We start from the raw sequence: 56115 nt of genomic DNA, 5'->3' as shown, positions 1-56115 counted from the left end.
AGCCAAGCGCCATGGATTTGAGATTGCAGACCACGCTTTGAGTTTGTATGCCCACTGCCGCAAAAAGAACTGCGAACACCGCCCTTCGGGCAAGTAAGGCTTAGCCCTGCTGCATGGCGCGTTGGTGACGCGCGATGAACTCTTGGTACGTGTCCACGCCGCGCAACTGCAGAATCGAGTTGCGCACCGCGGCTTCCACCAACACCGCAATGTTGCGGCCAGCCACCACTTGAATCACCACTTTGCGCACCGGCACGCCCAATACGTCTTGGGTCAGTGGCTCGTGGGGCAACCGTTCGTAATCGCGCTCTAGGGTTTCTTTGCGCACCAAATGCACGATGAGCTTCAAACGCATCTTGCGGCGAACTGCCGTTTCGCCAAAGATGGCACGAATATCAAGCAAGCCGATACCGCGTACTTCCAGCAAGTTTTGCAGCAGCTCGGGGCAGCGGCCCTCGATGGTGGTTTGGTTGATGCGGTACAAATCCACCGCGTCATCTGCCACCAAACCGTTGCCGCGCGAAATCAGCTCCAAGCCCAGCTCGCTTTTGCCCAAGCCAGACTCGCCCGTGATCATCACGCCCAAACCCAAAATATCCATGAACACACCGTGCATGGTGGTCCGGTCAGCAAAGTGCTTAGACAAATAAGCACGCAATAAATCAATGACAAACGCCGCCGACTCATGGGTGGCAAACAAGGGGATTTGTGCGCGCTCGCACATGGCCACCAAGGCTTCCGTGGGCTGCTGACCATCGGCCAGCACCAACATGGGGGGCTCCAAGGTGACGATGCGCGCAATACGACGGGCGCTGTCTTCGGGTGTAGCTTTGCTGACGTAATTGGCTTCACGCTCGCCCAGCACTTGCACGCGGTAAGGATGGATGTAGTTGAGGTAGCCCACCAAGTCGGCGCCTGAACGTGCGCTGCGCACAGCCACTTCGTCAAAGTGGCGTTCTGAGGCGCCTAAGCCTGCAATCCATTCCCAACGCAGTCGACCGCGAAAGGCCTCAAACAGCACATCCGCGCTGATGACTGACGGTCTCACAGCGGCACCGCGTTCCAGGTCGAGATGATGCGGTGGAGTTCCACAGCATCATCACAGGTTTTGATTTTTTCGCGCAAGCCCGTGTCGCTGAGCAGCTCGGCAATTTCCGACAAGATTTCAAGGTGCTTTTGCGTGGAGGCCTCTGGCACCAACAAAAAGATGAGCAAATTCACGGGCTGCTCGTCTGGCGCATCAAAGCCAATCGCCTTGTCCAGCTGAAACACTGCCGCCATGGGTGACTTCAAGCCCTTGATGCGACCATGCGGAATCGCCACCCCGTGGCCCAAGCCCGTAGAGCCCAAACGCTCACGCGCAAACAAGCTCTCGGCCACAAAAGCGCGGTTGAGGCCGTGCAGGCCCTCAAACAACAAGCCCGCCTCTTCAAAGGCGCGCTTTTTACTGGTGACCTCGACACGCACAAGAACTTGTGCGGCGGGAAGAATGGAAGCTAGGCGGTTCATGGTTGAGCGCAGATTATGCACCTACAAACCAAGAAGCCCAGAAACGACAAAACCGCCATTTAATGGCGGTTTTGAGAAGTCTCCGAAGGCTCACATCAACCGCTTGGGGCTCTCGTGATGGTGGTTTTGCAGGCGGTCCTTGTGGCGAACCACTTGGCGATCGAGTTTGTCGACCAATTCATCCACGGCGGCGTACATGTCTTCATGTGCGCTTTCGGCAAACATATCGCTACCTTTCACATGAATGTTGCATTCGGCTTTTTGACGACGTTCTTTCTCGGTTTGGTTCTCAATGCTCAGCAGCACTTTCACGTCGACCACTTGATCGAAATGTCGGGTGATGCGGTCTAGCTTGCCTGTCACATAGGTGCGCAAGGCTGGGGTTACTTCCAGATGATGTCCACTGATCGTCAAGTTCATAAAAAACCTCCGTTGAGTTAGCGCTTTCACTATGCGCCCAGCTTTTAGAAAAGGCAATGGGTTGAACTCAAAAACCGCACAAAAACACCCTACGGAAAACCCGTAGGCATATAACTATGCAGTGCCATAATCTGCCCACCTCAACAGCGGAGCCATCTCCTTGGAAACCTACCCTAGTCGGTAGCTTTCGGATCGCATCAGGGCCTTAGACGCCGCGCGAATTCGAAAGCTGCATTTTTCACCCTTCGAATTTCTGTGCCCCACGCGCAAGGACTGCCATGCTCAATATCTTCACGCTGGCCAACGGTCGACTCTTTCAAGAAGAGATCGAATCGCTGGAAGAACTCTCCAAATTCCAACCCATCTGGGTTGACCTCGAAGCACCCACGCTTGAGGAAAAACGCTGGATCAAGCAGTACTACGAACTCTCCATCCCCGAAGACGCGATGGACGAGGACATTGAGGAATCGGCCCGCTTCTACGAAGAAGACAACGGCGAACTTCACATCCGCAGCGACTTTTTGATCGCCGACGAAGACGAACCCCGCACCGTGCGTGTGGCGTTTATCTTGAACCAAAACAACGCCTCACTGCGCAGCCGTGGCGTGTTGTTCTCGATTCACGATGAAGACGTGCCTGTGTTCCGCCTGCTGCGCATGCGCGCTCGTCGGGCACCTGGCCTGATTGAAGACGACAAAGATGTGTTGCTCAAACTGTTTGACGCCGACGCCGAATACTCCGCCGACACGCTCGAAGGCATTTACGACCAGCTAGAAAAAGCCGGTAAATTGGTGCTCTCTGAAGACGTGACCGACGAGCTAGCCGGCGAAGTGCTGGGCGCCATTGCCCGCCAAGAAGACTTGAACGGCCGCATTCGCCGCAACGTCATGGACACCCGCCGCGCGGTGAGCTTCATGATGCGCTCGCGCATGCTCAACGCCGACCAGTTTGAAGAAGCCCGCCAAATCTTGCGTGACATTGAGTCGCTCGACAACCACACGGCATTTCTGTTCGACAAGATCAACTTCTTGATGGATGCAACCGTGGGTTTCATCAACATCAACCAGAACAAAATCATCAAGATCTTCTCGGTGGCCAGCGTGGCTTTGCTGCCACCCACCTTGATTGCCAGCATTTACGGCATGAACTTCCAGTTCATGCCAGAGCTCGATAAGACCTGGGGCTATCCCATGGCCTTGGGCCTCATGATCGCCAGCGCCTTGGTGCCCATGTGGTACTTCCGCAAGCGCGGCTGGCTCAAGTAATTAGCGGGGTAGCGCAGACAGCAGGCAGTCGAGCACCGCCACGCTGTAACGGCTGGCAATGCTTTGGATAAAGCGGGGAAAGTCCACATGCGCCGCGTCGTCGGCACGGTCTGAAATGGTGCGCACGGCCGCCAAAGGCACGCCGTAGTCGTGGCACACCTGCGCCATGGCTGCGCACTCCATCTCGACTGCCAAAGCATCGGGTAGCTCACGTTGCAAAGCTTGACTCTCAAGTGTTTGCGACACAAAACGATCCCCGCTGGCAATCAAGCCTTGATGCACTTGGGCCTTGGCTAAATCTAAATTGAGCCACTCACTGTGCGGCAACGTCGCCAACATGTCTTGCATGGCCAAAGGCGCAGCAATCGCCAAGGCGTTGCTCAACGCCTCATCTGCAACAAAACGTGTCATGCCGGTCAAGGGCACTTCGTGGCGCGGAAACAAAGGCGACGCATCCATGTCGTGTTGAATAAATTCGCGCGCCACAACCACATCGCCCACATTTACTTGCGGAGCCAATCCGCCCGCCACGCCAGTAAACACCATGCGGCTCACACCAAAGCGTTCAATCAAGGTAGTGGCTGTGGTGGCTGCGGCCACTTTGCCGATGCGCGAAAGCACCGCCACCACCTCGTGGCCATGCCAGTGGCCTGCCCAAAATTCACGACCAGCCACCACGGATTTTTGTTCGTCAGGCATGCGGGCCAGCACAGCGGCCAGCTCTTCGTGCATGGCGCTCACGAGCGCGATGCGGCTCATGCGGGTGTTTTGTCGCGCAGTTCGCGCCGCAGCACTTTGCCCACGGGCGTTTTGGGCAGCTCTGTGCGGAACTCCACCACGCGTGGGCGCTTGTAGCCTGTCAGGTTGTGGCGGCAGTGCTCCAGCACTTGTTCTTCTGTCAGGCTTGGGTCTTTCTTGACCACCACCAGCTTCACGGCTTCGCCTGAGTGCTCGTCTGGAATGCCAATCACCGCGCACTCCATCACACCTGCCAAACCTGCGACCACTTCTTCGACCTCGTTGGGATAGACGTTGAAGCCGCTCACCAAGATCATGTCTTTCTTGCGGTCCACGATGCGGAAGTAGCCGTGCTCGTCCATCACTCCCACGTCACCAGACTTAAAGAAGCCATCGGCCGTCATCACGCGGGCGGTTTCATCGGGACGCTGCCAGTAGCCAGCCATCACCTGCGGACCGCGAATGGCGATTTCGCCAGGGGTGCCAACGGGCACTTCGTTGCCCTCGTCGTCGATGATTTTCATGTCGGTGCTAGGCAAAGGCACGCCAATCGAGCCGTTGAAGGCTTTGTTGGTCACGGGGTTGCCACTGGCGGCTGGGCTGGTTTCTGACAAACCATAGGCTTCGCAAATTGGGTTGCCTGTTTTTTCTAGCCACAAGCGCGCCACTGGGCCTTGCACGGCCATGCCGCCACCCACAGACACCACCAAGTGCGACCAATCCACCTTGTTGAAATTGGGGTGGTTGGCCAAAGCGTTGAACAGTGTGTTCACCGCAGGGAACACATGAAAACGATGCTTGGTCAGCTCTTTGAACACCGCTGGCAAATCGCGTGGATTAGGGATGAGCACCGAGCAGCCACCCATGCGCATACAGGCCATGATGTTGAGCGTGAACGCGAAGATGTGATACAGCGGCAACGGGCAAATAAAGGTCGGCACTTCGTTGGCCGGAATGCGCTTGAGCGCAGGTTGAAACCACGCAGATGCTTGCAACATATTGGCCATCACATTGCGGTGCAACAGCTCGGCCCCTTTGGCCACACCCGTGGTGCCCCCTGTGTATTGCAACACGGCCAAATGGTCGCCATGAATTTCGGGTGAGGTCAGTGTGCAGCGTTCGCCTTGCACCAAGGTGTCGTTGAAACGCACAGCCGTGGGCAACTCGAATGAGGGCACCAATTTTTTAACTTTGCGCACCACATGGTTCACCAGGGTGCCTTTGAGCCAACCCAATTGGTCGCCCATGGCGCACAACACCACATGCTTGACGGGTGTACGGGCCAAGCACTCTTGCAAGGTGGCGCCAAAGTTCTCAAGAATCACGATGGCTTTGGCATCTGAGTCCTTGAGCTGCGCTTCGAGCTCGCGCGGCGTGTAAAGCGGGTTAATGTTGACCACCACAAATCCCGCACGCAGCACAGCGGCCACGGCAATGGGGTACTGCAACACGTTGGGCAGCATGATGGCCACGCGGTCGCCAAACACCAGCCCCAAGCTTTGCAAGTACGCAGCAAACACTTGGCTCAAACGGTCGAGCTCTTTGTAGGTCAGGCCTTTGCCAAGGAAGCTGAATGCCGTGCGGTCGCCGTACTTGCGAAAGCTCTCTTGCATCAAGTCCACCAACGAGCTGTAAGCGGTGATGTCAACTTCTGCGGAAACGCCTTCTGGGTAGGCGCTTAACCATGGCTTTTGTGTAGAGTTCATGCAGTTGCCTATTGCTGTCTTTTTGAAGTTTTACCTATGTCAGGGTGGCGCAAGGTTACACGACTTTACAAAGGCGCCAGAGGCGGAATAACCCGAAAGATAATGGCCAAATGAATAAACGTTGGAAGCCCAGTGTCACCGTCGCCGCCATCATTGAACGCGACGGTCATTACATGTTGATTGAAGAGCACACGCCCGAAGGCTTGCGCCTGAACAACCCTGCGGGACACCTAGACCCAGGCGAGTCACCCGAAGACGGCTGCGCCCGCGAGGCGCTGGAAGAAACCACCCACACGTTCAAACCCACCGCGCTAGTTGGCATTTACATCTCGCGCTTGCAACGCCCCGCACGCGAAGGCCGCGCGGCTGAAGACGTGACCTACTTTCGCCTCGCGTTTTGCGGCGAGCTAAGCGACCAAGTGCCAGGGGCTAAGCTAGACAAAGGCATCGTGCGCACCCTGTGGATGACGCCCGATGAGGTTCGCGCCAACGTGCACCGCTTGCGCAGCCCGCTGGTGTTGCGCTGCATGGAAGACCACTTGGCTGGGCAGCGCTTTCCACTTGACATGATTTACACCGACCCCAGTGTGCTGAGCGCCGCAAAGGGATAATTGCCGCATGGCAAATAACAAACGTGTAGTGGTGGGCTTGAGCGGCGGGGTGGACTCCGCCGTCAGCGCCTACCTGTTGAAGCAACAAGGCTACGACGTCGTCGGCATCTTCATGAAAAACTGGGAAGACGATGACGACAGCGAATACTGCTCGTCCAACATCGACTTCGTCGACGCTGCCGCCGTGGCCGACGTCATTGGCATTGAGATTGAACACGTCAACTTTGCCGCCGAATACAAAGACCGCGTGTTCGCCGAGTTCTTGCGCGAGTACCAAGGCGGCCGCACACCCAACCCCGACATCTTGTGCAACGCCGAAATCAAGTTCAAAGCGTTTTTAGACCACGCCATGCGCCTAGGCGCTGAAAAGATTGCCACCGGCCACTATTGCCGCGTCCGCGAAGTGGACGGCGAGTTTCAACTGCTCAAAGGCTTGGACCCGAGCAAAGACCAAAGCTACTTTTTGCACCGATTGAACCAAGCGCAACTCTCTAAAACCTTGTTCCCCGTGGGCGAGCTGCACAAAACCGAAGTGCGCCGAATTGCGGATGAAATAGGCTTGCCCAACGCCAAGAAAAAAGACTCCACAGGCATTTGCTTTATTGGCGAGCGCCCTTTCCGCGAGTTCTTAAACCGCTACATCGCCAACGAGCCCGGCCCCATCAAAGACGAGCGCGGCCGCAAAATTGGCACACACGTGGGCTTGAGTTTTTACACACTCGGCCAACGCCAAGGATTAGGCATTGGTGGCCTCAAAGCCAAAGGTGCAGACATGGACGCACTCCGCGCCCGCGGATTGCGCGGCGCTGGTGAACACCAGCCGTGGTTTGTGGCCCGCAAAGACTTGGCCACCAACACCTTGTACGTGGTGCAAGGCCACGACCACCCTTGGTTGCTCTACGACGCACTGCACGCGGACGATCTGAGCTGGTGTGCACCGCATGCCCCGGCCCCCGGCCGCTACGCCGCCAAAACCCGCTACCGCCAAGCCGATGCACCGTGCGCGCTGAGCTACAACGACGAAGGCGAGCTGGTGCTCGCCTTTGATGACCCTCAGTGGGCCGTCACACCTGGCCAATCGGCTGTGTTGTATGACGGTGAGGTGTGTATGGGCGGCGGGGTCATTGCCAGCGCTGCAGGGGTAGAACACTCACATGCCTAATTGGGGCGTCTTTGTTGCACGCTTGCTCAGCGCCATTGGCTCGTGGCTAGACGCGAGCAATTTGCGCAACCGCGTCTACAAGTTAGAGCAAGAAAACGAAGTCATGCGCGTGGCGCTGGAAGACATTCAGCGTATGGACGCTGAGGGGCGCATTGGTTGGATTGCGCAAGAGACACTTGAAAACGTCAAAAAGTACTGAGCCTGCTAACAAATGACAGACGAAAAAAACCGACTGGCTCTCGCTAGTCGGTTTTTTGTTGGGCGCTTAGTTTGCGTCGACTGATTAAAACGGAATGTCGTCATCCATGTCATCAAACCCACCCTTGGCCGGCGCAGCCGCCGCTGGGCGTTGCGCTGCCGGTGCTGCAGCGCGAGATGCGGCTGCTGGGCGGCTGTAGCCACCGCCGCCTTCTTCGCCACCACCACTTGGACCACCCATGCCTTCACGGCCGCCCAAGAGTTGCAACTCAGTGGCAATGATGTCGACGGTGTTTTTTTCCACGCCTGTGGTTTTGTCGGTGTACACGCCGTACTTCAAGCGGCCTTCCACGTAAATGGGGCGGCCTTTTTTGACGTATTCGCCGGCGATTTCGGCCAAGCGGTCATAGAACGTGACGCGATGCCACTGTGTGTCTTCAATCATCTCGCCGCTGTTTTTGTCTTTGCGGCGGCTTGATGTGGCCACGCTCACGTTGGCCACGGCTTGGCCGCTGGGCAGGTAGCGCACTTCGGGGTCGCGGCCGCAGTTGCCGACGAGGATGACTTTGTTAACGGATGCCATGGGTAAATTCCTCCAGATAGGGGCTAATTATGAGGTCTTTGCGGAAGGGGCCGCTCGCTTAGGCGCCACCATGGGCCAAGCTACCACCAGCCACAGCAGCATGAGTGCCGCGCAAGTTAAAAACAGGCCTTGTGTGCCGTAGCTTTTGACGAGCTGACCGCCCATAACACCACCGGCAAAAAAACCCAACGATTGCAAGGTGTTGTACACGCCCATGGCCGCGCCACGAGACGCAGCGGGCGCAATGCGCGACACCAAACTGGGCTGCGTCGCCTCCAACACGTTGAAGCCGCAAAAGAAGGCAAACAGCAACCAAGCCAAACACATCACACTGGGAGCACCCGACGACACCCACAGCAGCGCCACTTGCACCAAGGCAATCAAGGCAATGGCGCCTAAAAACACCGCCCGCAAATAGCCGCGTCGCTCAAGCGCAAAGATGCTTCCCATCAACACGAACGAGCCCAGCACAGCAGGCAAATAAATTTGCCAATGGTCGTCTTTGCCCAATCCAGCTTGCACCAAAAAAGCGGGAATCGCCACCCACATGGCCAGCTGCACTGCGTGCAACACAAACACACCGATGTTCAAGCGCAGCAGCGCGGGGCTAGACAGCACTTGGCGCAGGCCACCGCGGGCGGCGTCTTTGTGCGCCATAGGCTCAGCCGGCACGCCCCACACCACCACGGCCGTGCCCAAGAGAGCCAGCACTGCCGTCAACACAAACAAGCCCGACAAACCAATGTGCGCCGCAATCACGGGCGACACCACCAGCGACAAGGCAAACATCAACCCAATGCTGGCGCCCACCAAGGCCATGGCTTTGGTACGCACGCTGTCGCGGGTCAGATCAGCCAACAGGGCGGTCACTGCGGCAGACACCGCGCCTGCGCCTTGCACCGAGCGGCCTACCAGCAAACCCGTCAAGGTGTCGGCACTGCCAGCGATCAAGCTGCCCAAAGCAAAAATCAGCAGGCCAAAAACAATCACACGCTTGCGCCCCAAACGGTCAGACGCCATGCCAAACGGAATTTGCAACAGGCCTTGCGTGAGGCCATAAATACCCATGGCCAAGCCAATCAGCGCGGGGTCATCCCCGCCTGGGTATTTGCGCGCTTCCAGTGCAAATACGGGCAACACCAAAAACAAACCCAACATGCGCAAGGCAAAAATGGACGCGAGCGAGCCACTGGCGCGCAGCTCGGTGCGCGTCATGGTGGGGCTTTGGTCCAGCGTGGGGTCGGGGGTTAAATTCATCGTCACAGCCTGCCATTGTCCCGCATTCCTAGCCAATGACACGCGCCGCCACTATCATGGCGGGTTGCCCTTTTATTTGAGTGTCCTGTGAACGAATCTTCTGACGGCGCCTACCTTGGCCTTGCCCTGAACCATCCATCTGCCATGCGAAACATCAGCATTCGCGGGGCGCGCACGCACAACCTGAAAAACATCGACCTCGACATTCCGCGTAACCAGCTGGTGGTCATCACGGGTTTGTCGGGTTCGGGCAAATCCAGCCTCGCGTTTGACACGCTGTATGCCGAAGGCCAGCGCCGTTATGTGGAAAGCCTCTCGGCCTACGCCCGCCAGTTTTTGGGCCGCTTGGACAAGCCCGATGTGGACCTGATTGAGGGCCTGTCGCCCGCCATCAGCATTGAGCAAAAAGCCACCAGCCACAACCCGCGCTCGACCGTCGGCACGGTGACCGAAATTCACGACTACCTGCGCTTGCTGTTTGCCCGCGCGGGCACGCCCTATTGCCCCGACCATCAACTGCCGCTGCAAGCGCAAAGCGTGTCGCAAATGGTGGACGCCGTCATGGCGCTGCCCGAAGACACCAAGCTCATGCTGCTCGCGCCCATCGCGCGCAACCGCAAGGGTGAGTACAGCGAAATCTTCACGCAGCTGCAAGCGCAGGGCTATGTGCGCTTCCGCATTGAGGGCAAGGTGTACGAATACGACGAACTGCCCGAGCTGAAGAAAACCGAGAAGCACGACATCGACGTGGTGGTGGACCGCATCAAAGTGCGCCACGAAGCGCCAGCCGTTCCTACCCCTGTGGCAGCGCCCAGCATTGGCGACGTGACAGTCACCGCCCCGCCGCCCGGCCTGCGCCAGCGTTTGGCCGAGAGCCTTGAAGCCGCGCTGCGTTTGGCGGAAGGCCGCGCCATTGCGCTAGAGATGGACACGGGCGTGGAGCACGCGTTCAACGCCAAGTTTTCTTGCCCGCAGTGCACGTATTCCATCAGTGAACTTGAGCCGCGTTTGTTCTCGTTCAACTCACCCGTGGGCGCTTGCCCTTCGTGCGACGGCTTAGGCCACCAAGACTATTTCGACCCTGCACGCGTGGTGGCGTTTCCGTCGCTCAGCCTTGGCAGCGGCGCCATCAAAGGCTGGGACCGCCGCAACGCGCATTACTTCACCCTGCTGGAGAGCTTGGCCAAGCACTACAAGTTTGACCTCGACACACCGTTCGAAGACCTGAGCATAGAGACTCGCCAAGTGCTGTTGTATGGCTCGGGCGAAGAAGAAATCAAATTCAACTACAGCCTTGAAAACGGCTCTGGCAAAAAGCTGAGTAAGAAGCACCCCTTCGAAGGCATCTTGGTCAACATGGAGCGCCGCTACCGCGAAACCGATTCGACCGTGGTGCGCGAAGACCTGTCGCGCTACCGCGGCGTGCGTGCGTGTACATCCTGCGGCGGCACACGCCTGCGCCGCGAAGCACGCAATGTACGCATTGGCGAAGGCGATCAAATGCGCGGCATTTTCGACATCAGCCACACCACGCTGGGCGAATGCTTTGGCTACTTCAACACGCTCCAACTGCACGGCGCCAAAGCCGAAATTGCAGACAAAGTGGTGCGCGAAATTGCCTCACGCTTGAAGTTCTTAAACGACGTGGGTTTGAACTACCTCAGCCTCGACCGCAGTGCCGACACCCTGTCGGGCGGCGAAGCGCAGCGCATTCGTTTGGCCAGCCAAATTGGCTCGGGCCTGACGGGCGTAATGTATGTGCTGGACGAGCCCAGCATTGGCCTGCATCAGCGAGACAACGACCGCCTGATCGACACCCTCAAACACCTGCGTGACATTGGCAACAGCGTCCTGGTGGTGGAACACGACGAAGACATGATTCGCGCCGCCGACTTTTGCGTAGACATGGGCCCCGGCGCGGGCGTGCACGGTGGCCAAGTGATGGCGCGTGGCACACCCGCTGAGATTGAAGCCAACCCCAACTCACTGACGGGCCGCTACCTCGCGCAAGTACTGCGCATCGACGTGCCGACCAAGCGCAACGCCTTTTTGCCTGTGGAAGCCGAAGAGCTGAAGTTCCAACGCAAGCTGCACAAAGATGCGTCAGAGCACCAAGTCATTCGCATCCGTGGTGCGCGTGGCAACAACCTCAAAAACGTCACCGCTGATTTCCCTGTGGGCTTGCTCACCTGCGTCACGGGTGTGTCGGGCTCTGGCAAGTCCACGCTGGTCAACGACACGCTGTACACCGCAGCGGCGCACACCATTCACCGTGCACACGACGAGCCAGCGGCACACGATGAAATCACGGGCCTCGACTATTTCGACAAAGTCATCAACGTCGACCAATCACCAATCGGCCGCACGCCACGCAGCAACCCCGCCACGTACACCGGCCTGTTCACGCCCATCCGCGAGTTGATGGCTGAAGTGCCCATGGCCCGCGAACGCGGCTATGGCCCTGGGCGATTCAGCTTCAACGTGGCCGCAGGCTCAGGCGGTGGCCGCTGCGAAGCTTGCCAAGGCGACGGGATGGTGAAAGTTGAAATGCACTTCTTGCCCGACGTGTATGTGCCCTGCGATGTGTGCCACGGTTTGCGCTACAACCGCGAAACGCTGGAGGTCATGTACAAGGGCAAAAACATCGCGCAGGTTTTAGAGCTGACCGTAGAAGCCGCTTTGCAGTTTTTCAACGCCGTGCCCAACATCGCCCGCAAGCTGCAAACCTTGATGGACGTAGGCTTGTCGTACCTGCAACTCGGCCAAGCCGCCACCACGCTTTCGGGTGGTGAAGCGCAACGCGTGAAGCTGGCCTTGGAGCTGAGCAAACGCGACACGGGCCGCACGCTCTACATCTTGGACGAGCCCACCACGGGCCTGCACTTTGCAGACATTGCGCTGCTGCTGAAAGTGCTGCAACACCTGCGTGATGCGGGCAACACCATCGTGATCATCGAGCACAACCTCGACGTGATCAAAACCGCCGACTGGCTGATTGACATGGGCCCAGAGGGCGGCAGCGGTGGCGGCACGGTGGTGGGTGTGGGCACGCCGGAAGACTTGGCAGCAAACCCTGCCAGCTTTACTGGTAAGTACTTGAAGCGCTTGCTAGACAACTCAGCGCCAGCTTAAAGCGGGACATCGTCCACGCTTAATGCTGATGCCCATGCGCGCCATGCACGTGGCGGTGGGCAATTTCTTCAACCGTGGCGGCGCGCACATCCGTCACGGTGCAGCAGAAACGCAGCGCCTGGCCCGCCAACTCGTGGTTGCCGTCTAGGTGCACTTCGGGGCCTTTGATCTTCACCACGTTGAACACGCGCGGCTGGCCATCGTCGCCCGCACCTTGCAACTGACCTCCCACTTTCACGCCGGGTGGAAATTCCGCCTTAGGGATGACGCGCACCAATGATTCGTCACGTTCGCCAAAGGCATCTTCTGCGCTCAAATCCAGCTTGACGGCAAAACCCAGGGCTTGGCCATTGAGTGCGGCTTCGACCTTGGGAAAAATGTTTTCGTAGCCACCGTGCAAATACGACAAATGCCCCGAGTCCAAAGGCTTGCCTGCGGGGCTGGTGACTTGGTATTTGATGGTGACGGCCGTGTCTTGAATGATTTGCATGGCTAGGATTTGAATGAAAAGTGCCATTGTCCACGACCCATGCGATGGCGCGTCATCAAGCCTTACCATTCACCCCCATGAAACCTGTCATCCGTGTATTTTTTAAAACCCTGCGTATCGTGCTGGGCCCCGTCATGTTGGTCAAAGAGCGTCTCACGAGCCCCAAGGGCATGCAGCGTGACGCTGCAGCGCAAGCTGCGATTGACCTGCACTGCCAAAGCTTAGCGCTGTATCAGTTCAACACCTGCCCGTTTTGCATCAAGGTGCGCCAAGAAATGCGCCGCTTGTCGCTGCCGATTGAGAAGCGTGATGCGCAACACCACGTTGCCAATCGCGACGAACTTCTGCAAGGCAGTGGTGCAACCAAAGTGCCTTGCTTGAAGATCATCGACGCCAACGGCCACACCCAGTGGCTTCAAGACTCGACCGCCATCGTGACCTACCTGCGCGCACGCTTCCAGAGCTAAAAGTTAAGCCGCTTTCGCAGCCTGTAAGGTCTCGCGCGTTTGCAACGCCACACGACGCGCCGCATCCGCAAAATCGTCGCCTTTAGACGCATACAAAATTGCACGCGAAGAGTTAACGATGATGGGGCCGGTGGTCACTGCGTTCTTTACGTCACCACTCAGACGCAAACCTGCTTTCACCGTCGCCACGGCATCGCCACCTTGCGCGCCCACACCGGGAATTAACAGGGGCAATGTGGGTGCGAGTTCGCGCACACGTTCGATTTCTTTGGGGTAGGTTGCGCCCACCACCAAGCCTAGTTGGCCGTTGAGGTTCCAAGGACCTTGGGCCAATTTGGCGATGTGTTCGTAAAGCAAAGGCTGGCCTTCGACGGACGCGAGGCGTTGGTTTTGCAAGTCGTCACCGCCGGGGTTGGAGGTGCGGCACAACAAAAACGCGCCTTTGCCGTGGTACTTCAAGTACGGCGCTACCGAGTCCCAGCCCATGAAAGGCGAGAGGGTAACCGCATCTGCGCCGTAGCGCTCAAACGCTTCGATGGCGTATTGCTCGGCAGTGCTGCCAATGTCTCCGCGCTTGGCATCCAAAATGATGGGCACATGGGGCGCAACGCGGCGCATGTGCTCCATCAACCGCTCTAGCTGGCCTTCGGCGCGGTGCGCAGCAAAGTAGGCAATTTGAGGTTTGAAGCTGTTTACCACATCGGCAGTGGCGTCGACGATGGCTGCGCAGAAATCGTAAATTTTGTTCGAGTCGCCCTTGATGCGGTCTGGGAACTTGGTGGGTTCGGGGTCAAGGCCCACGCAGAGCATGGAGTTGTTTTGGCGCTCTGCAGCGCTGAGCATGTCAAGAAAGGTCATGACGTGATTTTAGAAGGCTTGGTTGTGGGTTTCTGCTGAGCTCGCTGTGGGTAAAGGCGGTGGGCAGGTTCCTCATGCTGGGGTACCAGAAATCGTCACCTGCCCACCGCCTTTGCCCACAGACTGCGGCACGCCATGTTTCAACCGCAAACAGTGACGCGACTTGGGTGCGGCGGCTGAGGATTTCTGGTACGCCAGCATGAGGAAGCCGCTGCACCCAAGTCGCGTCAACACTTCCGGCGCGAACCCCTCACGAGCGAAAAACACCAACAGCGAAAAGCTACTCAGAACCCTTGAGATGGGCCATAGCCAAACAAAGGTCAGCCCACACCTTGGCCTTCTCGGGCAAGTTACGCAGCACGTAGTTGGGGTGATACGTCACCACCACCGGCACGTTCTGGTACTGGTACACACGCCCACGCAGCTTGCCGTAAGGCGTGCCTTCTAGCTCTGGCACGCTGTCGCGCAACAAGGCCTGCACCGCAAAGCGGCCCATCGCCAAAATCATTTTGGGTTTCAGCAACGCCACTTGACGCTCAAGGTAAGGCAAGCACTGCGCCACTTCTTCTGGCTTGGGGTTGCGGTTGCCAGGTGGGCGGCACTTGAGCACGTTGGCGATGTACACGCCGCCGCCCTCTGCCGTGCGCTCTCCTGTGCGCGATAACTTCATTGCCGCCAGCATGTTGTCGAGCAACTTGCCGGCTTGGCCCACAAATGGCTCGCCTTGATGGTCTTCATCTTCGCCTGGTGTTTCGCCCACGATGAGCCAATCGACTTGCGGCGCTTCGCCTTCGACGGCAGGAGCGCCCACACCAAACACGGTGTTTTGGCGAGAGCCGCACAAGCTGCAGGCCTGGCAGCCCGAGACCGTGCTGTGCAAGGCTGACCAATCCATCTGGTCGATACCCTCGGGGCGTTGAATGATGATGGGGGCTGGCGCAATTTCGGGTTGGGCCTTGGCCACAGGCGCAGGCATTTGCTGCGCTGCTGTATCAAAGCCTGCGGCGTTGGCAATGGCGTGTGTGGCCAGTTCGCTGGCAGCGGCAAAGCTGTGTGCTTCGTTCACAGGGGCTGCCATGACGGCGGCCTCAGACATCGGCGACCACACGCGCACGCCCATCTCGGCCAGCATGGCGCGTTGGCGTTTGTCGAGGTGCAAGGTGTCGGTCATGGGCAATAGCTTACAGCTTGAGCGACATGACCACCGCATGCTCGCGTTGGCCGTGGTCGGCGGGGTAATAGTTTTTGCGCTCGCCCACACGGCGGTAACCATAGCGCTCGTACACCTGCATGGCGCGGGTGTTGCCCACGCGCACTTCTAGCCACAGCCATTGGGCTTGACGGCTGCGTGCCCAGAGCGACAAGGCATCAAGCATCAGCACGCCGTAGCCTTGGCCCTGAAAATGTGGCGCGACGGTGATGTTGAGCAAGTGCACTTCGTCCACGCCCTCCATGGCCACAAAGTAGCCAATCAAGGTGTCACCCCCGATCAGCGCCAGCAGCTGGTAACCCGACTTCAGCGAATCCGCGAAGTTGCCGCGTGTCCACGGATGGGCGTAGGCGCTTTTTTCGATGCGCAGCACGTCGTCCAGCAGCGCATCGGTCAGCGGCTCTAGGCGTACTTCGGGTTTCAAAACGGCACTCATGGAGGGAGAGATGTGGCAGAGAAAAGTTAGGGCGTGATTGTCGGCGTAGCGGCTTGTGCAATCAGCTCCGCTTGTTGCGCTTTGATTTGCATGCGCTCATCGGTGGTTTGGGCCACTTTGTCGCGGATGTAAAGAGGCAGGGCCTCTTCGGGTGGCACAGCTTCGCCAGCCTCCCAAGCGACGGGAGCCAAGCGCAGCAATGCGACGGCAGTGGGCAAGGCCATCACTTGCGGCGCTGTCAACGCAGCGGGCCAACGGCCTGGATATACGGGCCATGCGTTGCCAGCTGCAATGAAGCTTTCTTGCGTCCAATCGGCAGGCCAATGCAGCGCTTCAGGGCTATGCAACTCGGGCTCTTGCACGCAACGCCATACGCCTGGCATCTGATTTGTTTCGTCGACGCTGATTGATGCACCGCCGACGTTTGGCTTGAACTCATACGCCGCCGCATACACCTGCTCCATGCGCGCGTCCATCACGGCTAGCACGCGCATCACAGACATCGCACCTTTTGCCGAACCATTTGCAACACGCGCCGCGCGCGCCTCTTCGGCCACCGCTAACAAAGTGTCAATCGGAAGCACTGATAAGTCAGCGCCAAAGGCCAAACCCTGAGCCACCGAGCACGCTGTGCGCAAGCCTGTGAATGCACCTGGCCCACGGCCAAACACAACAGCTTGCAAATCAGTCAACGCCAAACCGGCCTCTTTCAAGAGCGCCAGGGTTTGCGGAATCATGTGCGTGGACGTGAGCGCGCCGCCTGCGCTGGTGTGCGTCCACGTCTGCGTGCCGCGAGCGACCGCAAGAGAAAGGGTGTCGGTGCTGGTCTCTAAAGCCAGCCACTGGTTGGTGTGCATCCACTGATTATCCCAGCCGTGATAATTTGCGCATGACTCCTCTGCACTTGCCCTCTTTGCATCGACTCACATCAAGCGGCCGCCTCTCACGATGGGGCTTTGTGCGCTTGTGTTTGGCACTTGCCTTAGCCTTTGCCTCGCTGTTTACCATGATCTGCGCCACAGCCTTGCCCGCTCAAGCTGCACCCAGCTCAAAGGCCGTGCGCACCGATCCGCCCAAGCACACGGAGGGCGACATCGGCCAGCTGCCCGCTGAGGTGCAAGCCGCGCTGCAACGCGCCAAAGTGCCGTCTGAAAACTTCCACGTGATGGTGGTCGACACCCACACGGGCAGCACACCGCGCCTCAGCCACCAAGCCCAAGTGCGCGTGAACCCAGCCTCGTTGATGAAGTTGGCCACGACCACCGCCGCGCTCGACACGCTGGGCCCCGCCTTTGTGTGGCGCACGCCCGTGTATGTGGACGGCCCTGTGCGCGACGGCGTACTGCAAGGCAACGTCTACATCAGAGGCAGCGGTGACCCGCGTTTGGGTGTCGAGCGCTTGTGGCTGTTGATGCGCCGCATTCAGGGTTTGGGCATTCAAAAAATTCAGGGCGACATCGTGCTGGACCGCAGCGCGTTTGACGTGCCCGCACGTGACGCCGCCAGCTTTGATGGCGAGCCCCTGCGCCCCTACAACGCCGCGCCTGATGCGCTGCTGCTCAACTTCAAATCGCTGCTCATTCAGTTTGTGCCCGACCGCGCTGCCAACTTGGCACGCGTGCAAATCGAGCCACCCTTGGCTGGCGTGCAATTCCCCACAGCCGTGCCGCTGAGCAATGGCGATTGCAATGACTACCGCGGCGCACTTCGCGCCGACTGGAGCGACCCCACACGCATCAAATTTGCCGGCAACTTCCCCGCTGTGTGCGGCGAAAAAATGTGGCCCATCGCCTATGCCGCGCCCCAGCAATTTGCGCCACGCGCCATCACCGGCATGTGGCAGCAGCTCGGTGGCCAACTCATTGGACAAGTGCGCGATGGCAGCGTTCCCACCCACTTGCAGCCCATCTTCAACGTCGAATCGGCTACCTTGGCTGAGACCATTCGCGACATCAACAAGTTCAGTAACAACGTGATGGCGCAACAGCTGTTCCTCACCCTCAGCCAACAACAACGCGGTGTGGGCAGCTTTGACGCCTCACGCGAGGTGATGCAGCGCTGGTGGCGCGAACGCGTGGGCGGCGAAGTGCCCACCTTTGACAACGGCTCGGGCCTGAGCCGTGAAGAGCGCATCAGCGCGCAAGCCTTGGCGCGTTTGCTGCAAGTGGCATGGGCCTCGCCCAACATGTCTGAACTGATGAGCTCGCTGCCCGTGACCGGCCTAGACGGCACGATGAAACGCAGCAAAGCACAAGCCAGTGCGCACTTAAAAACCGGCAGCTTACGTGACGTGGCGGGCGTGGCCGGCTTTGTAGACACCGCCAGCGGCAAGCGTTTGGTGGTGGTGGCCATCTTGCACCACGCCAATGCCAATGCGGCTCGCCCTGCGCTAGACGCCATGATTGACTGGGCAGGGAAACAGCCATGAACTACACCGAATGGATAGGCTACGCCGCTGCCAGCCTGACCACCGCGAGCTTTGTGCCGCAAGCGTGGCTGACCTTCAAGACCCGCGACGTGAGTGGTATTTCGTTGGGGATGTACAGCGCGTTCACGCTTGGCGTTGCGCTGTGGTTGGCCTACGGCTTGCTGATTGAAGCCTGGCCCGTGGTGATTGCCAACATCATCACACTGGTGTTGGCTGCCAGTATTTTGGCGATGCGCTTGCGCTTTGGGCGCAAGGCATCAGCGCTGAATTAACGCCAGCCTTGGGCCGTGGCGTTGTACAAGTAGCTGGCAACCCAGCGGTTGCCTGCGGGTGTGAGGTGAATGCCGTCGGCAAAGAGCATGGTGGTGTAATTTGTATTAACTCCGACAGCACCAGAATCACAACCCCTAGCAGTTGCAAACGCGGTGTTCGAGACAAGCGTCGAAACACCGCACGCTGGCGTGGTGTAGGTTGTCCCGTTAAAACCAGTATCTGTAAATGGACTAAATGTTGCGAGAGATGTGGCCGTCAAGAACAACGAATTCACGCCTGATGCGTTGGCATAAATCACCGTATTAGGAGTTTGACCACCGAACGCTGTGTTCAAAGCCAACAAAACAGCTTCGTTGAAAGTGCTCGTCCAACTCACAGACGGCGTCGCTGCAGGCGTTGCAGTTGGATCAAAGCTGTTGGCACGACCCCATGGTGTTCTAGACACCTCTAACACCGGCATGATCAAAATATGCTTAACGCCAGCGGTCTTTAAGCGCTGCACTTGGGTGACCAAGGCCTGGGCTGCTGCGTTGGCATTTGTAACTGCTGTGCTGGCATTTGTAACGGCTTTGACATCAAAGGTACCAACAGTAATTACGACCAAGTCACCCGAAGAAAAACCACCATCGCTACTAACAACAGCATCGATCTGCGCGGCCAAATTAGTAACTTGGGCACCAGCGCTAGCCTTGCTGACAATATTCGATTGACCAAAATAAGCTGCCATCTGTCCAACCACGGTACCTGTGGTGCTTCCGGTTTCGCGAACCGTGGCTGCGGCATCGTTAAAGCCATCGCCCAAACCAATCACTCGCGTCGGCTTGAACGGCTCCACTGTGCTGCTTGCTCCGCAGGCAGAAAGCAGGGCGACAAGCGACACGGTGCACAAGGCTTTGAGGGTTCGGCTAAAAATTGGGTTCATCACAGGCTCTCTTTGAGTACCGCGTTAGTTTAACGAGTTGGCGTGGCGGCCCGCGTTAAGCGGTCTCGCACGCCATCCCATGCAGAAGTAAGGGGTGGCGCTTCGACCCAAATGTGTGCAACGCCTTGCCTGTCGAAGGCTCGCAGCTGGGCGAAAAGTTGGTGGGCGCAGTCACTTGCCGAAGACGGCATGAGCGCCACGTTGAAGTTAGCGGCGTTGCTTGAGGGCAGCAGCACAGGGCTGCGCGACCAGATGGCAACGATGTGAGCGCCAGCGGCAGGAACCGAAGCAGCCCCCCCTTCACAAGTTTTGGCGTTTGCATTTGAATAGGCACTGATGGCGTTTTGCAACTCAGCAGCCGTCATCAACTGCACTTTGGCAGCTGGCGCGTAATGCGACGCCAAGGTGCCCGATGCACGCGGCGCATCCGCATCAGGCACGTTGGGTGTGATCACGGCCAAACCGCACGCATCGCTCAACTGCTGAGGCGTAATCACACCCGGGCGCAGCAGCACAGGCGCTGCGCGGGTGCAGTCAATGATGGTGGACTCGATGCCCACATCGCATGCGCCACCGTCGAGGATGAGCAGCTCGGGGCCAAACTCACCCGCCACATGTGCGGCGGTGGTGGGGCTCACACGGCCAAACAAATTGGCACTGGGTGCAGCCACACCAAACACGCCCAAGGCTTGGGCACCTTGCAGCACGGCGAGCGCCACGGGGTGCGAGGGGCAACGCAAGCCCACCGAGTTTTGACCACCTGCAGCCACAGCGGCAACCTCGACTCGACGCGGCAAGATGAGCGTCAAGGGGCCGGGCCAAAACGCTTCCATCAGCTTTTGAGCGAACTCGGGCACATGGCTGGCAAAGCGCTGCACGCCTTGTGCGCTGGCCACATGCACGATGAGCGGATGGTTGGCGGGACGACCTTTGGCTGCAAAAATTTTAACTACGGCAGCATCGTTGCTTGCGTCGGCGGCCAAGCCATAAACCGTTTCGGTGGGCAAGCCCAACAATTCGCCACGCTGCAAAGCTTGCGCCGCAGCAGCGATGGATGGAGGAGACTGACCGTCAAGAATCATGGGGCAAATGCGTCGCCGTTAAAACGGGGCGATGCCAAGAATAGCCGCCGCTTTTAACGCCACGCCACGCGCAGCCTCTGGGGTAGCGGCTGTGATGTTGAGGTGCCCCATCTTGCGGCCCACACGTGCTTCGCGCTTGCCGTACAGATGCAAATGCGTGCCGGGCAAGGCCAACACGTCATGCCAAGCGGGTTCAACTTGTGATGAGCTGGGGTCAGAAGAACGGGGATCAGAACCCAATTGTTTGGCGAACCACAAATCGCCAAGCAGGTTCAACATGACGGCAGGGCTGTGCTGGCGCGGTTGCGTCAAAGGCAGATCGGCCATGGTGCGCACTTGCAGTTCGAACTGCGACACGTCGCACGCGTCTTGGCTGTAGTGGCCGCTGTTGTGGGGGCGAGGGGCGATTTCGTTGACGACCAGCGAGTGATCGGCCAACACAAAAAACTCCACGCACAACACGCCCACATAGTTCAGCTCTTGCGCCACGGCTTTGGCCGCGGTGATGGCTTGGTGGGCCAATCCCTCAGGCACATTGCCCGCAAACACTTCTGTCACCGCCAAGATGCCGTTGCGGTGCAAGTTCAATTGCACGGGCAAGTTCACCATCGCGCCATCGCGGCCACGCGCCACGATGACCGAGCATTCGCTGGCCAAGGGCAACATTTTTTCCAACACGCAAGGCACGCTTCCGAGCTGGGTCCAACCGGTGTTGAGCGCGTCACGCGTGGTCACGCGCAACTGGCCTTTGCCGTCATAGCCCATGCGAGAGGTTTTCAAAATGCCGGGCAGCAAGTCGTCGTTCACAGCCGCGAGTTGCGCAGCGGTGTCGATCACCGCGTGCGGCGCCACAGGCACGCCGCATTTCACAAAATGGGCTTTCTCACGCGCACGGTCTTGCGCCACAGCCACAGCTGATTCGGCGGGTGACACAGGCAGCGTGGCAGCGAGTTGCGCCAGGGCGTCGGCGGGCACGTTCTCAAACTCGGTGGTCACTGCTTGGCACACAGCGGCGAGTTGTTTCAAGCCTTCGGGGTCTAAGTAATCGGTGTGGATGTGGTGGTGGCTCACCAAGCCTGCGGGGCTTTGTGCATCGGGGTCGAGCACCGCGGTGTTGTAGCCCATGCGTTGCGCGGTGTGCGCCCACATACGGCCCAACTGGCCACCGCCCAACACACCCAAGGTGGAGCCGGGCAGCAAGGGTTTCAAAGTAACGCTCATACAGGTGGCAGCGTCATATGGCGTGCCACTTCGGTTTGCGCCACGCGGAAGGCTTGCAGCTTTTCGGCCAACACCGGGTCAGTCGATGCCAGCAAAGCCACTGCAAACAAAGCCGCATTCGCAGCACCTGCATTGCCAATGGCAAAGGTGGCCACCGGAATGCCTTTGGGCATTTGCACAATGCTGTGCAAGGAATCCACGCCTTGCAAATGCTTGCTGGCCACAGGCACGCCTAGCACGGGCACGATGGTTTTGGCCGCGATCATGCCGGGCAAGTGGGCAGCGCCTCCCGCACCTGCGATGATGGCGCGCAAGCCACGGCCTTGGGCGCTTTCGGCGTAGGCAAACATGTCATCCGGCATGCGGTGGGCTGAAACGACGCGGGTTTCAAAAGAGACATCAAATTCTTGGAGAATCTGAGCTGCATGTTGCATGGTGTCCCAATCAGAATTGGAACCCATGACGACACCGACGAGGCACTGGGTCATGATGAAGGCTGTGTGTGAGCAAAAACGAATTTTAAGACGGGACCCCCATGATTGATGTGACGATGGAAAATTTCGAGGCCGATGTGATTGCTGCCTCACAAACCACCCCTGTGTTGGTGGACTTCTGGGCCGACTGGTGCGCGCCCTGCAAATCACTCGGTCCCGTGCTCGAAAAGCTGGAAGCCGACTACGCAGGCCGCTTCAAGCTGGTCAAGGTCAACGCAGACACCGAACAGCAGCTGGCCGGTGCGTTTGGCGTCAAAAGCCTACCCACCTGCATCTTGCTCATCGGCGGCCGTCCTGTGGACGGTTTTATGGGCGCATTACCCGAAGGCAAAGTGCGCGAGTTCTTAGACAAGCATTTGCCATCGGACAACGAAATAGCTGCACAAGCCGATGCCCAAGAAGCCGAGCAACTCATCAACGCGGGTGATGCCAGTGCCGCCATCGCCAAGCTGCAAGAGGCTTTGAGCCTCAACACGGCTGACGACGAAACCCGTTACAACTTGGTCAAGCTGCTGATTTCTGTGGGCGAACTAGAAGAAGCGCAAGCAGCATTGACGCCCAAGCTCACGGAAATACCGTTGCAACTGCGTTTTGATGCGCTCAACTACTGGCTGCAAGCGTTGGTGTTTGTGTCCACCGACGAGCGTGCCACTTGGACGTTTGAGCAGTTCGAGGCCGCCATCGCCCAAAACAAACGCGACTTCGACACCCGCTTGGCCAAAGCCCGCGTACTGATAGCCGCTGAACTGTTTGAAGCCGCGATGGACGAGCTGTTAGAAATCATCATGCGCGACAAAACGTGGAGCAACGATGTGGCGCGCAAAACCTATGTGTCCATCTTGGAGTTGATGACGCCCCCCAAGCCCAAAACGGACGATGCCGCCTTCGGCAAATCCGCAGGCGGCATCGAGTTAACTGGCAAAGCCGCGGTGCAAGAAGACCCCATGTTGGAGATGATTTCTCGCTACCGCCGCAAGCTCAGCATGGCGCTGAACTAAGGTCTCAGTCCTTCAACCGATCCCAAGCCTCTTGGTACTTGGCGGCGGTTTGGGCAATTACCTCTTGCGGCAAATGCGGCGCGGGGGGTGATTTGCTCCAAGGCTTGCCTTGCACCTGAGCCGTTTCCAGCCAATCGCGCAAGAACTGCTTGTCGTAGCTCGGTGGGTTCACACCATCTTTGAAACTCTGTGCGTAACTGTCCGCTGGCCAGTAGCGAGATGAATCGGGCGTGAGCACCTCGTCCATCAACACGAGGTCATTATTGGCATCCAAACCAAATTCAAACTTGGTGTCCGCAATGATGATGCCTTTGGCTGCCGCCACGTCGCGCGCGGTTTCGTACAAGGCGATGCTGACGGTTTTGATTTTCTCGGCCAAACCGCCGCCGATCATCTCCACCACTTGTTCGTAAGTGATGTTCTCGTCGTGGTCACCCACCGCCGCTTTGGCGGCAGGCGTGAAGATGGGCTCTGGCAATTTGCTAGCGTTCTTCAAACCTTTGGACAGCTTGACACCGCACACGGCTTGGTTTTCTTGGTATTCCTGCCAACCACTGCCGGCCAAATAACCACGCACCACCGCTTCCACGGGGATGGGCTTCAAGCGCTTGACCAACATGGAGCGGCCTGTGACTTGGGCCACTTCATCGGCGCTCACCACGCTCTCAGGCGCTTCGCCTGTCAGGTGGTTGGGGCAAATGTGGCCGAGCTTGCCAAACCAAAACAAAGCCATTTGGGTGAGCAGTTCGCCCTTGCCCGGAATGGCTTCGCCCATGATGACATCAAACGCGCTGATGCGGTCTGAAGCCACCATCAAAATGCGGTCATCGCCCACGGCGTAGTTGTCGCGCACTTTGCCGCGTGCGAGCAAAGGCAAAGAAGTGAGCGCAGAGGTGTGCAGAGCTGACATGTATTACTTCACCAACTGAGCGAGTTCGCCCTTGGCGTACTTGGCCGCCACCACAGAGAGGCTGTCGCCCTTGATTTTGCTGCCTTGACCTTCGCAACCGAATTCCAAATAGCGTTGTTTGCAGATGTTCATCGCGGCTTCGCGGGCAGGCTTGAGCCATTCGCGGGCATCGAACTTTTCTGGGTTCTCAAACATGAACTTGCGAGCCGCCGCCGTCATGGCCAAGCGGATGTCGGTGTCGATGTTGACCTTGCGCACACCGTGCTTGATGGCTTCTTGAATTTCAGACACGGGCACACCAAACGTCTGCTTCATCTGACCGCCATATTGGTTGATGATGGCCAACAGGTCTTGCGGGACGCTGCTTGAGCCGTGCATGACCAAGTGAGTGTTGGGAATGCGCGCGTGAATTTCTTTGACACGGCTGATGGCCAAGATGTCGCCGGTGGGCTCGCGTGTGAACTTGTATGCGCCGTGGCTGGTGCCGATGGCGATGGCCAAGGCATCGAGCTGTGTGGCTTTCACAAACAGGGCGGCTTCTTCTGGGTCGGTCAACATTTGGCTGTGGTCGAGTTTGCCCACGGCGCCAATGCCGTCTTCTTCACCGGCTTCGCCCGTTTCCAAATTGCCCAAGCAACCCAATTCGCCCTCAACCGACACGCCCACTTTGTGCGCCATGGCCACCACTTGTTGGGTAACTTGCACGTTGTACTCAAAGCTGGAAGGTGTTTTGCCGTCTTCCATCAACGAGCCGTCCATCATGACGGAGCCAAAGCCGAGGTCAATCGCGCCTTGGCAAATCTTGGGCGATGTGCCATGGTCTTGGTGCATGACCAAAGGAATGTGTGGGTAGGCTTCGGTGGCGGCTTGAATCAAATGCTTGATGAAAGGCTCGCCCGCGTATTTGCGTGCGCCAGCGCTGGCTTGCAAGATGACAGGTGCGCCCACGGCGTCGGCAGCCATCATCACGGCTTGCACTTGTTCCAAGTTGTTGACGTTGAAAGCTGGAATGCCGTAACCGTGCTCTGCAGCATGGTCCAGAAGTTCGCGCATCGATACGAGTGCCATGGGGAATCCTCAAAAATTAAAAACTGATGTAACTGCTGGCAATTTTAAAGGCGGCAGCTTCGTGCCCAACTGACAGGCATGAAAGCCCATCAGCTGTGCATCTCAATGCTTGGGTGGGGGGAGGCCCTTTAGCGAACTTCGCAAATGCGCAGCATGTTGGTGCCGCCAGGCGTACCCATCGGATCACCACAGGTGATGGCGTACACATCGCCCGTGTCCACAATGCCGCGCAGTTTCAGGTGCGCTTCAGCTTGGGCCAAGGCGGTATCGCGGTCGGCGCTGGTGTCCATCAGCAAAGCGCGCACATTGCGAAATAGCGCCATGCGTCGCTGCGACGCCACTTTGGTAGTCACGGCGTAAATGGGAATATGAATGCGGTGGCGGCTCATCCACAGCGCGGTGGAGCCCGACTCGGTCAAGGCCACGATGGCTTTGGCGCCCAAATGGTGCGCTGTGAACAAGGCGCCCATGGCAATGGTTTGGTCAATGCGGGTGAAAGTTTGGCCTTTGAAATCGGCGTCCAGTTCCACGTCTTCAGCGGCCTCAGCGGCCTCGCAAATTTTGGACATTTCTTCCACGGTTTCCAGTGGGTATTTGCCTGCAGCAGTTTCAGCGCTGAGCATGACAGCGTCTGTGCCATCAATCACGGCGTTGGCCACGTCACTCACCTCGGCGCGGGTGGGCACGGGGTTGGTGATCATGCTTTCCATCATTTGAGTCGCGGTGATCACTACTTTGTCGTGCTGACGCGCCAGCTTGATCATGCGTTTTTGCAACGCGGGCACCGCAGCGTTGCCCACCTCCACAGCCAAGTCGCCACGCGCCACCATGATGCCGTCGCTGGCCCGCAAGATTTCGTCCAACAGCGGGATGGCTTCTGCGCGTTCGATCTTGGCAATCAGGCCCGGCTTGTGTTTGTACTCAGCGCCAGCCACGTTGGCCAACTGCCTTGCCATTTCCATGTCCGTGGCGTTTTTAGGAAAACTCACCGCAAGGTAATCGGCTTGGAAGCTCATCGCGGTTTTGATGTCGTCCATGTCTTTGGCGGTCAGCGCGGGTGCGGTCAAGCCGCCGCCTTGCTTGTTAATGCCTTTGTTGTTGGACAGCTCGCCGCCGACTTTGACGGTGGTGTGCACTTGCTCGCCACGCACGGCCTCAACCGTCAACACAATCAAACCGTCGTTGAGCAACAGCAAGTCGCCGGGCTTCACATCGCGGGGCAGTTCTTTGTAATCCAAGCCCACGCCTTGCAAATCGCCGAGTTCGGTGCGCGAGGCGTCCAGCACAAACTTGGCCCCGTTCTCCAGCATGACCTTGCCGTCCACAAACTTGCCCACGCGAATCTTGGGGCCTTGCAAGTCAGCCATGATGGCCACTTCGCGACCCGCACGTGCGGCGGCTTCGCGCACGAGTCGGGCGCGGTCGATGTGGTCCTGGGCTTTGCCATGGCTGAAATTGAGGCGTACCACGTTCACGCCGGCACGAATCATGGCCTCAAGCAATGCGGGGTCGCTAGAAGCGGGACCTAAAGTGGCAACAATTTTGGTGGCGTGACGGGCCATGGTGTATCTCCTGTGTGTGTTTTTGTTTGCTTCATTCTGGCACGCTTAACGCCTGAATCTAAGTCGCTCAGGACCGGTGGGCCCATGATTTGTGCGTTCTTTATGTCTCATTTATGCCTTGAAGTCCTTTGTCGCTGGACGGGTAAACACCTGTTTGGCGCTGAAACGGCGATAATCGTTCTACTAATTGATGCAAATCAGTGCGCATCAAAACCGCTCACCTAAGATTCGTCACCTATGACCACACATATTCAACCTATCCTTCCCGGCGAACCCATGCCACACCGCAAAGTCATGCGCGAGTGGCTGATTCCTTTGGCTGAGCGCACCACCGCGCTCGCCATTGTGATGCTTGTCATTGACTACGTGCTGTGGGCTGCCCTCTTGGCCGGCACCGTGTATTTCGATGCTTGGTGGGCCAAGCTCTTGAGCGGCTGCGCTGCTGGCTTTGTCATTGGCCGCTTGTTTATCTTGGGCCACGACGCTTGCCACCAAAGCCTCACACCGCACCGCAACCTCAACAAGTGGTTGGGCCGCATTGCCTTCTTGCCCTCGTTGACCGCCTTCAGCTTGTGGGATATCGGCCACAACGTGGTGCACCATGGCTACACCAACCTCAAAAACTTCGACTTCGTATGGGCGCCTTACACCCCCGAAGAGTACGCAGCCTTGAGCACGGGTGAAAAACTCAAAGACCGCATCTACCGCAGTGGCTGGGCACCTGGCCTGTATTACATGATCGAAATCTGGTGGAACAAGATGGTGTTCCCAACAGAAAAGCACATGCCCACGCGCCGCCCCATCTTCATCAAAGACTGCTTGCTCATCAGCGCCTTTGGCGCCGCTTGGGTGGCCGCTATGGTGTGGGCTGCGATTGCCACTGAACAAACCATTGGTTACATCTTGCTGATGGGTGTTGCTTTGCCATTCTTCTTCTGGGTCACCATGATTGGTTTCGTGGTGTACGTGCACCACACCCATGTGGACGTGTCTTGGCACGAAGAGCGCACTGGCTGGTCAAAGGCTTCGCCTTTTGTGTCCACCACAGTGCACCTGACCTTTCCGTTCAACATTGGCGCGCTGATGCACCACATCATGGAGCACACGGCGCACCACTTGGACATGAGCATTCCTCTGTACAAGCTGAAGCAAGCGCAAAGCAAACTCGAAGAGCTGCTGCCAGAACGCATCATCGTCCAGCCCTTCTCTTGGCGCTGGTATGTGCAAACCGCCCGCGACTGCAAGCTGTATGACTTTAAGACCGACAGCTGGACCACGTATGACGGCAAAGTCACCAGCCCTCGCGCGATGAAAGCCGCTTAATCACCCGTTGATTTTTGCCAGCCCTCTCAAAGCCCTGCAAGTTCTGACGAATTTGCGGGGCTTTTTCTTGTACGCTTCATGCCCATGAAATTCGTTGTTTTGTTTTTGCTGACCATGGCATCTACGGCGTCACACGCCATGTGGGTAACCGTCACACGCAACGAAGTGGCCACGGTTTATATCGACTCCAGCGCCATTGTGAAGATGGGCTACAACCGCCGCGTATGGGTGGTGTACGACCTGCAAAGCCCAGACAAAACGGGCCAGCAGTCGGTCAAGTCCTATATTGACTACGACTGCACCGAAGGCAAATACAAAACCCTCAGCGCCACCAGCCACCCCAACAAAATGGGCAACGGGCCCGCCATCAAAGCGCTACCCGTGGCTGAAGGATGGAAACCTATCAGTCAAGACAGCATGAGCCGACAGTTGTTTTCGTTTGCTTGTGCTTGGTAAATTAACCCGCAGCGCGCTTGGTCAAAATCTCAAACGCGGGCAAGGTCTTGCCTTCCAGCACCTCTAAGAAAGCGCCACCGCCAGTAGAGATGTAGCCCACTTGTTTTTCAATGCCGTACTTGGCAATGGCCGCCAAAGTATCACCGCCGCCTGCAATGCTGAAGGCACTGGATTCGGCAATGGCGTGCGCGATGGTTTTGGTGCCGTTCTCAAACGCTGCGAATTCAAACACGCCGACAGGGCCATTCCACACAATCGTGCCGGCCTTCATCAGCTGCGCGGCTAGCTTGGCGGCGGTCTCTGGGCCGATGTCCAAAATCATGTCGTCATCGGCCACGTCAGTGGCCTTCTTCACAGTGGCCACCGCGTCAGCGGCAAAGGTTTTGGCGGTCACCACATCGGTGGGGATGGGCACTTCGGCCCCGCGTGCTTTCATGATCTCGATCACGGCTTTGGCCTCATTCACCAAGTCGTGCTCGGCCAAGCTCTTGCCAATGTTCAGACCCGCGGCCAGCATGAAAGTGTTAGCAATGCCGCCGCCCACGATGAGCTGGTCTACGTTGTTGGCCAAGCTCTTGAGGATGGTCAGCTTGGTGGACACCTTGCTGCCCGCCACAATGGCAGCCAGTGGGCGTTTGGGGTTGGCCAAGGCTTTGGTAATAGCGTCAATCTCAGCAGCCAACAAGGGGCCAGCACAGGCCACGGGCGCGTATTGCGCGATGCCGTAGGTCGTGCCTTCGGCGCGGTGCGAGGTGCCAAAGGCGTCGTGCACAAAAATGTCGCACAACGCGCCCAGCTTGCGTGCCAATTCGTCGTTGTTCTTTTTCTCACCCTTGTTCAGGCGGCAGTTTTCCAGAAGCACCACTTGCCCTGGCTCAACCGCCACGCCATCTACCCAATTAGAAACCAGCGGCACGCGGCAGCCCAGCAACTCGCTCAAACGCTCAGCCACAGGCGCCAATGAGTCTTCGGGCTTGAATTCGCCTTCGGTGGGACGGCCCAAGTGCGATGTGACCATCACAGCCGCACCCACTTCGAGCGCCATGCGAATGGCAGGCACGCTTGCGCGGATGCGCGTGTCTTCGGTGATCTGGCCATCATCGTCTTGCGGCACGTTCAGGTCGGCGCGGATGAAAACACGTTTGCCTTTGGCCGAGCCGTTGGCGCACAAATCAGAGAAGCGAATGACGTTCATGGATGTAAGCGGTGAGAGTAAAAAATTACCGCTATTCTAAAAGTTCAATTAACCGCGCCCCACAAACGGCATCTTGGTCGCCATCACTGTCATGAACAACACATTGGCTGTCAAAGGCAAGCGCGCCATCGCCATGAAGCTGTCGACCACGCCTTGCATGTCCATGCGGGCTTCGGGCTTCACGCTGCCGTCGGCTTGCACAGCACCAGCGGCAAACTTCTCGGTCATGTCGCTGGCCACGTTGCCAATGTCAATCTGCCCCACCGCAATGTCAAACGCGCGGCCATCCAGCGAAGCCGCTTTGGTCATGCCGGTGATGGCATGTTTGGTGGCCGTGTACGCAATCGAGCCAGGGCGGGGCGCGTGCGCCGAAATTGACCCGTTGTTGATGATGCGCCCGCCCTGTGGGCTTTGGGTTTGCATGAGCTTGAATGCGTGAGACAAACAATAAAACGCACCGTTGAAATTCACGTCCACCGAACGACGCCAATCGGCTCCCGACAAATCACCAGGCGTGCTAGCAGGCAAAAAGATGCCCGCGTTGTTGAACAGCAAATCTACACGGCCATATTTGGCACGCACGCCCTCAAACAACTGAGCCACCGACTCCTCTTGGCTCACATCGCAGGACACCGCCCACGCATTGCCCGCATGTGCGCCTGCGACTTGCGCAGTAGCTTCCAGTGCGTCAGCGCGACGTCCGACCAACACCACCTGCCAGCCATCGGCCAATAAAGCCAAAGCACACGCTTTGCCAATGCCGGAACTTGCGCCTGTGACGACTGCTACTTTGCTCATGGGGTGCTCCTGTGAAAAAACTTGATTGTGAACAAACGCAAGGCACGTTTAGGGCTGAGTTGTCTCGTGTGCGTAAGCCGTGCTTGCCTGCAGTCAGGCTAAAGTACATCCTATGAGCACATTCAACCAAGTCATCCTCTTCACCGACGCCGACGGTTTCGCCCGCTTCCGCGAGGAAACAGTCGCCCTGTCCGAAGGCAAGCCACAAGCGCGCTTGTCACCTCTCATGCCCAGCGGCGGCATGCAGCTGCGCCGCAGCCCTGTCGGGTTTCGCAGCGACTTTCATTGCACCGACAACCCGCAGTGGTTGTTTGTGTTGGAAGGACAGATGGAAATCTTTTTACAAGACGGTACATCACGCATTTTTGGCCCGGGCGAGCACTTTTATTCGGCCGATGTGTTGCCCGCAGGCGCCACGTTTGATGCCAAGGTGCACGGCCATTGGAGCCGCCAAGTGGGCTCTGACGAGCTGGTGACTTTGTTTGTGCGCAGCTAACAAACGTTCCTAAGCCACGCAGCACGCGTGACTTACCAGCCCAGTCCCAAGTGCAAAGGCAGATACACAGCCATGCCCAACACGATGGTCAGCAGCACATCGCGCTTGGCAAAGTAAACTGCCACGCCCACCGCAGCAGCGAAGATGCGGGCATCTTGCCAAGTGGCAATGAGCTGGCCTTGGCTCATCACAATTTCTGGCACCACCACCGCTGAGAGTGCGGCGATGGGTGCGTATTGCAAACCGCGTTGCGCCCAATGTGGTAAGTGCCATTCGCTGTTGCTCAAAAAGAAAAAGCTGCGCGTGACCCCCGTGATGATGGCCAAGCCCACAATGACCCAGAGGGTCCATGCGTCGGTCACGTTCAAATCAGAGCTGCTCATGCAGGCCTCTCTTTCAGAGCCTTGAACTGCTCCACCATCAAGCACGCGAACACTGCCATGAGGATGGCCAGCACGATGTTGAGCTTCAAAGGCAAGGCGTAAGCCAGCACCGCCACCATGCCTGCGACGATGGCAGACAAGACACGCAAGCGCGAGCTAGCCAGCGAGCACTGAATGCCCAACAAACACAAGATGCCCGCAAAGCCCAAGCCCCACGAGGTAGGAATAGCATTCGCTAGGGCAATGCCTAACAAGCTGCACGACATCCAGCTGCTCCAGTTAGCAAAACTCAAACCGGCTAAATAGGCTTCTTGCGTGAGGCGGTCTTCGTCGGTGTGCGCAGGGTGAGCAAAGCGACGCGTGAACAACACATAAGTAGGGTCAGTCGTGAAGTAGCCCGTCACGATGCGCGGCAACCGCGGCAGGTGCATGAGGTAGCCGCGCATGTGCAAGCTAAACACCACAAAGCGCAAGTTCACACAAAAGCCGGCGGCCAGCACCACCCAAGCAGGCGCACCTGCCACGATGAGCGGCGTAGCCGCCAACTGCGAGCTACCGGCGTACACCAGCAGCGTCATGAAAACGGCCTCAAACACACTCATGCCTGATTTGACCAAAGCCACGCCGGTCATGAGCGCCCATGCAATTTGCCCGAAGGCTTGCGGGGCGAGGTCGCGCATGCCGAGTTTGAACTCAGGGTGTTGGTAAAGCTTGCGTTGCCAAAACATCAGTCAGCTTTATGAGCGGTGTGTGGCTCAAAGCATTGGCCAGCGATGAGGGGGAAGCCACGCAAAAAGTCGGCAGCGTTCAGGCGCTTGCCGCCTGCGCGTTGCAGCTCGGTCACACACAACACGCCTTGCCCACAGGCCACACGCACGCCGTGCTCATCGGCACTCAGCACAGCACCCGCTGCTTTGTTGTGCGAAGTGTTTTCCACCGTGGCTCGCCACAGCTTGATGACGTCTGCGCCTAACTGTGCTGATGCAGCGGGGAATGGATTGAACGCACGCACGCGTCGGCCAATCACCTCGGCCGATTGCTGCCAGTCCACCGCGGCTTCTGCTTTTTCAATTTTGTGGGCGTAGGTAATGCCAGCTTCTGGCTGTTTCACAGCCTGCAACTTGCCTGCTTGTGCGTCCGCCAAAGCGCGCACCACCAATGCGCCGCCCATGTCGGCCAAGCGGCCGTGCAGGCTCGCGGTGGTGTCGCCAGCGGCAATGTCAAGCGTGTCGGTCAGCAGCATGTCGCCCGTGTCAAGGCCCGCGTCCATTTGCATGATGACCACGCCGGTTTGTGCATCTCCCGCCTCAATGGCACGATGAATGGGCGCAGCACCTCGCCAGCGTGGCAACAGCGATGCATGAATGTTCAGGCAGCCCAGACGTGGCGCATCCAGCGTCCACTGCGGCAGGATGAGGCCGTAAGCAGCCACCACCATCACATCAGCTTTGGCTTCGGCAATCGCCGCTTGCGCAGCAGCCGCATCGTCTGGGTATTTGCCGTCTAAGCGCAGGCTCAAAGGTTGCGCCACGGAAATGTTGTGTTGCACAGCCAGCTGCTTCACAGCAGAGGCTTGCAGTTTCATGCCGCGACCAGCGGGGCGGTCGGGCTGGGTCAACACCAAGGGCACCGTGTGGCCTGCGGCCAAAATTTTGGCCAAAGCCTCGGCGGCAAATTCGGGCGTGCCGGCGAAGATAACGCGTAAAGGCTGGCTCATATCAGCGCCTTATTCGTCGTCACGCAAGGCTTTGAGCATTTTGGTTTTGATGCGGTTGCGCTTCAAGGGCGAGAGGTATTCGACAAACACTTTGCCCAGCAGGTGGTCTAGCTCGTGTTGAATACACACGGCCAACAAGCCTTCGGCTTCGATGGTGCGTTCTTTGCCGTGCTCGTCGAGGGCCTTGACCTTCACATGCGTGGCACGTTCGACGCCGTCGTAAATACCGGGCACTGACAAACAACCTTCGTCACCTTTGACGCGTTCGTCACCCATCCAAGTGATTTCAGGATTGATGAGAACCAGTGGCGCGTCGCGCTCTTCAGAGGTATCAATCACGACCAAGCGCTCGTGCACGTTCACTTGCGTGGCAGCCAGGCCGATGCCGTTGGCGTCGTACATGGTTTCCAGCATGTCGGCAATCAGGGTCTTGATGCGCGCGTCAATGTCTTTGACAGGCTTAGCGACGGTTTGGAGTTTGGGGTCGGGGAATCGGAGGATGTCTAACTTGGGCATGGCTTTATTGTCTCCGCTTTTGAAGTTTTCGATCTTTGGCCGCACCTATTTCCGGCACCCGTTTGGACAATCAATTTCACATTCCACAGGAGGTGCAGATGGACAAAAACGAATTACGCGCATGGCTGCGCTTGAGCATGACAGACGGCGTGGGCAACGACGCAGCCCGCCGACTGCTGGGTTGCTTTGGCAGCCCCCAAGCGGTGTTTGAACAAACCGAAGCCGCGCTGCGTCAGTTGGTAACACCTCCACAAGCGCAAGCCCTGCTGAATGTACCCAATGAATTGGCCGTGCAATGCGTGCGCACCCACCAGTGGCTGATGCACCAGCCCGACACCCACAGCCACGCGCTATGGACGCTGGGCGACGCGCACTACCCGCCCGCGCTGCTGCAGCTGGCAGACCCCCCGTTGATGGTTTATGTAGCCGGCCAAACCGAACGCACCTTGGGCAACGCGGTGGCCATCGTCGGCAGCCGCAACCCCACGCCGCAAGGCGCACAAACAGCGGAGCAGTTTGGTGAAGCACTGAGTGCCGCAGGCTTGTGCGTGGTGTCTGGCTTGGCTTTGGGTGTGGATGGTGCGGCGCACAAAGGGGCGTTGCGTGGTGGCACGGCGAGCGATTATTGGCACACAGTGGCCGTGGTCGGCACAGGCCTTGACCGCGTGTACCCGCGCCAACACCAAACATTGGCGGGTCACATTGCGCTGCATGGCTTGTTGATGAGCGAATACCACTTGGGTACCGCACCACTGGCGCACCACTTTCCCAAACGCAACCGTCTCATTGCAGCGTTGGGCTTGGGCACCTTGGTGGTGGAGGCTGCCTTGAAATCGGGCTCGCTCATCACGGCCAAGATGGCACTGGATTTGAACCGCGAAGTGTTGGCCATTCCAGGCTCAATCCATGCCACCCAATCGCACGGTTGCCATGCCTTGATTCGCCAAGGTGCGAAGTTGGTCGAAAACGCACAAGACGTGTTGGAAGAATTGCAGCTCGCGCCCCAACAACAGGTCAACTTATTTGCTGACGCTTTGGACATCGAAGAAGATGCGTGCTCGCACAGCGACGAGCATCCACTCCTCACCCACATGGGCTTTACCCCCGTCAGCTTGGATGCCTTGCAAGCCCGTTGCGGGCTAGACACCGCAACGCTGCAAGCGCAGCTGCTCACGCTAGAGCTTGACGGTGCGGTAGGCCGTTTGCCCGGCGGTTTGTTTCAACGATTGGCAAAGGCTTGATAAGGGACAACACCCATATCTGTGACACGTTGCGACATAAAAAACATGTATATTGGACTCATGTTTGAAGTGCTCGTATTCGTCTATGAAAACTATTGGCGAGGCGATGCGTGTCCTGAGCTAGAGCAGCTAGGCCGCAAACTCAACGCTGCTGGTTTTGAACTAGAAGATATTCAACAAGCTTTGTCGTGGCTCGACGAGCTCAATTTGGCGTCTCACAAAACCGAGCTGATCGACATCAGCCAAGCCGCGCGCGAACACCACACCGAATCTGCCCACAGCATGCGCGTGTACTCCGTCGCCGAGCAAGATCACTTGGGTGCTGCGTGTTTGGGCTTCATCAACTTCCTTGAATCTGCCGATGTTCTGTCACCTCACATGCGCGAGATCGTGCTGGACCGCGCCATGGCCATTCCCGGCAACCCCATCCACTTGGACGACCTGAAAATCATCGTGCTGATGGTTTACTGGAGCATCGGCTTAGAGCCCGATGCACTGGTGTTGGATGAACTGTGCGACGACGCAGACCGCGTCGCACACTGAACATCTTTAAGGCTTAGCCCTTGCGGCCAAAGCGGTGCTCAATCTCACCGACGATGCCACGACGGAAGACCAGCACGCACGTGACAAATGTGCAGCCCATGATGATGGTGACCCACGAGCCCAAGCTGGCCAAATAGTTCTCCATCGTGATGATGACGGCGGCGCCCACAGCAGGGCCAATCAATGTGCCCATGCCACCCAGCAAGGTCATCAACACCACCTCTCCCGACATTTGCCAGCCCACGTCGGTGAGCGTGGCCAAGCCAAAGGCAATCGCTTTGGTGGCACCCGCCAAACCAGCCAAGGCGGCTGACAACACAAAGGCCACCAGTTTGTAGTGGTCAACGTTGTAGCCCAATGACAAAGCGCGCTGCTCGTTCTCACGAATGGACTTCAACACTTGGCCAAACGGTGAATGCACCACGCGGTAAATCAAGGCAAAGGCCGCCACAAAGATGGCGAGCACCATGTAATACATCGTGGTGTCACTGCTCATGTCCAACACGCCGAACAGCTTGCCGCGTGGGATGCTTTGAATGCCGTCTTCGGCATAGGTGAAGGGCGACTGCACGCAGATGAAGTAAATCATTTGCGCCAAAGCCAAGGTGACCATCGCAAAGTAAATGCCTTGTCGACGTACCGCCAACCAACCTGTGAACAAGCCAATGCAAGCGGCAGCCAATGTGCCAGACAGCACCGCCACCTCAGGCGTTAAACCCCACACCTTGGCGGCGTGTCCCGACACATAGGCGGCGAAACCAAAAAACATGGCGTGGCCGAACGACAGCAAGCCTGTGAAGCCAATCAACAAATTGAAGGCGCAGGCAAACAAGCCAAAGCACAGCACCTTCATCAAGAACATGGGGTAGCCCACGAAAGGCGCCGCGAACAGGGCGAGCAAAAGGCTGCCGTAAATCAAACGTTTGCTCATCACTTCTCCCGCCCGAACAAGCCTGCTGGCCGGATCAACAACACAATCGCCATAATGACAAACACCACCGTGGTCGATGCTTCTGCAAAAAACACTTTGGTCAAGCCTTCAACCAGGCCCAAGGCCAAGCCTGTGATGATGGCGCCCAAGATTGAGCCCATGCCACCAATCACCACCACCGCAAACACCACGATGATGATGTTGGAGCCCATCAACGGGCTCACTTGGTAAATCGGCGCGGCCATCACGCCCGCCAAACCAGCCAAACCCACACCAAACGCATAAGTGAGTGTGACCATCAAAGGCACATTGATGCCAAAGGCTTTGACCATGTTGGGGTTTTCGGTGCCCGCACGCAAATAGGCGCCGAGCTTGGTTTTTTCAATCACAAACCATGTGGCAAAACACAGCACGATAGACACCACAATGACCCACACGCGGTACTTGGGCAACATCATGAAGCCCAAGTCAAACACGCCACGGAACACCTCGGGCAACTCGTAGGGCAAGCCCGATGAGCCATAAAACTCACGGAAGATACCTTCCAAAATCAGCGCCAAGCCGAAGGTGAGCAACAAGCCATACAAATGGTCAAGTTGATGCAACCAGCGCAGCATGGTTTTTTCAATGAACACGCCAATCAGCCCCACGCCAATCGGCGCAATGACCAAAGCCATCCAGTAATTGATGCCTGCATAGTTCAGCAGCATCCACGCAAAGAAAGCGCCCGCCATATAAAGCGCACCATGCGCAAAGTTGACGATGTTGAGCATGCCGAAAATCACGGCCAGCCCCAAAGACAAGATGGCATAAAAAGAGCCATTCACCAAACCAAGCATGAGTTGCCCCATCAATGCTTGTATGGGTACGCCAAAAATTTCAGTCATAAATCCGGTTCAATAAGACGGACCGCACATGCGGTCCGTCGTGTCAGCACATTACTTTTTAGCGAATGCGGGGCAACGGCTTTGAGCCAAAGGCTGGAATGCCTCTTCGCCCTTGATGGTGCCCTTCAAGTTGTAGTAGTCCCATGCGCCCTTGGACTCAGAAGGCTTCTTGACTTGGAACAAGTACATGTCGTGCACCATGCGGCCGTCAGGGCGCAGCTTGCCGTTCTTAGCAAACATGTCGTTGATGGGGGTGTCTTGCATTTTCTTCATCACAGCCGCAGTGTCGTCCGTGCCTGCAGCTTGAACCGCCTTCAAGTAATGCATGGTGGATGAGTACACAGAGGCGTGGTTGGAGTTGGGCTTTTTCTTCATCTCGGCCTCGTACTTTTGCGACCAAGCACGTGTTTCGGGGTTCAGATCCCAGTACCAACCTTCGGTCAAGTACAAACCTTGTGCAGTGTTCAAGCCAATGGCGTGCACGTCGGTGATCAACATCAACAAGGCTGCCAAGTTTTGCTTCTTGGTCAAACCAAATTCAGCCGCAGCCTTGATGCTGTTCACGGTGTCGCCACCCGCGTTGGCCAAGCCCACCACTTTGGCGCCTGAGCTTTGAGCTTGCAGCAAGAAGGAAGAGAAGTCACCGGTCGACAGTGGGTGACGCACAGCGCCCTTCACCGTGCCGCCTGCAGCCTTCACCACATCACCCGTGTCTTTTTCAAGAGAATGGCCAAAGGCGTAGTCAGCAGTCAAGAAGAACCAGCTGTCGCCGCCGTCTTTCACAATGGCTTTGCCCACCACGCTGCTCAACGCAATGGTGTCCATCAAGTAATGAACGCCTGTGCCTGGTGCACAGTCTTCGTTCGTCATACGTGCAGTTGCCGCGCCCGTCACGATCGTGATTTTGTTTTTCTCTTTACCCAAAGCCTGCACGGTCAATGCCACGGCTGAGTTCAGGTTCTCCACGGTCATGTCCACACCGTCGCGATCAAACCACTGCTGGGTGACGTTCTTGGCGATGTCGGGCTTGTTTTGGTGGTCAGCGTTGACCACCTCAATGGGCTTGCCAAACATCTTGCCGCCGAAGTCTTTCACCGCCATCTTGGCAGCCGCCACAGCACCGGGGCCGCCGTAGTCAGCGTACACGCCGGACATATCGGTCAACACACCAATCTTCACGCTATCGCCGGACAATTTGCCCTGAGCCATTGCGCTGGTGGATACGCCTGCCAAAAAGACGGCCGTTGCTGCTGCAATGGCTGAGGTCACGAAAGTACGCTTCATAGTTTGCTCCTGTTAAAAAAGGGCTTACACGCCCAGATACTCGTTCAGCATTTGTGCTTTGTTATCGAGCTCATTCTTGTGAACTGTGGCCACGATCTGGCCATGCTCCATCACGTAGTGCCGGTCTGCCAGCGGTGCGGCAAAGCGGAAGTTTTGTTCAACCAAAATAATGGTCAAGCCCTTGGCTTTGAGTTGGCGAATCACGCGGCCCAGTGTTTGCACAATCACGGGCGCAAGACCTTCGGTGATTTCATCTAACAACAAAATGCGCGCACCCGAGCGCAGAATGCGTGCCATGGCCAACATTTGTTGCTCGCCACCCGACAAACGCGTGCCCTGACTGTGGCGACGCTCTTTGAGGTTGGGAAACATCTCGTAAATTTCTTCCACCGACATGCCACCGGGGCCCACCTTGGGGGGCAGCATGAGGTTTTCTTCGCAGCTCAGCGTCGAAAAAATACCGCGCTCTTCGGGGCAATAGCCCAGGCCTAAGCGCGCAATTTGGTTGGTCTGCATGCCAATCGTTTCTGCGCCATCGATCTGCACCGAGCCTGTGCGACGCCCCGTCAAACCCAAGATGGACTTGATGGTGGTCGAGCGGCCGGCACCATTGCGACCCAGCAAAGTGACCAACTCGCCTTCATGAATTTCAAAATTTACACCGTGCAAGATGTGTGATTCGCCGTACCAAGAGTCCAGGTTGGCGACCTTCAAAAGAGGCGTGCTCATGCGGCCTCCTCGGTGGTGCCCACATAGGCTTCCAGCACGCGTGGGTCTTTGGACACTTGGGCGTAAGGGCCTTCAGCCAAGACGGAACCACGCGCCAACACGGTGATGGTGTCGGACAAATCGGCAATCACGTTCATGTTGTGCTCCACCATCAGCACCGTGCGGTTGGCCGAGACTTTGCGAATCAAATCCACCACACGGCCCACATCTTCGTGGCCCATACCTTGGGTGGGCTCGTCCAAGAGCATCAGCTCGGGATCGAGTGCTAAGGTGGTGGCAATCTCCAGCGCACGCTTGCGACCATAAGGCAGCTCAACGGTTTGCGTTTGGGCAAAACTGGCCAAGTCCACCTGCTCTAACAAGTGCATGGCTTGCTCATTCAAGCTGTTGAGACTGTCTTCAGATTTCCAAAAATGAAAGCTGGTGCCAAGCTTGCGCTGCAAGCCGATGCGCACGTTTTCTAAGACGCTGAGATGCGGGAAAACGGCAGAAATTTGGAACGAACGCACCATGCCCATGCGTGCCACCTCGGCGGCTTTGAGCGCGGTGATGTCTTGGCCGTTGTAGAAAATCTGGCCCGAACTCACAGGCAAAAACTTGGTCAGTAAATTGAATACCGTTGTTTTGCCAGCGCCGTTGGGGCCAATCAAGGCGTGGATAGAGCCGCGCTTGATTTGCAAATCCACCCCGTCAACAGCGATGAAGCCTTTGAATTCGCGTGTGAGCTGCTTGGTTTCTAAAATGAAGTCGTTGCGTGTCAAACCTGTAGCCTCAGTGAGTGTCCGTCTGTCTAGGACGCACATGCTAATCATCGAAAGCGCCGACTGCAAAGGGGTAAACCCGTCTTTCAGTCACCTGCAAGACAAAACTAAAGGCTGATACACGACCGACTGCCACATGGGCGTAAAAAAGCCGGTTCGCAAACCGGCTTTTTCTTTAGGGCAAGAGCTGAAGCTTTAACGGCTTAAACCACAGCACCCGAGTTCTCGTCATCGGGATCGCCCGCCACTTTGTTGGCGTGGTGCTTGATCAAGTCTTCACGGCGAATGCCCAACCACATGGCAATGGCGGCGGCCACGAACACAGATGAGTAAATGCCAAAACAAATGCCAATCGTCAGCGCCAACGCAAAGTAGTGCAGCGTGGCACCACCGAACAACAGCATGGACAACACCATGAGCTGCGTGCAGCCGTGGGTGATGATGGTGCGGCTGATGGTGGAGGTGATGGCGTTGTCGATGATCTCGACCGTGTCCATCTTGCGAAAACGTCGGAAGTTTTCGCGGATACGGTCAAAAATGACCACCGATTCGTTCACCGAGTAGCCCAGCACCGCGAGCACCGCAGCCAAGACGGGCAACGAGAACTCCCATTGGAAGAACGCGAAGAAGCCCAAGATGATCACCACGTCATGCAAGTTCGCAATGATGGCAGCCACAGCAAACTTCCACTCGAAGCGCATGGCCAAATAAATCATGATGCCCACCACCACAAAGGCCAAGGCCTTCAGGCCGTCCACCGCCAGCTCGTCGCCCACCTGCGGGCCCACAAACTCGGTGCGGCGCAGCTGCACATTGGCGTCCGTCGCCTTGAGTGCGGTCAGCACTTGCTCGCTTTGCTGGGCAGAGCTTTGGCCTTTGACCGCAGGCATGCGAATCATCACATCGCGTGCGGTACCAAAGTTTTGCACTTGCACATCGGAGAAGCCGAGCTTGGCAATTTGGTCGCGCACGGCGTTGAGGTCGGCGGGTTGGCTGTAACTGACTTCCATCAGCGTGCCGCCCGTGAACTCGACCGACAGGTGCAAGCCACGGCTAAACAGAAAGAACACCGCCGCCACAAACGTGATGAACGAGATGGCATTGAATGCCACCGCGTGCTTCATGAACGGGATGTCTTTACGGATTTTGAAAAATTCCACGATGGTTTCCTTTTAAGCGCGCCAGACGGTGCCAATAGACACGCTTTGCAATTTCTTTTGGCGGCCATACCAAACGTTGACCAAGCCACGCGAGAAGAACACCGCAGAGAACATGCTGGTCAAAATACCGAGACAGTGCACCACAGCAAAGCCGCGCACAGGACCAGAGCCAAAGGCCAACAAGGCCAAGCCCGCAATGAGGGTGGTGACGTTGGAGTCGAGGATGGTGGCCCAGGCGCGGTCATAACCCGCGTGGATAGCAGACTGTGCAGATGCGCCGTTGCGCAACTCTTCGCGCACGCGTTCGTTGATCAACACGTTGGCGTCAATCGCCATACCCAACACCAAGGCCATCGCAGCCATGCCGGGCAAGGTGAGCGTGGCTTGCAACATCGAGAGCACGGCCACCAAGAGCAACAAGTTCACAGCCAAGGCTACGCTAGAGAACACGCCGAACAACATGTAATAGATGCACATGAAGCCGGTCACGGCCACAAAACCCCAAGTGACCGAGTCAAAACCTTTGGCAATGTTTTCAGCACCCAAGCTTGGGCCAATGGTGCGTTCTTCAATGATTTCCATGGGTGCAGCCAGCGAGCCAGCGCGCAACAGCAAGGCGGTGTCGTTGGCTTCCACGGTGCTCATGCGGCCAGAAATTTGCACACGACCACCGCCGATTTCACTGCGAATCACAGGCGCGGTCACCACTTCGCCCTTGCCTTTTTCAAACAGCAGAATAGCCATGCGTTTGCCCACGCTCTCACGCGTCACGTCTTTGAAGATGCGTGCGCCTTTGGCGTCGAGCGTCAAATGCACGGCCGCCTCTTGGTTTTGCGTGTCAAAGCCGGGTTGTGCGTCGGTGAGGTTTTCGCCGGTCAAGATGACTTGTTTTTTCACAATCACCGCTTGGCCGCTGCGATCCAAGAAACGTTCTGTACCAAACGGCACAGGACCATTGCCAAACTCTGCACTGCGCGCTTCGGCGCTGTCGTCCACCATGCGGATTTCCAGCGTGGCGGTGCGGCCCAAAATATCTTTGGCCTTGGCGGTGTCTTGCACGCCAGGCAGTTGCACCACGATGCGGTCGGTGCCTTGCTGTTGAATCACAGGTTCGGCCACGCCAAGTTCGTTGATGCGGTTGTGCAGCGTGGTGATGTTTTGCTTGATGGCTTGCTCTTGCACCCGCTTGGCAGCTACGGGGTTGATGACCGCGGTGAGTTTGAAGTCAGCGCCATCAGGACTGCTTGCGGTTTGCAAGTCTAGAAACTGGTCTTGAATCACGCGTTGCGCAGCGTCCAAGGTAGCCATGTCGCGAAAGCGAATTTCGATGGTTTGGTTGTTACGGCTGATGCCGCTGTGGCGCACGTTCTTTTCGCGCAAACCGGTGCGAATGTCACCGGCTAAGGACTCCGCCTTTTTGGTCAACGCCGCAGGCATGTCCACTTGCAACATGAAGTGCACGCCACCGCGCAAGTCCAAACCCAAATACATGGGCGCTGCGTTGAGCGAGGTCAGCCACGCAGGTGAGCGGGCCAATAAATTGAGCGCCACGACATATGAGGCGTCGTTGGCGTCTGGCACCAAGGCTTGCTGGATGGCGTCCTTGGCTTTGATTTGTTTGTCGGTGCTGTCAAAGCGCACTTTGAGTGAACCGTTGTCCAAGGTCACCACATCGGGCGCTAGGTTGGCAGCGGCCAAGGCCGCTTGCACACGGTCTTGCACAGCCAAATCGACCTTGACCGACGACTTGGCAGCCGACACCTGCACCGCAGGCGCTTCGCCAAAAAAGTTAGGCAACGTGTAGAGGCTGCCGACCAACAAAGCGATCACGATGATCGCGTACTTCCAAAGGGGGTAACGGTTCATGATCGCTTCGTCGTCTTAGTGGTGGGTACGAATTACAGTGAGCCCTTGGGCAGCACTTGCACCACGGCTTGGCGTTGCAATTGCACTTCCACGCCAGCAGCGATTTCGATGGTCACAGTGGCATCAGCCAACTTGGTCACCTTGCCGAGCAAACCGCCAGCGGTGGCGATTTCGTCGCCTTTGGCGATCGCTTCGATCATGGCTTTGTGTTCTTTTTGACGCTTCATCTGTGGGCGAATCATCACGAAATACAAGACCACAAACATCAACACCAAGGGCAACATGCCTTGCAAAGAAGACATCAGGTCAGTGCCGGCAGCAGCGGCAGGAGCGGTTTGGGCAAAAGCAGAAGAAATCAACACGATCAGACTCCAAATTGAGGGACTGCTGCCAGGGTACAAAACGCCCCGGCAGGCCAACCGCGGATTGTATGCGGCTGGTTTGTCACCTCAATGTTGGGCGGACCACTGCACTTTCAAGGTCTCCCACTTCTGACGCGCAGCCGCCAAGTGGCGGGCTTTGACATGGCCAAAGCCTTTGATTTGTTCAGGGATTCGCGCCAGCTCCACCGCCAAAGCGTGGTTGCTGGTGTCGAGCTTGGCGATCACCATGACCAAACTGTCCGTGTACTGCTGGATGAGTTCGCGCTCGGTGCGGCGCTCTTCGGTGTAACCAAACACATCCAGCGCCGTGCCCCTGAGCACTTTCAAATGTTTGAGCAGCTTAAAGCCCGTAAGCATGAACGGCCCAAACTTTTGCTTTTGCAACTCACCTTTGGCATTGGTCTTGGCAATGAGGGGCGGTGCCAAGTGGTAGTTGAGGGTGTAGTCGCCTTCAAACATGCCGTCTATCTTTTGCAAGAAGGCTTTGTCTGTGTGTAAGCGAGCAACCTCGTACTCGTCCTTGTAGGCCATGAGCTTGGACAGGTTGCGGGCCACGGCTTCGGTGAGCGAGGTTTTGTGCTGCGGCGCTTCCGCCTCTCGCACACGCTCGACCATGGCGCGGTAGCTGTTGGCATAGGCTGCGCTTTGGTAATCGGTCAGAAACTCGGCGCGTTTGGCGATGAGTGCATCCACACCTTCGGGCTTGTGAAACTGCACCACTTGCAAGGGCGCAAGCAAAGTCAGCACAGTCTCCCAATGTTCGGCGCAATGACGGCCCCATTCAAACGCCGCTTTGTTTTGCGCCACGGCCATGTCGTTGAGTTCCATCGCGCGCATCAACGCTTCATGGCCAAGTGGCACCCAACCTTTTTGCCACGCGAAGCCCAAGACCATGGGGTTCACAAAAATGCTGTCGCCCAGCACTTGGGTGGCTACCCGGTTGGCATCAAAGGCGTTCACGGCTTCAACACCCACGGCGTGTGCGATGGTGGCCACACATTCTTCGCCCGGGTTTTGCCAATTGGCATTGCGCACAAAGGCAGCGGTGGGTGCGCTGTGCGCATTCAGCGCCACATGGCTGCGACCTGCGCGCATGCGTTGCAAGGTTTCTTTGCCCGCCACCACAATGGGGTCACAGCCAATGATCAAGTCTGCCGCCGCCACGCCCACGCGTGTGGTGCGAATGTCGTCTTGGTGGTTGGCAATGAGCACATGACTCCAAGTGCTACCGCCTTTTTGCGCGAGGCCTGCCGCGTCTTGCGTGACGATGCCTTTGCCTTCAATGTGCGCGGCCATGCCCAGCAACTGACCAATGGTGATGACACCCGTTCCGCCCACACCCGCCACCACCATGCCCCAAGCTTGCTCTGTATCGGGCAAGGTGGGTTGTGGCAATTCAAGCTCGGGCAGGGCGATGCGAGACACGCCCTTGGCTTTCTTCTTCAAGCTGCCACCTTCCACCGTGACAAAGCTTGGACAAAAGCCTTTCACACAGCTGATGTCTTTGTTACACGTGCTTTGGTTGATGGTGCGCTTGCGACCAAATTCGGTTTCGAGTGGCTCCACACTCATGCAGTTGCTTTGCACACCGCAGTCGCCGCAGCCTTCACACACCAACTCGTTGATCAGCACACGCGTGGCGGGGTCGGCCATGGTGCCGCGTTTGCGACGGCGGCGTTTTTCGGTGGCACAGGTTTGGTCGTAAATGATGACGGTGCAGCCCTTGATTTCGCGCATCTCACGTTGGATGCGGTCTAGCTCGTCGCGATGGAACACGGCCACGCCTTCCACCAAGCCTGCGCCTTCGTATTTCTCGGGCTCGTCTGTCACCACGGTGATGCGTTGTGCGCCTTCGGCTTTCATGCTTTGTGCAATTTGCAAAACGCTGTGGCCCTCTGGCCTCTCGCCCACACGCTGGCCTCCCGTCATCGCCACCGCATCGTTGTAAAGCAGTTTGTAAGTGATGTTGACACCCGCTGCAATGCTTTGGCGAATCGCCAAGATACCGCTGTGAAAGTAAGTGCCGTCGCCCAAGTTGGCAAAGATGTGTGAGTCGTTCACGAACGGTTGTTGACCCACCCAAGGCACGCCTTCGCCACCCATTTGTGTGAAGCCATTCGTGTCGCGGTCCATCCACAACACCATGAAGTGGCAACCAATGCCTGCCATTGCACGCGAACCTTCAGGCACTTTGGTGGAGGTGTTGTGGGGGCATCCCGAGCAAAACCAAGGCATGCGGTCGGCCTTGAGCGTGACGGTTTGCATCTGCGTTTCTTTGCCGCTGATGATGGCCAGCTGCGCATGGATACGTGCGGTCGTGTCGGCATCTACGCCGAGCTTGAGTACACGCTGCGCAATGGCTTTGGCAATGAGTGCGGGATTCAAGTCAGCGTTGGCACGCAGCAAGGTGTTGGCGCTGGGATTGGGCATGGACCATTCGCCACCGCCGCCACCGAAGGGGCCTTGCTTGCCGTCGTCGCCATCGATCTCGTTGAACTTGCCCAACACATTGGGCCGCACATCGGCGCGCCAGTTGTACAGCTCTTCTTTGAGCTGGTACTCAATGACTTGGCGTTTTTCTTCAATCACCAAAATCTCTTGCAGCCCCGTAGCGAAATCGCGCGTGAGCTGTGCGTCTAAAGGCCACACCACGGCCACCTTGTGCAAGCGAATGCCAAGGCGGCGGCAGGTCGCGTCGTCCAGCCCCAAATCGAGCAAGGCTTGGCGCGTGTCGTTATACGCTTTGCCACTGGCAATCAAGCCCAAGCGATCGTTCGGGCCTTCGATGACGTTGTGGTTCAAGCGGTTGGCGCGCACATAGGCCAAAGCTGCGTACCACTTGTAGTCAAACAAACGGGCTTCTTGCTCTAGCGCGGTGTCGGGCCAGCGGATATGCAGACCACCCGCAGGCATTTCAAATTCGGGAATGACGATGTTCACGCGCTGAGGGTCGATCACCGCGGTCGAGCTGGACTCCACAATTTCTTGAATCGTCTTCATGCCCGACCACACGCCGCTGAAGCGGCTCATGGCGATGGCGTGCAAACCCAAATCCAAAATTTCTTGCACGTTGCTGGGAAAGAACACGGGTGTGCCGCAGGCTTTGAAGATGTGGTCACTCTGATGAACGGCCGTCGAGCTTTTGGCCACATGGTCGTCACCTGCAATGGCCAGCACGCCGCCCCATGGGGTGGTCCCCGCCATGTTCGCGTGCTTGAACACATCAGAGCAACGGTCCACGCCAGGACCCTTGCCGTACCAAATGCCAAACACACCATCAAACTTGTTGCTGCCCGGCGGTGCAAAGCCGAGTTGCTGCGTGCCCCACAGCGCGGTGGCAGCCAATTCTTCGTTCACACCCGGCTGAAAGACGATGTTTTGCGCTTCTAAATACGGCTTGGCCTTCCACAGCGATTGGTCATACGTGCCCAAGGGCGAGCCGCGATAGCCACTGATAAAGCCTGCCGTGTTTTTACCTTGGAGCGCATCGCGTTGGCGCTGCAACATGGGCAGTTTGACCAAGGCTTGCACGCCACTCATGAAAGCGCGACCCGTGTCGAGGCTGTATTTGTCGTCCAGCGACACGGTGTCGAGTGCGCGGCGAATATGCTCAGGCAGGGGGGCGTTCATGGCTTGCTCCAATCAATGGCGTGCTTTGCCAAAGTTTAGGACGAGATGCCACACACGCCTGTCACCCATGGCACCTGCGGGTCATGGACTTCGCTTCATCAGTGCATCAAAGGTGGGGCGCTAGCGCTTGGGCTGTTGGGGTCGGTTGGGCCTTCAGTCTCAAAGCCAACGCCCCACTGCGCAATGCCTTGCAGCTTGTTCAGCAAAGCCAACATGACTTGTAAGACAGATGGATTCATCTGCACTTGCACAGACTTGCCGCCTTCCAAATCAAATTTGAGCGTGACCACCTCGCCCTGGCGATTCAGCAGCAAACCCGTGACCAACAACGGCGCCTCGCCCATGGGCTTTTCTTTGGCGACTTGGAAGGTTTCTTGAAAGTTGAGCTGCTGCGTCACCGACGCCTGTTGGAACGATTGCACGACTTGCGCAACCTGCGGCGTGTGCACTTTTTCTAAGGCCTGCACGGTCAACTGCTGCGCACCTTGCAGTAAACCCTTGAGCACATAACGCGTGAGCCAAAAATTGAACTCTTGGTCTTCGCTGGTGTTGAAGCGAAACAAGACGCGGTCTTGCTGACACACCCACTCGCCATTGAACTGTTTGATGCTCATGGCGTCACTTGGGCCACAACACCCACAAACGCAAGCCCTGCTTCATGCGACCGGCAAAGTCCCCTGCCTCTAGGCCAGTGCCCGCAAAGTAATCGGCTCGCACCGCGCCCACGATGGCGCTGCCGGTGTCTTGCGCAAACACCAAGCGTTGCAAATTGCCGTTGGGCCCCGCGCTGGCCAGCCACACCGGCGTGCCGTAGGGAATGGAATCTTTGTCAACCGCGATGGAGCGACCCGAGGTCAGCGGCACGCCTTGTGCACCTCGAGGGCCGAGGTCTGCATCGGCGGCGCTGCGGGTTTCTTCGCGGAAGAACACATAGCGTGGGTTGCTCCACAACATCTCTTGCACCAAACGCGGGTTGCTTTGTTGGGTGCTGACGATCCATGCTTTGATGCCTTGCCACGAGGCATCGCGAATGAGGCCTCGGTCCAGCAGCCAACGACCCACGCTTTGATAAGGCTGCTCGTTCGAGCCCGCAAAAGCCAAGCGCACCACGCGTGTGCTGCCATCGGCATTGGCCATGCGCACACGGCCAGAACCTTGGATGTGCAACACCAAAGCGTCAATCGGGTCAGCCAACCATGCCACTTCGCGGCCGCGCAGGGCGTCACGCGCTTGTGGGTGGTTGTCGATGTCTTGGCGGCTGAACCATGGGCGGCCAGCGCGACGCGCTTCAGCCAAGCCATCTGGGGGCGCGTACAAAGGCACTTCAAAGCCGGGACGCATTTGCGCAGACGCATCAAACAAAGGCTCGTAATAGCTGGTGAGCAAACCATCCGTTGCGCCATCGAGTGACTCGACGCGGTAGGGCTGCAAGTGGCTCATCATCCACAGACGGCGGTCGGCGTCGCTACCCAGCATGAGCTGACGCACGTCTTTGCACAGCGGCGCAAACAAGGGGCCGGGACGTTCGCAGTTTTGCAGCCATGCGTTCCATGCGTCTTGCAGTTGGTCGTTTTGCCAACCGGGTACATCGTTCCAAGACGTGGCCACCCAACGGCTGCGATAGCTTTGTTGCGGGTTGGGCGTGCCCGGTGTACCGGCCAAGCTGCCCGTGGCACGCGGCGCATCGGCAGCAGGGCGAGCCGCAGAAGGTCGGGCGTAGTCGCTCACAGGCGCTTGGCGCGGTGTGCTGCACGCCACCAAGCTTCCTACAATCAGGACCCATGTCCAACGCCAAAGGGTGTGTCTCATGTTGTTAATTTTGCTAGAAGCGCTGGGCGCAGGTTGCATCTTGGTGTTGATCGTTTGGTGGACCATGTTCTCAGGCCGGGAAGAAACCGAGGCTGAACACGAAGCGGCCCAAAAAGAAGCGGCCAAAGACGCCCAATAACTCACTCGCCGCGCAACAAGTTGGCCAGCTCCACGGCCGACTTCACATTCATCTTGTCAAACACACGGGCGCGATGCACTTCCACCGTTCGCACGCTGATGTCGAGCTGGTCTGCGATGAGTTTGTTGGGCAGGCCTTCGACCACCAAGTGCATCACATCGCGTTCGCGCTCCGTCAAATCGGCCAAGTTGTGTTGCAAGCTTTGTTTGGTGCGCAAGCTTTGCAAGGTGTGTGCAGAACGCGCCAAGGCTTGCTCGATGCGGTCGACCAAGGCGTTGTCTGAAAAAGGTTTTTCGCAAAAATCAAATGCGCCGCGCTTGACCGAATCCACCGCAGTCGGCACATCGGCGTGGCCGGTCAAAAAGATCACGGGCAACACATCCAGCAATTGGCGTTCGATGAGTTGCTCAAACAAAGCCAAGCCACTCATGCCTGGCATGCGCACATCAAGCAACAAGCAGCCCGGTTGAGCGGGCCGCCATGGCCCGTTTGAGGTGATCAAGGATTCGGCAAATGCATCGGCACTGTCAAACGATTGGCTGGGCAAACGGCGCGAGCGCAGCAACCAAGCCAGGGCCTCGCGCACGCCAGCGTCGTCGTCAACAATAAATACCAAAGCGTCTTCTGTGGGTTGCATGTGTCAGGCCTCTGCGCCGGATTGTGGCAGGGTGAAACTGAAGACTGTGCCGCGCGGGGTGTTGGCATGGTGGCTTAAAAAGCCGCCGTGCTGTTCGACCACGGTGCGGCACAAACTCAACCCCAAGCCCATGCCTTCTTGTTTGGTGGTGAAGAAGGGCGTGAAGAGTTTTTCGGCCACGCCTTGCGCAATGCCTTGGCCTACATCGGCCACCAAAAACTCCAACCAGCGGCTGTTGGCATTGGATGCCGCAGGGCGCACGCTGAGGGTCAGCACCTTGTGTGGCGTATCGCCCGCCATGGCTTGCATGCCATTGCGCGCGAGGTTCAGCAACACTTGTTCCACCATGGTGCGGTCGCACAGCACGGCGGGCAAATCAGACGGGCAATGAACAACCACGCGCACCCCGAGTTTGCGTGCTTGCAAAATGACCAAGGGCATCACGTCGTCAAGCAAGGCACGCGGCTTGACGGCCTCACGCGCTTGGTCGCGGCGTCGCACAAAGTCATGCACGCTTTTGATGACCTTGCCTGCTCGCTCAGCCTGTTGCCCAATGCGTTGTATCGCACTGCTCAAAGTTTCGGCCAACTGTGGGTCTTTGAATGCCGCGTCTTGCAACAAGTTCATGCTGCCGGTTGCGTAACTGGAAATAGCAGCGAGCGGTTGATTCAGCTCGTGGCTCAAGAGCGATGCCATCTCGCCCACGGTGGCCAAACGCGCGGTGGCTTGCAGCCGCTCTTGGCTGGCACGCGACACTTCTTCCACGCGGCGCTGCTCGCTCACGTCCAGCACGGCGCCCATCCAACCCGTTTGTTCGCCCAAGGCATTGATGAGCGGGGCCTCAAAGATCATTACGGGAAAACGCTCGCCGTTTTTGCGCATGAACACCGATTCAGCGCCTTCGCGCGGCGGTGCGTTGCCAGCCAAGCGCAAGGCTTGGCGTTGGCCGTATTCGTCCACCATCTCGGGCGGCCAATAGGGCGCAGGAAGGCTTTGACCAATCAATTCTTTAGCTTCAAACCCCACCATCTCGCAAAACGCGGGGTTCACATAGGTGATGCGACCTTCGCTGTCACGCGCACGCAAGCCCGTGACCAGTGAGTCTTCCATGGCTTTGCGAAAGGCCAAGGCATCGGCCAGGTCTAGCTCGACGCGCTGGCGTCTGCGCATGTCACGCGCTAGCATGACCAACACGGTGACCAAGGCAAGCGCCATGGCGGTCACCAACGCCGTCAACACATTGGGAAAGAGGTCGGGTGCAGCGCGCCAACTGTCTATGCGCAGCACCATGGTGTGGCCGGGCAAATCTATCAGCTGCTTGGCAATGAACACGCGCGAGCCACGACGCGCCGTGCCATGCATGGCCAAGCGCGTGCCGTCCGACTCTGTGAATGACACCTCTTGGCTACGCGTGAGCTGCTGGCCCACCATGTTGACCAAGATTTCGCCCAAAGAATACGTGGCCACGGTGTAACCCGTTAATACGCCATCGGTGATGACGGGCAAACACAGATCCATGATCTCCAGCCCCAAGCCATTGGTTTGCGGCACGTAAGTGCTCGCGCCATAACCGGGGCCACTTTGGCGTCGCGCCACACCGCAGGCTTGCACCACTTCGGGCTGGTTGGCCTCGCGACCAAAACGGCTGAAGACGGGTGCATGAAAGGGCGTGTCCACACTGTTGAGAACGCGCAGCTCGGTGTCGCGCAACTCCAAACGCAGCCACTCACGGTGCTCGCGCAGCATGGTGCTGGCCTCTTGCGTCCAGGGCACTGCCGAATGATTGGCGTATTGCAAAGCTTGCAAACTTTGCACATTGCGGGTGAGCGCGGTACGGATGTCGCTCACCGCATCGGCTGCGTCACGCTCAATTCGGCTTTGCACTTGCGTCACCTCATAGCGACCCGCAAGCCACACCAAGGTGCTGAGCATGGACAACACCAGAATGACCAAAACCGCCCACAACACACGGCGGCGTGTGCGCGACGCAAGCGGAAACGAGAACGGCATCAGTCGACCTTGGTCACGCGCGGGCTGCTCCACGTGCCATCTACAAAAAATTCATTCGTGCCTGCACGCACCAGCGGTTTGCTCAACACCATTTGCGCCAAGTAGGTGGTCAAGCCAATCAGGGGGTTGATGGTGGCCACATACAGTGACGCTGTGCCCGCATTGATTTCAGGCACCACCACCACTTTGAGTTTTTGGGTCTCACGCACCAAGTCGGCACTGCCTTCGATCAACGCGCCGGCCACCACGCCCTTCATTTGCAAGTTGTTGGTCGATGCCACACCTTGGTCAATGCCAATATCGCCACGCACAAAATCAAAGGCAAAGCCGTCGCTGAAGATGTCACTGAAATCTAAGGTCAAGCGGCGTGGCAGGGCTTGCAAATTGAGCACGCCCAGCAATCGCGCCGCGCCTGGCTCGGTCTTTAAGAACTGACCTTTTTCAATCGCCAAATGCATCTTACCGTTCATGCTGGCGTAGTCCAACGTGATGGGGGAACCCTGCCAAGACACTTGGCCCTCTAGGCGACCTTCGCCATGGCGAATCGCGCCGGGGGTGCCTAAGCGGGTCAACAAATCGCCACTGTCACGAATGGCCAACACAAAGTTAAATTGGGTGCGTCGCACCAACGGCCCCTCTGCCGCCCAGACGCCGTTGGCGGTCAACGTGGCCTCGGGCAGGATGACGTTGAATTTGTTCAAACGCCACTCCCGCACGGCATTGGTGCCCACGCGGTTGACGGCTTCAATTTCAAGCCGGCCCAGTTTTTTGCCACGCAAGGTCAGGTCATTCACCACGATGTCTAGGCCGGGAATGCTGCTGGGCTGCTCTGTCAACAAGCTTTCGACATCGGGCACCAAGCTTGGTGGAATATTCAAATAGGCCAAGCGCACATACAAGTGTGCGGGCAGGTTGCCATTGGGTGGGCGAACTTCAGCAGAGCCATTGAGTTCGTCGGCGCTGATGTTCAAGCGCCACAGCTCCCCTTGGCGCGTGCCGCCAACCAGCACCTTGTGGATCAAACGGTCAGACACTTTGATTTGGTCTGCGCGCAAGGCTGCGAATGCAGGCATGTAGTCTTGCGCATCGTCCGATGCGGCCTCAGACCCAACCACCGATTGACGCGTTGATTTGCGCTTGAGTGGCGAAACACCGGTGAATTGTGTCAGTGCCGTGTTCCACGCATCCAGATCTAGCACGGGCAATTGCAAATTCAAGCTCACCGCGTTGTCGCGCATGGGCACCGCATCCATCACCGACTGGCCTACGGCGATGCCACCTCGCACCACACGCGTGCGCGCGCCGCTGAGGTCGCGCACGTAAGTCACCGACACAACCCGCCCCAGCGTGACGCTGATTTGGTCTTGCAACACGCGCGACTTGGGCTGTAATGATTCACGCGTGAGCTGGGACTCAATGCGCAGCGGCATCAACGCGGCAGCGGGTTTACTCAAAGGCGCCGGCAAGGTCAAGGCCATGCCTTTGAGGTCGCTGTTGATAGACAACTCGGGCACGCCACGACGCAAACCTAAATTGGCACTGTATGCCGACTTGCCTGTAGCACGTTGCGCAAGACGCGAGACAAACCCAAGTTCACGCGCTTGTCGCAGGCCTTCGGCCGTCAAGTCACCACGGATCTTGAGTTGCAAAGGTGATTGGCCTTCAGTCGCCACAAACGACAGGCCACCATCGAGCGTGGCATCGCCTCCCAACAATTGCGCCTGCAGGCCCTTGAGCTGAAAGCCCTGCTCGCTGAACTGCAAGGTGCCGCGCATGCGGTTGAGCACCGGCGTACCTGGCATCACTTGCAAGGCGTTGTCAGCAAACACCACACTGCCTTGCACCGTGGATTTGTCCAGATGGTCAATGGGTAAGGTCAAGGCCAATTTGAAATTGGCATCGCCCGTGGCTTGGCTTTTGCTGAGCACCGTGCCGGTTAAATCATTGAGGGTAGATTTGGAAATCATGTCTAACACTTGGGCCACAGGCCCACGGGCCTCACCCGTCACGCTGACCACGGGCTGGTCAAGTTTGGGAATGTTGGCCACCAGTTTTTGCCACGTCACTTGGGGCGCACCTGCCAGTTGCGTGCTGCCTTTGAACTGCAAAGTGCTGCGGTCAAACACCAGATCACCGTTGACTTCGGTTAGGGCTGGCCATGCGGCGGTTTGCACCGTCTTGGCCTTGGTTGGCACGGGGGGCACATAGGCATAGTGGCCCTGCGCCACTTGCGCGGCAATGCGGAACTCTCCGAGCTTGGGGTTGTCAAACGGCATGTCGCGCAAGTTGCCGCGCAAGCGCATCGTCACATGGCTGGCGTCACCTGCTTGCACGGCGTCACGCACATAGGCACGCACATCGCGCGGCAATGTGTTGGGCAAGTAACGATGCACATGTGCCACTTTGGCGCGGCTGAGTGTGGCGGTTAAATCCAACACGCCGGGCAAGCGTGCGCTGGCTTCGCCTGTTTTCCAATTCCCGCTGAACTCGCCCGCCAAGTCGGCGTTCACCACGCGGCCTTGGGTGAACTGCACCGCCACCTCGTCACCTTTGTGTTGCCACGCAATTTGTGCCGAGGCTTCTTCTAACGCGATGCGGGGCTCGTCCAGCCCAACCGGCAAGGTGATGCTGCCGTTGAGAATGCTGACCCGCGCCTTGCCGCCTTTTTGCGTCAAGTCAAACTCCAGCTGCGCCGCTTGCATGCCGGGCACGTCGGCCAAGGGGCTGGTGGGCAAAGCATCGCGTTGCATGGCCAACTGACGGACTTGGCCTTTGGCGCTGTAGTTCAACGAGGCATCGGAATTTTTTTGCCATGTGGCTTTGAGCTGGTTCACCTGACCTTGCGGCTGCACGCGCGACAACATGGCACGCAATGCTTCGGGCAAAGGCAAGCGTTGGCTGATTTGCGCCAAGGCTTCCAAGTCCAAACGATCAGCGGTCAAAGTGCCCGCCTCAAACGCATCACCGCGCCAGCTCACGCGCAAAACGCCGCCAGGCCAATGCTCGCCCTCTTGGGTGTCGAACACCAAGTCTTGGCTGCTGATTGCAACCTCACCGTCTTGCCACTGCACACCGATGCGCCCGTGTACATGACGCAAAGCCAAAGGCAACACATTGACACCCAAACGGGCATCCACAGCATCCAAGGCCACGTCAGCGGTCACGCCCTGGGGAACGCCATTTTTCACATCGGCCCACAAGCGCAACGCGCCTCGGCCCTCTTGCAAAGACAAGCCTTTGTCCATGGGCACCCATTGGCGCAAAGTGGCCAGGTTGACGAACGGCAAGTCTCCAAACATCTCACCCGACCATTGCGAGGTGTCGCCTGCACGCTGCCACGGCGGCTGATAAAACTTGCCCCGCACCGACAAGCGTTGACCGAACGCCTCGGGCGGCGTAAGGTCAGCACGCAACGCGTGTTGAAACCATTGGTTCTTGATAGACAGGTCAACACCTTGCAGCGTCAACACAGGCGCAGGGGTTTGCGCAGCACTTGTGCGGCTGTCGTCACGCCAGTGAATCAGACCGCCACGCACCACAAATTCGGGTTGCGAAAAAAACCAATCCGCACCACTGCCGTCACCCGCAGCACCCGTGTCAATGCCCGCCACCCACACATGACCATTGGCATCTCGGCGAATTTCGAGCTCGGGTTGTTCAATGTCGAGTTGCTCAAACTGACCGAGCAACACCGAACGCGGCGACATCGCGGCCAACACGCGTGGCAAGCTGAGTGCCTCGCGGCCTTCGCGGTCGTACAACTGAATGTCGTTGAGCTCAAACCATGGCACCAGCCAACCGCCTTGGGCGGTGATGCTGCCGATTTCCACGCGCAGCCCTAAAGCGCGTGTGGCTTGTTGTTGCATCACTTCGCGGTAATCACCGATTCGCGGCACAATGAAAATGTGCAAAGCGCTCCAAGCCAGCAACACAGCCACCCACGCGAAGAACACCAAACCCAAGACCCAATGAAGCGCACGACGCCAGCCTGACTTGGTTTTCAAATCAGCCGCAAGGCTTTCGGGGGTGGGTTTTACAGAGTCTGACAAATGTTTCATGGTGCTAGCAACGTGACCAGAATTATCCCCTCCTCTCTGCCCAATCTGAGTACTTATTCGCGCTTCGTCCAGCGTTTGCGTCGCCGGTACGCGAATGAGCTGCATTTGTTGCCCGAAGGTGCACCCGTGTTGGCCACGATGCAAACCTGTTTTAAAGCGCTGC

Annotated in this window: 56 protein-coding genes (2 of these 56 cut by a window edge); 17 read left to right on the top strand and 39 right to left on the bottom strand. The window is 57.8% G+C overall.

Annotated features, from left to right (window positions below; genetic code table 11):
• A protein-coding gene (gene fur, locus RMR24_RS06610) for a ferric iron uptake transcriptional regulator (protein WP_310614287.1) crosses the window boundary here: on the top strand, positions 1-97 show its 3' end. It extends 338 nt beyond the left edge of the window; 97 of the gene's 435 nt are visible here — the last part of the coding sequence; the start codon falls outside the window, past its left edge; its stop codon occupies positions 95-97.
• Positions 98-100: 3 nt separating this feature from the next.
• On the opposite strand, the gene hprK is transcribed toward fur, so the two are convergent.
• The 3 genes from hprK to hpf all read right to left on the bottom strand — a co-directional run bounded on the left by hprK (position 101) and on the right by hpf (position 1929).
• On the bottom strand, positions 101-1048 hold the full coding sequence (hprK, locus tag RMR24_RS06605; protein ID WP_310614286.1) for an HPr(Ser) kinase/phosphatase: 948 nt from the start codon (positions 1046-1048) through the stop codon (positions 101-103).
• The gene (locus tag RMR24_RS06600) at positions 1045-1509 is read right to left on the bottom strand and encodes a PTS sugar transporter subunit IIA (RefSeq protein ID WP_310614285.1); all 465 of its coding nucleotides are present in this window, start codon (positions 1507-1509) and stop codon (positions 1045-1047) included. The genes hprK and RMR24_RS06600 overlap by 4 nt, the downstream gene beginning before the upstream one ends.
• Positions 1510-1599: 90 nt before the next feature.
• Positions 1600-1929 (bottom strand): ribosome hibernation-promoting factor, HPF/YfiA family, encoded by a 330-nt coding sequence (hpf, locus tag RMR24_RS06595; RefSeq protein ID WP_104800461.1) that lies wholly within the window; start codon positions 1927-1929, stop codon positions 1600-1602.
• Between the two features lie 278 nt (positions 1930-2207).
• On the opposite strand from hpf, the gene corA reads away from it, so the two are divergent.
• Entirely contained in the window at positions 2208-3194 is a 987-nt protein-coding gene (gene corA, locus RMR24_RS06590) for a magnesium/cobalt transporter CorA (RefSeq protein ID WP_310614284.1), read from the top strand.
• Here the strand turns inward: corA and RMR24_RS06585 are convergent, their stop codons facing one another.
• Together RMR24_RS06585 and RMR24_RS06580 are read right to left on the bottom strand one after the other, a co-directional pair.
• Positions 3195-3953, bottom strand: a complete 759-nt coding sequence (locus RMR24_RS06585) for a 5'-methylthioadenosine/adenosylhomocysteine nucleosidase (protein ID WP_310614283.1) — start codon at positions 3951-3953, stop codon at positions 3195-3197.
• Entirely contained in the window at positions 3950-5638 is a 1689-nt protein-coding gene (locus RMR24_RS06580) for a long-chain-fatty-acid--CoA ligase (protein WP_310614282.1), read from the bottom strand. Before RMR24_RS06580 ends, RMR24_RS06585 begins: the two co-directional genes overlap by 4 nt.
• A 110-nt stretch (positions 5639-5748) precedes the next feature.
• Between RMR24_RS06580 and RMR24_RS06575 the strand changes: the two genes are divergently transcribed.
• From RMR24_RS06575 to RMR24_RS06565, 3 genes are read left to right on the top strand one after another with little or no spacing between them, the layout of a single operon-like run.
• On the top strand, positions 5749-6249 hold the full coding sequence (locus RMR24_RS06575) for an NUDIX hydrolase (protein WP_310614281.1): 501 nt from the start codon (positions 5749-5751) through the stop codon (positions 6247-6249).
• A 7-nt stretch (positions 6250-6256) separates the two neighbouring features.
• Positions 6257-7411, top strand: a complete 1155-nt coding sequence (mnmA, locus tag RMR24_RS06570; protein ID WP_310614280.1) for a tRNA 2-thiouridine(34) synthase MnmA — start codon at positions 6257-6259, stop codon at positions 7409-7411.
• Positions 7404-7610 carry a hypothetical protein gene (locus RMR24_RS06565; protein WP_310614279.1) on the top strand — a complete coding sequence of 69 codons (207 nt, stop codon included), beginning with the start codon at positions 7404-7406 and terminating at the stop codon, positions 7608-7610. The genes mnmA and RMR24_RS06565 overlap by 8 nt, the downstream gene beginning before the upstream one ends.
• A gap of 84 nt (positions 7611-7694) precedes the next feature.
• Here the strand turns inward: RMR24_RS06565 and ssb are convergent, their stop codons facing one another.
• Both ssb and RMR24_RS06555 read right to left on the bottom strand, forming a co-directional pair.
• The gene (gene ssb, locus RMR24_RS06560) at positions 7695-8192 is read right to left on the bottom strand and encodes a single-stranded DNA-binding protein (protein ID WP_310614278.1); all 498 of its coding nucleotides are present in this window, start codon (positions 8190-8192) and stop codon (positions 7695-7697) included.
• Positions 8193-8219: 27 nt separating this feature from the next.
• On the bottom strand, positions 8220-9407 hold the full coding sequence (locus tag RMR24_RS06555; RefSeq protein ID WP_310614339.1) for an MFS transporter: 1188 nt from the start codon (positions 9405-9407) through the stop codon (positions 8220-8222).
• Between the two features lie 186 nt (positions 9408-9593).
• Here RMR24_RS06555 and uvrA point away from each other — a divergent pair, with 186 nt between their 5' ends.
• The gene (gene uvrA, locus RMR24_RS06550) at positions 9594-12581 is read left to right on the top strand and encodes an excinuclease ABC subunit UvrA (protein WP_310614338.1); all 2988 of its coding nucleotides are present in this window, start codon (positions 9594-9596) and stop codon (positions 12579-12581) included.
• Between the two features lie 19 nt (positions 12582-12600).
• Here uvrA and RMR24_RS06545 read toward each other — a convergent pair whose 3' ends face one another.
• On the bottom strand, positions 12601-13071 hold the full coding sequence (locus RMR24_RS06545; RefSeq protein WP_310614277.1) for a peptidylprolyl isomerase: 471 nt from the start codon (positions 13069-13071) through the stop codon (positions 12601-12603).
• A gap of 77 nt (positions 13072-13148) precedes the next feature.
• Between RMR24_RS06545 and RMR24_RS06540 the strand changes: the two genes are divergently transcribed.
• Positions 13149-13538 carry a glutathione S-transferase N-terminal domain-containing protein gene (locus RMR24_RS06540; RefSeq protein WP_310614276.1) on the top strand — a complete coding sequence of 130 codons (390 nt, stop codon included), beginning with the start codon at positions 13149-13151 and terminating at the stop codon, positions 13536-13538.
• A gap of 3 nt (positions 13539-13541) precedes the next feature.
• Here RMR24_RS06540 and pyrF read toward each other — a convergent pair whose 3' ends face one another.
• From pyrF to tsaB, 4 genes are all read right to left on the bottom strand, one after another.
• Positions 13542-14396 (bottom strand): orotidine-5'-phosphate decarboxylase, encoded by an 855-nt coding sequence (gene pyrF, locus RMR24_RS06535; RefSeq protein ID WP_310614275.1) that lies wholly within the window; start codon positions 14394-14396, stop codon positions 13542-13544.
• Positions 14397-14676: 280 nt separating this feature from the next.
• The gene (locus tag RMR24_RS06530) at positions 14677-15567 is read right to left on the bottom strand and encodes a uracil-DNA glycosylase (RefSeq protein WP_310614274.1); all 891 of its coding nucleotides are present in this window, start codon (positions 15565-15567) and stop codon (positions 14677-14679) included.
• A gap of 10 nt (positions 15568-15577) precedes the next feature.
• Entirely contained in the window at positions 15578-16042 is a 465-nt protein-coding gene (gene rimI, locus RMR24_RS06525; RefSeq protein WP_310614273.1) for a ribosomal protein S18-alanine N-acetyltransferase, read from the bottom strand.
• A gap of 26 nt (positions 16043-16068) precedes the next feature.
• Positions 16069-16899 carry a tRNA (adenosine(37)-N6)-threonylcarbamoyltransferase complex dimerization subunit type 1 TsaB gene (gene tsaB / locus RMR24_RS06520; RefSeq protein WP_310614272.1) on the bottom strand — a complete coding sequence of 277 codons (831 nt, stop codon included), beginning with the start codon at positions 16897-16899 and terminating at the stop codon, positions 16069-16071.
• A gap of 32 nt (positions 16900-16931) precedes the next feature.
• Between tsaB and dacB the strand changes: the two genes are divergently transcribed.
• Positions 16932-18470, top strand: a complete 1539-nt coding sequence (dacB, locus tag RMR24_RS06515; protein ID WP_310614271.1) for a D-alanyl-D-alanine carboxypeptidase/D-alanyl-D-alanine-endopeptidase — start codon at positions 16932-16934, stop codon at positions 18468-18470.
• Positions 18467-18742, top strand: a complete 276-nt coding sequence (locus RMR24_RS06510; protein WP_310614270.1) for a SemiSWEET transporter — start codon at positions 18467-18469, stop codon at positions 18740-18742. Before dacB ends, RMR24_RS06510 begins: the two co-directional genes overlap by 4 nt.
• On the opposite strand, the gene RMR24_RS06505 is transcribed toward RMR24_RS06510, so the two are convergent.
• The 4 genes from RMR24_RS06505 to purE are packed head-to-tail and all read right to left on the bottom strand — an operon-like array spanning position 18739 to position 22456.
• A complete protein-coding gene (locus tag RMR24_RS06505; RefSeq protein WP_310614269.1) occupies positions 18739-19665 on the bottom strand; it encodes an SGNH/GDSL hydrolase family protein in 927 nt (308 codons plus the stop codon). The genes RMR24_RS06510 and RMR24_RS06505 overlap by 4 nt on opposite strands.
• A gap of 29 nt (positions 19666-19694) precedes the next feature.
• Positions 19695-20747, bottom strand: coding sequence for an L-threonylcarbamoyladenylate synthase (locus RMR24_RS06500; RefSeq protein WP_310614268.1), 1053 nt, complete (start codon positions 20745-20747; stop codon positions 19695-19697).
• 18 nt (positions 20748-20765) lie between these two features.
• The gene (locus RMR24_RS06495; RefSeq protein WP_310614267.1) at positions 20766-21968 is read right to left on the bottom strand and encodes a 5-(carboxyamino)imidazole ribonucleotide synthase; all 1203 of its coding nucleotides are present in this window, start codon (positions 21966-21968) and stop codon (positions 20766-20768) included.
• Positions 21965-22456, bottom strand: a complete 492-nt coding sequence (purE, locus tag RMR24_RS06490) for a 5-(carboxyamino)imidazole ribonucleotide mutase (protein WP_310614266.1) — start codon at positions 22454-22456, stop codon at positions 21965-21967. Before purE ends, RMR24_RS06495 begins: the two co-directional genes overlap by 4 nt.
• Positions 22457-22503: 47 nt before the next feature.
• On the opposite strand from purE, the gene RMR24_RS06485 reads away from it, so the two are divergent.
• Positions 22504-23460, top strand: a complete 957-nt coding sequence (locus RMR24_RS06485) for a tetratricopeptide repeat protein (protein ID WP_310614265.1) — start codon at positions 22504-22506, stop codon at positions 23458-23460.
• A 4-nt stretch (positions 23461-23464) separates the two neighbouring features.
• Here the strand turns inward: RMR24_RS06485 and RMR24_RS06480 are convergent, their stop codons facing one another.
• The 3 genes from RMR24_RS06480 to pyk all read right to left on the bottom strand — a co-directional run bounded on the left by RMR24_RS06480 (position 23465) and on the right by pyk (position 27000).
• Entirely contained in the window at positions 23465-24370 is a 906-nt protein-coding gene (locus RMR24_RS06480; RefSeq protein WP_310614264.1) for a phosphoribosylaminoimidazolesuccinocarboxamide synthase, read from the bottom strand.
• Between the two features lie 3 nt (positions 24371-24373).
• Entirely contained in the window at positions 24374-25438 is a 1065-nt protein-coding gene (gene fba, locus RMR24_RS06475; protein ID WP_310614263.1) for a class II fructose-bisphosphate aldolase, read from the bottom strand.
• Positions 25439-25566: 128 nt separating this feature from the next.
• A complete protein-coding gene (pyk, locus tag RMR24_RS06470) occupies positions 25567-27000 on the bottom strand; it encodes a pyruvate kinase (protein ID WP_310614262.1) in 1434 nt (477 codons plus the stop codon).
• A 237-nt stretch (positions 27001-27237) separates the two neighbouring features.
• On the opposite strand from pyk, the gene RMR24_RS06465 reads away from it, so the two are divergent.
• Positions 27238-28323 carry a fatty acid desaturase gene (locus tag RMR24_RS06465; protein WP_310614261.1) on the top strand — a complete coding sequence of 362 codons (1086 nt, stop codon included), beginning with the start codon at positions 27238-27240 and terminating at the stop codon, positions 28321-28323.
• 84 nt (positions 28324-28407) lie between these two features.
• On the top strand, positions 28408-28779 hold the full coding sequence (locus RMR24_RS06460; RefSeq protein ID WP_310614260.1) for a surface-adhesin E family protein: 372 nt from the start codon (positions 28408-28410) through the stop codon (positions 28777-28779).
• 1 nt (position 28780) lies between these two features.
• On the opposite strand, the gene RMR24_RS06455 is transcribed toward RMR24_RS06460, so the two are convergent.
• Complete coding sequence (locus RMR24_RS06455) at positions 28781-29974, bottom strand: phosphoglycerate kinase (protein ID WP_310614259.1); 1194 nt, start codon at positions 29972-29974, stop codon at positions 28781-28783.
• Positions 29975-30022: 48 nt separating this feature from the next.
• A complete protein-coding gene (locus RMR24_RS06450; RefSeq protein ID WP_310614258.1) occupies positions 30023-30772 on the bottom strand; it encodes an SDR family oxidoreductase in 750 nt (249 codons plus the stop codon).
• Between the two features lie 112 nt (positions 30773-30884).
• On the opposite strand from RMR24_RS06450, the gene RMR24_RS06445 reads away from it, so the two are divergent.
• Complete coding sequence (locus tag RMR24_RS06445; RefSeq protein ID WP_310614257.1) at positions 30885-31268, top strand: hypothetical protein; 384 nt, start codon at positions 30885-30887, stop codon at positions 31266-31268.
• 32 nt (positions 31269-31300) lie between these two features.
• On the opposite strand, the gene RMR24_RS06440 is transcribed toward RMR24_RS06445, so the two are convergent.
• The 4 genes from RMR24_RS06440 to def are packed head-to-tail and all read right to left on the bottom strand — an operon-like array spanning position 31301 to position 33884.
• A complete protein-coding gene (locus RMR24_RS06440; protein ID WP_310614256.1) occupies positions 31301-31651 on the bottom strand; it encodes an AzlD domain-containing protein in 351 nt (116 codons plus the stop codon).
• The gene (locus tag RMR24_RS06435) at positions 31648-32379 is read right to left on the bottom strand and encodes an AzlC family ABC transporter permease (RefSeq protein ID WP_310614255.1); all 732 of its coding nucleotides are present in this window, start codon (positions 32377-32379) and stop codon (positions 31648-31650) included. The genes RMR24_RS06440 and RMR24_RS06435 overlap by 4 nt, the downstream gene beginning before the upstream one ends.
• Entirely contained in the window at positions 32379-33368 is a 990-nt protein-coding gene (gene fmt, locus RMR24_RS06430; protein ID WP_310614254.1) for a methionyl-tRNA formyltransferase, read from the bottom strand. The genes RMR24_RS06435 and fmt overlap by 1 nt, the downstream gene beginning before the upstream one ends.
• 9 nt (positions 33369-33377) lie before the next feature.
• Positions 33378-33884, bottom strand: a complete 507-nt coding sequence (gene def, locus RMR24_RS06425; protein WP_310614253.1) for a peptide deformylase — start codon at positions 33882-33884, stop codon at positions 33378-33380.
• Between the two features lie 98 nt (positions 33885-33982).
• Here def and dprA point away from each other — a divergent pair, with 98 nt between their 5' ends.
• Positions 33983-35125 (top strand): DNA-processing protein DprA, encoded by a 1143-nt coding sequence (gene dprA, locus RMR24_RS06420; RefSeq protein ID WP_310614252.1) that lies wholly within the window; start codon positions 33983-33985, stop codon positions 35123-35125.
• A gap of 60 nt (positions 35126-35185) precedes the next feature.
• Positions 35186-35668, top strand: coding sequence for a DUF494 domain-containing protein (locus RMR24_RS06415; RefSeq protein WP_310614251.1), 483 nt, complete (start codon positions 35186-35188; stop codon positions 35666-35668).
• Positions 35669-35681: 13 nt separating this feature from the next.
• Here the strand turns inward: RMR24_RS06415 and RMR24_RS06410 are convergent, their stop codons facing one another.
• The 11 genes from RMR24_RS06410 to RMR24_RS06360 all read right to left on the bottom strand — a co-directional run bounded on the left by RMR24_RS06410 (position 35682) and on the right by RMR24_RS06360 (position 49174).
• Positions 35682-36599, bottom strand: a complete 918-nt coding sequence (locus tag RMR24_RS06410) for a branched-chain amino acid ABC transporter permease (RefSeq protein ID WP_310614250.1) — start codon at positions 36597-36599, stop codon at positions 35682-35684.
• Positions 36599-37486 carry a branched-chain amino acid ABC transporter permease gene (locus RMR24_RS06405; protein WP_310614249.1) on the bottom strand — a complete coding sequence of 296 codons (888 nt, stop codon included), beginning with the start codon at positions 37484-37486 and terminating at the stop codon, positions 36599-36601. Before RMR24_RS06405 ends, RMR24_RS06410 begins: the two co-directional genes overlap by 1 nt.
• A 51-nt stretch (positions 37487-37537) precedes the next feature.
• Positions 37538-38770: an ABC transporter substrate-binding protein gene (locus RMR24_RS06400; protein WP_310614248.1), complete on the bottom strand. Its 1233-nt coding sequence runs from the start codon at positions 38768-38770 to the stop codon at positions 37538-37540.
• Positions 38771-38794: 24 nt separating this feature from the next.
• Complete coding sequence (locus RMR24_RS06395) at positions 38795-39499, bottom strand: ABC transporter ATP-binding protein (RefSeq protein ID WP_310614247.1); 705 nt, start codon at positions 39497-39499, stop codon at positions 38795-38797.
• Entirely contained in the window at positions 39496-40260 is a 765-nt protein-coding gene (locus tag RMR24_RS06390) for an ABC transporter ATP-binding protein (protein WP_310614246.1), read from the bottom strand. The genes RMR24_RS06395 and RMR24_RS06390 overlap by 4 nt, the downstream gene beginning before the upstream one ends.
• A 203-nt stretch (positions 40261-40463) precedes the next feature.
• Entirely contained in the window at positions 40464-41420 is a 957-nt protein-coding gene (gene secF, locus RMR24_RS06385; protein ID WP_310614245.1) for a protein translocase subunit SecF, read from the bottom strand.
• 12 nt (positions 41421-41432) lie between these two features.
• Positions 41433-43286, bottom strand: coding sequence for a protein translocase subunit SecD (gene secD / locus RMR24_RS06380; protein WP_310614244.1), 1854 nt, complete (start codon positions 43284-43286; stop codon positions 41433-41435).
• Positions 43287-43318: 32 nt separating this feature from the next.
• On the bottom strand, positions 43319-43648 hold the full coding sequence (yajC, locus tag RMR24_RS06375; protein WP_310614243.1) for a preprotein translocase subunit YajC: 330 nt from the start codon (positions 43646-43648) through the stop codon (positions 43319-43321).
• 87 nt (positions 43649-43735) lie between these two features.
• On the bottom strand, positions 43736-47299 hold the full coding sequence (locus tag RMR24_RS06370) for an indolepyruvate ferredoxin oxidoreductase family protein (protein WP_310614242.1): 3564 nt from the start codon (positions 47297-47299) through the stop codon (positions 43736-43738).
• 98 nt (positions 47300-47397) lie between these two features.
• Positions 47398-47913 (bottom strand): hypothetical protein, encoded by a 516-nt coding sequence (locus RMR24_RS06365; protein WP_310614241.1) that lies wholly within the window; start codon positions 47911-47913, stop codon positions 47398-47400.
• Positions 47914-47917: 4 nt separating this feature from the next.
• Positions 47918-49174, bottom strand: a complete 1257-nt coding sequence (locus RMR24_RS06360) for an MltA domain-containing protein (protein WP_310614240.1) — start codon at positions 49172-49174, stop codon at positions 47918-47920.
• Here RMR24_RS06360 and RMR24_RS06355 point away from each other — a divergent pair.
• Complete coding sequence (locus RMR24_RS06355; protein ID WP_310614239.1) at positions 49107-49247, top strand: hypothetical protein; 141 nt, start codon at positions 49107-49109, stop codon at positions 49245-49247. The two genes, RMR24_RS06360 and RMR24_RS06355, sit on opposite strands and share 68 nt — an antisense overlap.
• A gap of 1 nt (position 49248) precedes the next feature.
• On the opposite strand, the gene RMR24_RS06350 is transcribed toward RMR24_RS06355, so the two are convergent.
• The 3 genes from RMR24_RS06350 to RMR24_RS06340 are packed head-to-tail and all read right to left on the bottom strand — an operon-like array spanning position 49249 to position 55952.
• Positions 49249-49884, bottom strand: a complete 636-nt coding sequence (locus RMR24_RS06350; RefSeq protein ID WP_310614238.1) for a response regulator — start codon at positions 49882-49884, stop codon at positions 49249-49251.
• Positions 49885-49887: 3 nt separating this feature from the next.
• A complete protein-coding gene (locus tag RMR24_RS06345; RefSeq protein WP_310614237.1) occupies positions 49888-51894 on the bottom strand; it encodes a PAS domain S-box protein in 2007 nt (668 codons plus the stop codon).
• Positions 51894-55952 carry a YhdP family protein gene (locus RMR24_RS06340; protein ID WP_310614236.1) on the bottom strand — a complete coding sequence of 1353 codons (4059 nt, stop codon included), beginning with the start codon at positions 55950-55952 and terminating at the stop codon, positions 51894-51896. Before RMR24_RS06340 ends, RMR24_RS06345 begins: the two co-directional genes overlap by 1 nt.
• Here RMR24_RS06340 and glnE point away from each other — a divergent pair.
• Positions 55944-56115, top strand: partial view of a bifunctional [glutamate--ammonia ligase]-adenylyl-L-tyrosine phosphorylase/[glutamate--ammonia-ligase] adenylyltransferase gene (gene glnE, locus RMR24_RS06335; RefSeq protein WP_405023313.1) — the 5' portion only. Its footprint extends 2591 nt past the window's final position; only the first 172 of its 2763 coding nucleotides appear in the window; the start codon lies at positions 55944-55946; the stop codon falls past the right edge of the window. The two genes, RMR24_RS06340 and glnE, sit on opposite strands and share 9 nt — an antisense overlap.

The organism is Limnohabitans sp. (assembly GCF_031539105.1).
GTDB lineage: Bacteria > Pseudomonadota > Gammaproteobacteria > Burkholderiales > Burkholderiaceae_C > Limnohabitans.
The sequence above is the reverse complement of the archived record's forward strand: the minus strand, read 5'-3'. Positions and strand labels throughout refer to the sequence as shown.

Excerpts from the sequence above, each read along its gene's own strand:
- RMR24_RS06600 (WP_310614285.1), bottom strand. The coding sequence starts at position 1,509 with ATGAACCGCCTAGCTTCCATTCTTCCCGCCGCACAAGTTCTTGTGCGT.
- hpf (WP_104800461.1), bottom strand. The coding sequence starts at position 1,929 with ATGAACTTGACGATCAGTGGACATCATCTGGAAGTAACCCCAGCCTTG.
- corA (WP_310614284.1), top strand. The coding sequence starts at position 2,208 with ATGCTCAATATCTTCACGCTGGCCAACGGTCGACTCTTTCAAGAAGAG.
- RMR24_RS06585 (WP_310614283.1), bottom strand. The coding sequence starts at position 3,953 with ATGAGCCGCATCGCGCTCGTGAGCGCCATGCACGAAGAGCTGGCCGCT.
- RMR24_RS06580 (WP_310614282.1), bottom strand. The coding sequence starts at position 5,638 with ATGAACTCTACACAAAAGCCATGGTTAAGCGCCTACCCAGAAGGCGTT.
- RMR24_RS06575 (WP_310614281.1), top strand. The coding sequence starts at position 5,749 with ATGAATAAACGTTGGAAGCCCAGTGTCACCGTCGCCGCCATCATTGAA.
- mnmA (WP_310614280.1), top strand. The coding sequence starts at position 6,257 with ATGGCAAATAACAAACGTGTAGTGGTGGGCTTGAGCGGCGGGGTGGAC.
- RMR24_RS06565 (WP_310614279.1), top strand. The coding sequence starts at position 7,404 with ATGCCTAATTGGGGCGTCTTTGTTGCACGCTTGCTCAGCGCCATTGGC.
- ssb (WP_310614278.1), bottom strand. The coding sequence starts at position 8,192 with ATGGCATCCGTTAACAAAGTCATCCTCGTCGGCAACTGCGGCCGCGAC.
- RMR24_RS06555 (WP_310614339.1), bottom strand. The coding sequence starts at position 9,407 with ATGACGCGCACCGAGCTGCGCGCCAGTGGCTCGCTCGCGTCCATTTTT.
- uvrA (WP_310614338.1), top strand. The coding sequence starts at position 9,594 with ATGCGAAACATCAGCATTCGCGGGGCGCGCACGCACAACCTGAAAAAC.
- RMR24_RS06545 (WP_310614277.1), bottom strand. The coding sequence starts at position 13,071 with ATGCAAATCATTCAAGACACGGCCGTCACCATCAAATACCAAGTCACC.
- RMR24_RS06540 (WP_310614276.1), top strand. The coding sequence starts at position 13,149 with ATGAAACCTGTCATCCGTGTATTTTTTAAAACCCTGCGTATCGTGCTG.
- pyrF (WP_310614275.1), bottom strand. The coding sequence starts at position 14,396 with ATGACCTTTCTTGACATGCTCAGCGCTGCAGAGCGCCAAAACAACTCC.
- RMR24_RS06530 (WP_310614274.1), bottom strand. The coding sequence starts at position 15,567 with ATGACCGACACCTTGCACCTCGACAAACGCCAACGCGCCATGCTGGCC.
- rimI (WP_310614273.1), bottom strand. The coding sequence starts at position 16,042 with ATGAGTGCCGTTTTGAAACCCGAAGTACGCCTAGAGCCGCTGACCGAT.
- tsaB (WP_310614272.1), bottom strand. The coding sequence starts at position 16,899 with ATGCACACCAACCAGTGGCTGGCTTTAGAGACCAGCACCGACACCCTT.
- dacB (WP_310614271.1), top strand. The coding sequence starts at position 16,932 with ATGACTCCTCTGCACTTGCCCTCTTTGCATCGACTCACATCAAGCGGC.
- RMR24_RS06510 (WP_310614270.1), top strand. The coding sequence starts at position 18,467 with ATGAACTACACCGAATGGATAGGCTACGCCGCTGCCAGCCTGACCACC.
- RMR24_RS06505 (WP_310614269.1), bottom strand. The coding sequence starts at position 19,665 with ATGAACCCAATTTTTAGCCGAACCCTCAAAGCCTTGTGCACCGTGTCG.
- RMR24_RS06500 (WP_310614268.1), bottom strand. The coding sequence starts at position 20,747 with ATGATTCTTGACGGTCAGTCTCCTCCATCCATCGCTGCTGCGGCGCAA.
- RMR24_RS06495 (WP_310614267.1), bottom strand. The coding sequence starts at position 21,968 with ATGAGCGTTACTTTGAAACCCTTGCTGCCCGGCTCCACCTTGGGTGTG.
- purE (WP_310614266.1), bottom strand. The coding sequence starts at position 22,456 with ATGACCCAGTGCCTCGTCGGTGTCGTCATGGGTTCCAATTCTGATTGG.
- RMR24_RS06485 (WP_310614265.1), top strand. The coding sequence starts at position 22,504 with ATGATTGATGTGACGATGGAAAATTTCGAGGCCGATGTGATTGCTGCC.
- RMR24_RS06480 (WP_310614264.1), bottom strand. The coding sequence starts at position 24,370 with ATGTCAGCTCTGCACACCTCTGCGCTCACTTCTTTGCCTTTGCTCGCA.
- fba (WP_310614263.1), bottom strand. The coding sequence starts at position 25,438 with ATGGCACTCGTATCGATGCGCGAACTTCTGGACCATGCTGCAGAGCAC.
- pyk (WP_310614262.1), bottom strand. The coding sequence starts at position 27,000 with ATGGCCCGTCACGCCACCAAAATTGTTGCCACTTTAGGTCCCGCTTCT.
- RMR24_RS06465 (WP_310614261.1), top strand. The coding sequence starts at position 27,238 with ATGACCACACATATTCAACCTATCCTTCCCGGCGAACCCATGCCACAC.
- RMR24_RS06460 (WP_310614260.1), top strand. The coding sequence starts at position 28,408 with ATGAAATTCGTTGTTTTGTTTTTGCTGACCATGGCATCTACGGCGTCA.
- RMR24_RS06455 (WP_310614259.1), bottom strand. The coding sequence starts at position 29,974 with ATGAACGTCATTCGCTTCTCTGATTTGTGCGCCAACGGCTCGGCCAAA.
- RMR24_RS06450 (WP_310614258.1), bottom strand. The coding sequence starts at position 30,772 with ATGAGCAAAGTAGCAGTCGTCACAGGCGCAAGTTCCGGCATTGGCAAA.
- RMR24_RS06445 (WP_310614257.1), top strand. The coding sequence starts at position 30,885 with ATGAGCACATTCAACCAAGTCATCCTCTTCACCGACGCCGACGGTTTC.
- RMR24_RS06440 (WP_310614256.1), bottom strand. The coding sequence starts at position 31,651 with ATGAGCAGCTCTGATTTGAACGTGACCGACGCATGGACCCTCTGGGTC.
- RMR24_RS06435 (WP_310614255.1), bottom strand. The coding sequence starts at position 32,379 with ATGTTTTGGCAACGCAAGCTTTACCAACACCCTGAGTTCAAACTCGGC.
- fmt (WP_310614254.1), bottom strand. The coding sequence starts at position 33,368 with ATGAGCCAGCCTTTACGCGTTATCTTCGCCGGCACGCCCGAATTTGCC.
- def (WP_310614253.1), bottom strand. The coding sequence starts at position 33,884 with ATGCCCAAGTTAGACATCCTCCGATTCCCCGACCCCAAACTCCAAACC.
- dprA (WP_310614252.1), top strand. The coding sequence starts at position 33,983 with ATGGACAAAAACGAATTACGCGCATGGCTGCGCTTGAGCATGACAGAC.
- RMR24_RS06415 (WP_310614251.1), top strand. The coding sequence starts at position 35,186 with ATGTTTGAAGTGCTCGTATTCGTCTATGAAAACTATTGGCGAGGCGAT.
- RMR24_RS06410 (WP_310614250.1), bottom strand. The coding sequence starts at position 36,599 with ATGAGCAAACGTTTGATTTACGGCAGCCTTTTGCTCGCCCTGTTCGCG.
- RMR24_RS06405 (WP_310614249.1), bottom strand. The coding sequence starts at position 37,486 with ATGACTGAAATTTTTGGCGTACCCATACAAGCATTGATGGGGCAACTC.
- RMR24_RS06400 (WP_310614248.1), bottom strand. The coding sequence starts at position 38,770 with ATGAAGCGTACTTTCGTGACCTCAGCCATTGCAGCAGCAACGGCCGTC.
- RMR24_RS06395 (WP_310614247.1), bottom strand. The coding sequence starts at position 39,499 with ATGAGCACGCCTCTTTTGAAGGTCGCCAACCTGGACTCTTGGTACGGC.
- secD (WP_310614244.1), bottom strand. The coding sequence starts at position 43,286 with ATGAACCGTTACCCCCTTTGGAAGTACGCGATCATCGTGATCGCTTTG.
- RMR24_RS06370 (WP_310614242.1), bottom strand. The coding sequence starts at position 47,299 with ATGAACGCCCCCCTGCCTGAGCATATTCGCCGCGCACTCGACACCGTG.
- RMR24_RS06365 (WP_310614241.1), bottom strand. The coding sequence starts at position 47,913 with ATGAGCATCAAACAGTTCAATGGCGAGTGGGTGTGTCAGCAAGACCGC.
- RMR24_RS06355 (WP_310614239.1), top strand. The coding sequence starts at position 49,107 with ATGTTGTTAATTTTGCTAGAAGCGCTGGGCGCAGGTTGCATCTTGGTG.
- RMR24_RS06360 (WP_310614240.1), bottom strand. The coding sequence starts at position 49,174 with ATGGTCCACCAAACGATCAACACCAAGATGCAACCTGCGCCCAGCGCT.
- RMR24_RS06350 (WP_310614238.1), bottom strand. The coding sequence starts at position 49,884 with ATGCAACCCACAGAAGACGCTTTGGTATTTATTGTTGACGACGACGCT.
- RMR24_RS06345 (WP_310614237.1), bottom strand. The coding sequence starts at position 51,894 with ATGCCGTTCTCGTTTCCGCTTGCGTCGCGCACACGCCGCCGTGTGTTG.
- RMR24_RS06340 (WP_310614236.1), bottom strand. The coding sequence starts at position 55,952 with ATGAAACATTTGTCAGACTCTGTAAAACCCACCCCCGAAAGCCTTGCG.